At 41.8% G+C, this 48,568-nt stretch carries 41 protein-coding genes, 1 tRNA gene, 1 rRNA gene, 1 other RNA gene and 1 pseudogene (1 of these 45 only partly in view); 42 read left to right on the top strand and 3 right to left on the bottom strand.

Translation table 11 applies throughout. The features are described 5' to 3' along the window. From K364_RS0116130 to K364_RS0116250, 23 genes are all read left to right on the top strand, one after another. Positions 1-1,832, top strand: partial view of a DNA methyltransferase gene (locus tag K364_RS0116130; protein WP_242841726.1) — the 3' portion only. 43 nt of this gene lie to the left of the window's left edge; 1,832 of the gene's 1,875 nt are visible here — the last part of the coding sequence; its start codon lies off the left edge, out of view; its stop codon occupies positions 1,830-1,832. Positions 1,833-1,842: 10 nt separating this feature from the next. Next, complete coding sequence (locus K364_RS0116135; RefSeq protein ID WP_028308872.1) at positions 1,843-4,470, top strand: restriction endonuclease; 2,628 nt, start codon at positions 1,843-1,845, stop codon at positions 4,468-4,470. Between the two features lie 234 nt (positions 4,471-4,704). Continuing rightward, positions 4,705-4,968 carry a type II toxin-antitoxin system HicB family antitoxin gene (locus tag K364_RS0116140; RefSeq protein WP_242841727.1) on the top strand — a complete coding sequence of 88 codons (264 nt, stop codon included), beginning with the start codon at positions 4,705-4,707 and terminating at the stop codon, positions 4,966-4,968. Between the two features lie 389 nt (positions 4,969-5,357). Continuing rightward, on the top strand, positions 5,358-5,837 hold the full coding sequence (gene nuoE / locus K364_RS0116145; RefSeq protein WP_028308874.1) for an NADH-quinone oxidoreductase subunit NuoE: 480 nt from the start codon (positions 5,358-5,360) through the stop codon (positions 5,835-5,837). Positions 5,838-5,844: 7 nt separating this feature from the next. Further along, entirely contained in the window at positions 5,845-7,626 is a 1,782-nt protein-coding gene (gene nuoF, locus K364_RS0116150) for an NADH-quinone oxidoreductase subunit NuoF (RefSeq protein WP_035269941.1), read from the top strand. A 148-nt stretch (positions 7,627-7,774) separates the two neighbouring features. Beyond that, the gene (locus K364_RS27370) at positions 7,775-10,618 is read left to right on the top strand and encodes a molybdopterin-dependent oxidoreductase (RefSeq protein ID WP_340622515.1); all 2,844 of its coding nucleotides are present in this window, start codon (positions 7,775-7,777) and stop codon (positions 10,616-10,618) included. Beyond that, the gene (locus tag K364_RS0116170; RefSeq protein ID WP_028308878.1) at positions 10,615-11,184 is read left to right on the top strand and encodes a carbon monoxide dehydrogenase beta subunit family protein; all 570 of its coding nucleotides are present in this window, start codon (positions 10,615-10,617) and stop codon (positions 11,182-11,184) included. Before K364_RS27370 ends, K364_RS0116170 begins: the two co-directional genes overlap by 4 nt. Before the next feature lie 263 nt (positions 11,185-11,447). Further along, positions 11,448-11,936 (top strand): acetyl-CoA carboxylase biotin carboxyl carrier protein, encoded by a 489-nt coding sequence (gene accB, locus K364_RS0116175; RefSeq protein WP_028308879.1) that lies wholly within the window; start codon positions 11,448-11,450, stop codon positions 11,934-11,936. A 7-nt stretch (positions 11,937-11,943) separates the two neighbouring features. Next, complete coding sequence (locus K364_RS24520; RefSeq protein ID WP_035269756.1) at positions 11,944-13,320, top strand: acetyl-CoA carboxylase biotin carboxylase subunit; 1,377 nt, start codon at positions 11,944-11,946, stop codon at positions 13,318-13,320. After that, positions 13,314-14,141, top strand: a complete 828-nt coding sequence (gene accD, locus K364_RS0116185; protein ID WP_028308880.1) for an acetyl-CoA carboxylase, carboxyltransferase subunit beta — start codon at positions 13,314-13,316, stop codon at positions 14,139-14,141. Before K364_RS24520 ends, accD begins: the two co-directional genes overlap by 7 nt. Further along, a complete protein-coding gene (locus K364_RS0116190) occupies positions 14,134-15,096 on the top strand; it encodes an acetyl-CoA carboxylase carboxyltransferase subunit alpha (RefSeq protein ID WP_028308881.1) in 963 nt (320 codons plus the stop codon). Before accD ends, K364_RS0116190 begins: the two co-directional genes overlap by 8 nt. A gap of 547 nt (positions 15,097-15,643) precedes the next feature. Next, positions 15,644-18,250, top strand: coding sequence for a calcium-translocating P-type ATPase, PMCA-type (locus K364_RS0116195; RefSeq protein ID WP_028308882.1), 2,607 nt, complete (start codon positions 15,644-15,646; stop codon positions 18,248-18,250). A 189-nt stretch (positions 18,251-18,439) separates the two neighbouring features. Next, entirely contained in the window at positions 18,440-18,799 is a 360-nt protein-coding gene (locus K364_RS0116200) for a Na-translocating system protein MpsC family protein (protein WP_028308883.1), read from the top strand. Between the two features lie 410 nt (positions 18,800-19,209). Next, the gene (gene purE, locus K364_RS0116205) at positions 19,210-19,671 is read left to right on the top strand and encodes a 5-(carboxyamino)imidazole ribonucleotide mutase (RefSeq protein ID WP_035269942.1); all 462 of its coding nucleotides are present in this window, start codon (positions 19,210-19,212) and stop codon (positions 19,669-19,671) included. 1 nt (position 19,672) lies between these two features. Beyond that, on the top strand, positions 19,673-20,800 hold the full coding sequence (gene purK / locus K364_RS0116210; protein ID WP_028308885.1) for a 5-(carboxyamino)imidazole ribonucleotide synthase: 1,128 nt from the start codon (positions 19,673-19,675) through the stop codon (positions 20,798-20,800). A gap of 156 nt (positions 20,801-20,956) precedes the next feature. Beyond that, complete coding sequence (locus K364_RS0116215; RefSeq protein WP_035269762.1) at positions 20,957-21,538, top strand: carbon monoxide dehydrogenase beta subunit family protein; 582 nt, start codon at positions 20,957-20,959, stop codon at positions 21,536-21,538. Then, positions 21,535-22,677, top strand: a complete 1,143-nt coding sequence (locus K364_RS0116220; protein WP_028308887.1) for a transketolase C-terminal domain-containing protein — start codon at positions 21,535-21,537, stop codon at positions 22,675-22,677. The genes K364_RS0116215 and K364_RS0116220 overlap by 4 nt, the downstream gene beginning before the upstream one ends. Beyond that, positions 22,674-23,534 carry a thiamine pyrophosphate-dependent enzyme gene (locus K364_RS0116225; RefSeq protein WP_028308888.1) on the top strand — a complete coding sequence of 287 codons (861 nt, stop codon included), beginning with the start codon at positions 22,674-22,676 and terminating at the stop codon, positions 23,532-23,534. Before K364_RS0116220 ends, K364_RS0116225 begins: the two co-directional genes overlap by 4 nt. Beyond that, positions 23,527-24,240: a 2-oxoacid:ferredoxin oxidoreductase subunit gamma family protein gene (locus K364_RS24525; protein WP_051534144.1), complete on the top strand. Its 714-nt coding sequence runs from the start codon at positions 23,527-23,529 to the stop codon at positions 24,238-24,240. The genes K364_RS0116225 and K364_RS24525 overlap by 8 nt, the downstream gene beginning before the upstream one ends. Continuing rightward, positions 24,224-24,418 carry a 4Fe-4S binding protein gene (locus K364_RS0116235; protein ID WP_028308889.1) on the top strand — a complete coding sequence of 65 codons (195 nt, stop codon included), beginning with the start codon at positions 24,224-24,226 and terminating at the stop codon, positions 24,416-24,418. The genes K364_RS24525 and K364_RS0116235 overlap by 17 nt, the downstream gene beginning before the upstream one ends. 10 nt (positions 24,419-24,428) lie before the next feature. Continuing rightward, entirely contained in the window at positions 24,429-25,286 is an 858-nt protein-coding gene (locus K364_RS0116240; RefSeq protein WP_035269767.1) for a DUF6671 family protein, read from the top strand. A gap of 39 nt (positions 25,287-25,325) precedes the next feature. Beyond that, positions 25,326-26,492, top strand: coding sequence for a transketolase C-terminal domain-containing protein (locus K364_RS24530; protein ID WP_035269770.1), 1,167 nt, complete (start codon positions 25,326-25,328; stop codon positions 26,490-26,492). An 11-nt stretch (positions 26,493-26,503) separates the two neighbouring features. Then, positions 26,504-27,346 (top strand): thiamine pyrophosphate-dependent enzyme, encoded by an 843-nt coding sequence (locus tag K364_RS0116250; RefSeq protein ID WP_051534145.1) that lies wholly within the window; start codon positions 26,504-26,506, stop codon positions 27,344-27,346. A gap of 119 nt (positions 27,347-27,465) precedes the next feature. Here K364_RS0116250 and K364_RS0116255 read toward each other — a convergent pair whose 3' ends face one another. Beyond that, positions 27,466-27,648: an aspartyl-phosphate phosphatase Spo0E family protein gene (locus K364_RS0116255; protein WP_028308892.1), complete on the bottom strand. Its 183-nt coding sequence runs from the start codon at positions 27,646-27,648 to the stop codon at positions 27,466-27,468. A 157-nt stretch (positions 27,649-27,805) separates the two neighbouring features. Between K364_RS0116255 and K364_RS0116260 the strand changes: the two genes are divergently transcribed. Next, complete coding sequence (locus K364_RS0116260) at positions 27,806-29,179, top strand: pyridoxal-phosphate dependent enzyme (RefSeq protein WP_028308893.1); 1,374 nt, start codon at positions 27,806-27,808, stop codon at positions 29,177-29,179. 65 nt (positions 29,180-29,244) lie between these two features. On the opposite strand, the pseudogene K364_RS26365 reads toward K364_RS0116260, so the two are convergent. Beyond that, positions 29,245-29,412 (bottom strand): annotated as a pseudogene (locus K364_RS26365) (thymidine kinase); the annotation flags it as partial. A 139-nt stretch (positions 29,413-29,551) separates the two neighbouring features. Between K364_RS26365 and K364_RS0116270 the strand changes: the two are divergent. The 9 genes from K364_RS0116270 (at position 29,552) to eam (ending at position 37,403) form a co-directional block, all read left to right on the top strand. Continuing rightward, entirely contained in the window at positions 29,552-29,842 is a 291-nt protein-coding gene (locus K364_RS0116270) for a hypothetical protein (RefSeq protein WP_028308894.1), read from the top strand. Positions 29,843-30,180: 338 nt separating this feature from the next. Next, a complete protein-coding gene (gene cshA, locus K364_RS24540; protein ID WP_051534146.1) occupies positions 30,181-31,593 on the top strand; it encodes a degradosome RNA helicase CshA in 1,413 nt (470 codons plus the stop codon). 233 nt (positions 31,594-31,826) lie between these two features. Next, positions 31,827-31,918: transfer RNA gene (locus K364_RS0116280), tRNA-Ser, on the top strand. A 25-nt stretch (positions 31,919-31,943) separates the two neighbouring features. Continuing rightward, positions 31,944-32,210, top strand: an RNA gene (gene ffs, locus K364_RS26370) — signal recognition particle sRNA large type. A gap of 131 nt (positions 32,211-32,341) precedes the next feature. Then, positions 32,342-34,024: a DNA polymerase III subunit gamma/tau gene (gene dnaX / locus K364_RS0116285; RefSeq protein WP_028308895.1), complete on the top strand. Its 1,683-nt coding sequence runs from the start codon at positions 32,342-32,344 to the stop codon at positions 34,022-34,024. A gap of 22 nt (positions 34,025-34,046) precedes the next feature. Then, entirely contained in the window at positions 34,047-34,364 is a 318-nt protein-coding gene (locus K364_RS0116290; RefSeq protein ID WP_028308896.1) for a YbaB/EbfC family nucleoid-associated protein, read from the top strand. A gap of 11 nt (positions 34,365-34,375) precedes the next feature. Beyond that, the gene (gene recR / locus K364_RS0116295; protein ID WP_028308897.1) at positions 34,376-34,978 is read left to right on the top strand and encodes a recombination mediator RecR; all 603 of its coding nucleotides are present in this window, start codon (positions 34,376-34,378) and stop codon (positions 34,976-34,978) included. 274 nt (positions 34,979-35,252) lie between these two features. Next, the gene (locus K364_RS24545; protein ID WP_051534147.1) at positions 35,253-36,149 is read left to right on the top strand and encodes a MurR/RpiR family transcriptional regulator; all 897 of its coding nucleotides are present in this window, start codon (positions 35,253-35,255) and stop codon (positions 36,147-36,149) included. Between the two features lie 18 nt (positions 36,150-36,167). After that, a complete protein-coding gene (eam, locus tag K364_RS0116305; RefSeq protein WP_028308898.1) occupies positions 36,168-37,403 on the top strand; it encodes a glutamate 2,3-aminomutase in 1,236 nt (411 codons plus the stop codon). A 53-nt stretch (positions 37,404-37,456) separates the two neighbouring features. On the opposite strand, the gene K364_RS0116310 is transcribed toward eam, so the two are convergent. Beyond that, on the bottom strand, positions 37,457-37,711 hold the full coding sequence (locus K364_RS0116310; protein ID WP_028308899.1) for a DUF2508 family protein: 255 nt from the start codon (positions 37,709-37,711) through the stop codon (positions 37,457-37,459). A 126-nt stretch (positions 37,712-37,837) separates the two neighbouring features. Here K364_RS0116310 and K364_RS26990 point away from each other — a divergent pair, with 126 nt between their 5' ends. The 9 genes from K364_RS26990 to K364_RS0116350 all read left to right on the top strand — a co-directional run bounded on the left by K364_RS26990 (position 37,838) and on the right by K364_RS0116350 (position 48,392). Further along, the gene (locus K364_RS26990; RefSeq protein ID WP_051534148.1) at positions 37,838-38,107 is read left to right on the top strand and encodes a pro-sigmaK processing inhibitor BofA family protein; all 270 of its coding nucleotides are present in this window, start codon (positions 37,838-37,840) and stop codon (positions 38,105-38,107) included. Between the two features lie 565 nt (positions 38,108-38,672). Further along, a complete protein-coding gene (nifJ, locus tag K364_RS0116320; protein WP_028308901.1) occupies positions 38,673-42,194 on the top strand; it encodes a pyruvate:ferredoxin (flavodoxin) oxidoreductase in 3,522 nt (1,173 codons plus the stop codon). A gap of 236 nt (positions 42,195-42,430) precedes the next feature. Continuing rightward, positions 42,431-43,096: an ATP synthase gene (locus K364_RS0116325; protein WP_028308902.1), complete on the top strand. Its 666-nt coding sequence runs from the start codon at positions 42,431-42,433 to the stop codon at positions 43,094-43,096. Between the two features lie 71 nt (positions 43,097-43,167). Then, entirely contained in the window at positions 43,168-44,253 is a 1,086-nt protein-coding gene (locus K364_RS0116330) for a ferredoxin oxidoreductase (RefSeq protein ID WP_028308903.1), read from the top strand. A gap of 149 nt (positions 44,254-44,402) precedes the next feature. Next, the gene (locus K364_RS0116335; RefSeq protein ID WP_035269775.1) at positions 44,403-45,158 is read left to right on the top strand and encodes a thiamine pyrophosphate-dependent enzyme; all 756 of its coding nucleotides are present in this window, start codon (positions 44,403-44,405) and stop codon (positions 45,156-45,158) included. A gap of 2 nt (positions 45,159-45,160) precedes the next feature. Further along, positions 45,161-45,727 (top strand): 2-oxoacid:ferredoxin oxidoreductase subunit gamma family protein, encoded by a 567-nt coding sequence (locus tag K364_RS0116340; RefSeq protein ID WP_028308905.1) that lies wholly within the window; start codon positions 45,161-45,163, stop codon positions 45,725-45,727. Between the two features lie 12 nt (positions 45,728-45,739). Next, a complete protein-coding gene (locus K364_RS0116345) occupies positions 45,740-46,000 on the top strand; it encodes a 4Fe-4S dicluster domain-containing protein (RefSeq protein WP_035269777.1) in 261 nt (86 codons plus the stop codon). 155 nt (positions 46,001-46,155) lie between these two features. Continuing rightward, on the top strand, positions 46,156-46,338 hold the full coding sequence (locus tag K364_RS26770; protein ID WP_156946501.1) for a hypothetical protein: 183 nt from the start codon (positions 46,156-46,158) through the stop codon (positions 46,336-46,338). 253 nt (positions 46,339-46,591) lie between these two features. Then, positions 46,592-48,392, top strand: a 16S ribosomal RNA gene (locus K364_RS0116350). Positions 48,393-48,568: the final 176 nt, after the last annotated feature.

The following is a 48,568-nucleotide window of genomic DNA, read 5'->3' on the forward strand; positions in this document are numbered from 1 at the left end:
TCTCATTACAATCAGAAAATACTGCAGTAAAAAAAACAGAAGAACTAAAACGCATTATTCCTGAAGCCTTTAAAGAAGGGAAAATTGATTTCGATATCTTAAAGCAGGCATTAGGAAATATGGTAGATGACAGTCCGGAAAAATATAATCTAAGCTGGGCCGGGAAATCTGACTGCTTTAAAGTTATCCAGGCTCCCAGCATTGCTACTTTAAAGCCATCTCCTGGAGAGTCAATTAACTTTGACCACACAAAAAACGTTATCATTGAAGGGGACAACCTTGAGGTAATAAAGCTTTTACAGAAAAGCTATCACGCTAAGGTTAAGATGATTTATATAGACCCACCATATAATACAGGTAATGAATTTGTCTATCCTGATAATTATCAGGAAGGCCTGGATACATACTTGCGATTGACAGGACAGCTAAATGATGAGGGTTTTATTATCTCAAGCAATACTGACACTAATGGCAGATATCACTCCAAGTGGCTCAACATGATGTATCCAAGGCTATTTCTAGCTAGAAATCTTCTGCGGGATGATGGCGTGATTTTTGTAAGTATAGACGACCACGAAGTACATAATCTGCGAATGATGATGGATGAGATCTTTGGGGAGGAGAATTTTTTAGCGAGTATAGTTTGGCAAAAGAAGTATGCTTCATCAAATGACGCAAAGGGTATACCAGACATGCACGACTACATACTTGTGTATCAAAAAAGCGCTAGTTTTAGTAGAAACTTGCTACCAAGAACTGAAAAGCAAGATAAGCTTTACAAATATGATGACAATGATGGAAAGGGGCGTTGGAGGCCGGATAATCTTTCTGTTAAAACATATTCGAAAGAATATGATTATGAAATTATCAACCCTATTACTGGAAAAAGTTATTATCCACCAAAAGGGCGTTGCTGGGTAAGTAATAAAGCTACTATTAATAGATGGATTAACGAAAATCGAGTATTTTTTGGAAGAGATGGGCTTGGAGCTCCGCAATTAAAAAGATACCTAAGTGAGGTGCAAGATGGCATTGTCCCTACATCTTGGTGGACTTATGAAGACGGGGGACATAACGACGAATCTAAGAAGGAACTAAAAGCCTTATTTGGTGATGTTGGATCACCGTTTGATACTCCTAAGCCCACTAGACTAGTAAAAAGAATTCTTACCATTGCCACAGATGGCAAAACTAACGACATCATCCTAGACTTCTTCGCTGGTTCAGGAACCACCGCTCACGCAGTTATGGAACTCAACAAAGAAGATGGTGGAAATCGCCAGTTTATTCTAGTACAGCTCCCTGAACCAACCGATAATCCTGAGTATCCTACTATCGCCGAAATCTGCAAGGAAAGAGTCCGCCGAGTGATTAAAAAGCTTAACGAAGAAGCTCCTGATACTGAAGCTTCCATGGACTGGGGATTTAAAGTATTTAAGCTCTCGGAGTCAAACTTCAAAATCTGGAACCAGTCAGGAACCCCAATAGACGATGAAGCTCTGGGGGAGCAGCTTAAAATGTTTGTAAATCCCATTAAACCTGAAAGCCGCCAGGAAGATATCCTCTATGAGCTGTTAATAAAATCAGGGTTTGACTTAAACGTAAAACTTGAAAAGCTCCACATTGCAAATGAAACTGTGTATTCAGTAGCAGAGGGCAAGCTTTTAATTTGTCTTGCGAACCAAATGGACAAGGAGCTAGTTAAAAAAATGATTGAGTTAACCCCTGAGATGGTACTTTGTTTAGATAGTGCCTTTGGCAGAAATGACCAGCTTAAGGTCAACACGATGCTGGACATGAAGGCTAAGAAAATTAAATTCAGAACTGTGTGAGGTGATGGCCATGAAAATACAATTTGATAGCAACCAGGAATATCAGCTTAAGGCTATTGGGGCTATTATAGACATCTTTGACGGCCAGCCTCTAGCAGGTGGAGAATATGAAATTAAACTGCCAACAGACTTAGATAGCTTGTTCCAAACAGAACTGGGAGTTGGCAACAGGTTATTAATAGATGAAGATAAAATCAAAGAAAACGTTAAAAAGGTACAGAAGCATAACCAGCTGCCGGTTAATGATGACTTTCATGGAATGAATTTTTCAATAGAAATGGAAACAGGAACCGGAAAAACATACGTTTATCTGCGAACCGTATATGAACTAAACATCCGCTACGGATTTACAAAATTTATAATTGTAGTTCCTAGCGTAGCTATCAGAGAAGGAGTCTTAAAAAATTTAGAAATTACCCAGGAACACTTTAAAAACCTCTACGGCAATATTCCCGTAGACTACTGGGTTTATGACTCAAAAAAGGTCTCAAACCTGCGCCACTTTTCAGCCAGTAACCAGGTGCAGATTTTGATAATTAACATTGACTCCTTCAATAAAAAGGCAAACAACGTCATATATAATGAACAGGATAAACTTTCAGGTCACAAACCAATTGATTTTATCCAAACCACTAATCCTATAGTTATAGTGGATGAGCCGCAAAACATGGAAAGTGAAAAGGCAAAAGAGGCTATAGAAAACCTAAATCCCCTATGCACATTGCGTTATTCAGCAACCCATAGAAACTTATATAATTTGCTCTATCGTTTAGATCCGGTCAAAGCATATGACATGCGCCTTGTAAAACAGATTGAAGTAGATTCAGTCTTAAATGAAGAAAACTTCAACAAGGCTTACATCAGTCTAGACAGCATTAAGCCGACTAAAACCAAGATAAGTGCCAAGGTAACAATCCATGCAGACAAACCATCAGGTCCCGCCCCAAAGACAGTAGAAATAAAAGCAGGGGATGACCTGTATTCTAAGTCAAATAACAGGACTACCTACAAAGATGGCTATGTAGTATCAGAAATTAATGCTGGTGAGTGCTATGTTAGCTTTGTAAACGGTACAGTTGTAAACCTGGGGCAGACAATAGGCGGCATGACAGAAGATATCATGAAAGTTCAAATTAGAGAAACAATCAAAGAACACTTGGAAAAAGAACTGCAGGTACAAGACAAGGGCATTAAAGTTTTATCACTCTTTTTTATAGATAAAGTTGCAAACTACCGCTACTACGAGAAGGGCAAACGCAAGCACGGCAAAATTGCCCGCTGGTTTATAGAAGCATACAATGAATTAACTGAACATCCTAGATACAAAGGACTCATCCCCTATTTGGCAGAGCAGGTTCATGATGGGTATTTTTCTGCTGATCGTAAAGGAATAGAAAAAGACACAAGTGGTAATACCAAGGCCGATGATGATACCTATAACTTGATAATGAAAAACAAGGAGCAGCTCCTATCACATCAAGAACCAGTGCGTTTTATCTTTAGCCATTCAGCACTTAGAGAAGGCTGGGACAACCCCAATGTGTTTCAAATATGCACCTTAAATGAAACCAAATCAGAGCTCAAAAAGAGACAAGAAATAGGCAGGGGCCTTCGTCTTCCAGTTGACCAGACTGGTAATAGGGTCTTTGATGAGAACATTAACAGGCTGACTGTAATAGCCAACGAAAGCTATGAGGAATTTGCACTAAAGCTGCAGCAGGAGATTACAGAAGAATGTGGAGTAGACTTTGGCGGCAGAATTAAAAACAAAAGAGAACGTAAGAAGCTAGGTTTTAAGAAAGAAATTCTCCTTGACGAAAACTTTAAAGCCCTATGGGAGCGCATCAAACATAAGACTCGTTATGCAATTTACTTTGACACCAGTGACTTGATAAGAAAATGTGCAGGTGCCATTAAAGATATGCCGCCAGTTACCAGCCCCAAGATAAGAACCCAGAAGGTCAAGCTAGGCCTTAGCACGACAGGTGTGGATACCACAATTTCCAGGATCTCAGAGGCCACAGTTCAGTTAGAGATCAGCAGCATTCCAGATGTGGTAAGCTACATGCAAAGAGAAACTGAACTTACCCGTAGTACATTGACTGACATTTTACTAGCTTCGGAAAGATTAGCTGATATAAGAGTTAATCCACAGCAGTTTATGGATATGGCAGTAAAAGAAATCAAGCGGGAACTTCATAACCTTATGATAAACGGCATTAAATATGAAAAAATAGCGGGCCAGGAATATGAAATGATGTTGTTTGAGGAAAAAGAAATAGAAAGCTACCTCAGCAATATAGTTCCAGTAAACAATTCCATCTATGACCATGTGGTAGTAGACTCAGATGTGGAAAGAAAATTTGCCGAAATATTAGACGAAAGAGAAGATATCAAGCTATTTATCAAACTGCCGGCCTGGTTTGTGGTAGAAACTCCAATTGGTACTTACAACCCTGACTGGGCAATTGTGAAGGAAGAGGATAAAAAGCTGTATCTGATAAGAGAAACCAAATCCACCCTAGACCTGGATAAGCTTCACCTCTCAGAGGCACAAAAAATCAAATGCAGCAAGAAGCATTTTGAGGTTTTTAATGATGTGGATTATAAAGTTGTGACCAGTGCTAGTGAGGTGTAAATTTTGAAAAGAAATATTAATTTTCGTCGATTATTACAAATAAATGCATAAAATATATCTAAAGAATGTACAATACTACGGCACTTACCCGTTTAGTGCCGTAGTATTGTACAATGGCAACAGTCCTTGCCGTAAAAAGATTAAGCAACATGTTATTTCGTTTATCCATCAGCTGGACCTTGGTAGTAATGAGGACACCCAACTGATATAATATGGGTATGCTCCTTTTTATATGTGAAAATTAGAATAATTCATGAATTTATTGGAGGTGTTGTATTCGTAAAAAAATATAATTTTACTATTCTTATAGAAAAAGATGAAGATGATGTATATGTGGCATCTGTGCCAGGCTTAAAAGGTTGTTATACACAAGCTAGATCTGTGGAGGAATTGCTTCCAAGGATAAAGGAAGCGATAGAGCTTTGTCTTGAAGTAGAAAAAGAGGAGTATACCCAAAACAAATTTATTGGGGTACAGCAGGTAGAGGTTACATTATGAGTAAGTTGACTATTATTATAAATTTTTTTATCAAAGTCTTTATTCTTGAAATATTTACTATATTGGTATATGATTAATTTATGGCAAAAAAACTTCTAACAGAGGAGGGTCGTTACTCGCTGATTGTTAGTTGAACTATCCAGGAGCATAGCGCGGTTTAGATTTCACCTTTAAAGGAGAAAGAATTTAAGTAGCGGTTTGCTGTTGGATAATAATACAATTGTTGGAAGGACATTTAAAGAGTATATTAACTGGTTGAATGCAAGTCCAACATCATGTGCTGAATAGGCATGTTGATGTTGGGCTATTTTTTTAATTAGGTTTACAATTTAATAAGCGCAGTGACAATAAGTTTAGTTAGTCTGACGAAAAGGGAGAGATCAAATGCTATGTGCAAACAAAATACTGAACTGAAGGTTAAAGATATTCTGAATTGTTATCAAGGCAAAGAGAGGGAGATTATTCCCATTCTGCAGCAGATTCAGGAAGAACTAGGTTATTTATCTGAAGAGGCTATGCTGGCAACAGCCAGGTTTGTCAGGGTGCCGGAAAGCAAAATCTATGCTACTGCCACCTTCTACGCTCAATTCCGGTTTAAACCGGTTGGGCGGAACCATGTGGCGGTATGCCGGGGAACCGCATGCCATGTTCGGGGGGCTGAGCGAATCTTAGATATCCTGGAACGGCAGTTGGGCATTAAAGAGGGGGAAACCTCCCAGGACTTGGAATACACTCTGGAAGCGGTAGCTTGTATCGGGTGCTGTGCCTTAGCTCCTGCTATTACCATTAATAACCAAGAGGTTCATGGTCAGTTAACCCCTAAAAAAGTGGCAGAGTTATTCCCTGCCGCTGCAAAGGGGGGCAATTAAATTGAGTATGAAAACGGTTTTAATCAGCCAGGGGACCTGCTGTAAATCAGCTGGTGCCGATAGGGTTCTTGCTGCTATGGAGAGGGAGTTAAGTGAGGTCGGGTTGGAGGCTATTGTGAAAACCCCAGGTTGTCATGGTTTTAGTGAAATAGATCCAGTGGTGGTTATTGAGCCCGATGGAATTTTATACGCCAAGGTAAAGGCAGAAGATGTGCCAAAAATTGTTCAATCCCTTATGGACGAAAATCGGTTGGCGAAAGGACTGTACTACCGTGACCCTGTCACCAATGAAGGGATTCCTTATGCGCAAGATATTCCCTTCTTTAATAAACAGCAGCGTACCATCCTAAAAAACTGTGGTGTGCTGGATCCCCGGGATATCAATGATTACATGGAGGCCGGGGGTTATCGTGCTGTTCGCAAGGCCCTTCTGGAAATGACTCCAGCTCAGGTGGTGGCTGAGGTGAAGCGCTCTGGGCTGCGTGGCCTGGGAGGTGCCGGATTTCCAACTGGGAAAAAATGGGAAATGTGTGCTGCTGCCCATGGTGAGATTAAGTATGTGATATGCAATGCAGATGAGGGAGATCCTGGCTCTTTTCAGGACCGTTCGATACTGGAGGGTGACCCCCATGCAGTGTTGGAGGGGTTGATTTTAGCCGGTTATGCTGTGGGGGCGCAGGAGAGCTATCTCTATGTGAGAGCCGAGTATCCTCTGGCTATCAAAAACTTACAGATTGCCATTGATCAAGCCAAAGAAAAAGGCTTTATCGGTGATGATATTTTAGGAAGCGGCTTTAAGTTTGACATCAAAATCTTTCAAGGTGCCGGGGCATTCGTGTGCGGCGAGGAAACTGCCCTTATTCAGTCACTGGAAGGCAAGCGGGGGATGCCTTATCCCAGACCGCCTTATCCAGTGATTGCCGGGCTTCATGGCAAACCCACCTTGATTGATAATGTAAAGACACTGGCTAGTGTTCGCTGGATTATTAACAAAGGGGCTGACTGGCTGGCTTCCAGGGGTACGGAAACCAGCAAGGGTACAGCTGTTTTTTCAATTACCGGAAAAGTGGCTAATTGCGGCCTGGTGGAAGTACCCATGGGTATTACCATGAGGGAAATAGTTTTTGAAATTGGAGGAGGGGTTCCAGGAGGCAAGAAATTTAAAGCAGTGCAAACAGGAGGTCCGTCCGGCGGGTGTTTGCCTGGGGCATTGCTTGATACAGCCATTGATTTTGATACTTTACGTGCTGCTGGTTCCATGATGGGTTCCGGGGGCATGGTAGTAATGGACGAAGATACCTGTATGGTAGACACTGCCAGGTATTTCCTGGATTTTAGCTTAAAGGAGTCCTGTGGTCAGTGTGTCCCCTGCCGCCTGGGCACCATGCAAATGCATGAGATATTAACTCGGATTACCCAGGGTGAGGGGAAAATGTCTGATCTGGATTTGCTGATGGAATTGAGTGAGGGGGTAGCTAAGGGCTCCCTTTGTGGCCTGGGCAAAACTGCTCCAAACCCAGTGGAGACTACCCTGCGTTATTTCCGGGATGAATATGAGGCCCATATTAATGAGCGGCGTTGCCCTTCCCGCAGTTGTAAGGCACTTATTTCTTATAATATTAATGCTGAAAAATGTAAAGGTTGTTCTATTTGCCTCAAGGCCTGTCCGGTAGATGCCATCACTGGGGCCAAAAAGGAAATTCATATAATTGACGGAAGCAAATGTACTAAATGTGGAATATGCCTTGACGTCTGCCCGGATGCTTTTGGGGCTGTGGAGTGCTTCTAATAACTAATTGTAACTACAAAGGAGTCAGAGGCCAGGATCCAGGATCCAGGATGAAGGAACTAAGATTTATTAGCTTAATTCTGACTACTGAATACTTGACAATAGATAATGCTGAACAGCTATTTTGAACTCAGGAGGTCAAAAAAATATGGAAACGATAAAACTTATCATAGACGGGTTGGAGATTAGCGCTCAAAAAGGCAGAACTGTTCTCCAGACCGCTTTGGAAAACGGGATTTACATTCCCCATCTTTGCCATCATGAAGACTTGAAACCGGCGGGAATTTGCCGGGTTTGTCTAGTTGAAGTCAACGGTCAGATGCTGGTTTCCTGCCACACTCCGGTGGAAGAGGGAATGGTGGTTGTAACAGGCAGCCCTGCAGTGGAAAAGGTACGACGGGTGGCAGTGGAGCTTTTAGTGGCTGATCACCATGCCAATTGCCTTGCTTGTGGCAAAAATAATGACTGCAAGCTGCAGGAAGTTACCAACTTTGTAGCGGTTGACCCAGGCTGCCTGAAAGAATTAAAAGCCCTGGAGCTGGAACCGCTGGATGATACCCATCCTTTTATCGTCAAGGATCATAATAAGTGTGTCCTATGTGGCATTTGTGTACGCACCTGTTATGAGATTCAAGGGGCAGGGGCCATTAATTTTGCCTTTCGTGGTTATGCCACTAAGATTAGTACCTTTGGTGACAAACCTCTTAAAGAATCATCCTGCGAGTCCTGCGGCGAATGTATGGCACGCTGTCCGGTGGGGGCATTGCTTCCCAAAAACGGGGCTAAACCAACTTATGAGGTCAAGACCGTTTGCGGCTATTGCGGCTGCGGCTGCGGGATATATCTCGGTGTGCGCGGAGGTGCAGTTGTGGATGCAAGGGGAGACTCAGCAAGTCCGGTCAATCAGGGCAACCTTTGTGTTAAAGGTCGTTTTGGCTATGAGTTTATCAATCATCCGGATCGCTTGACTGCACCACTGATTAAACGCAGCGGCCGCTTTGAAGAAGCCTCCTGGGATGAGGCACTTGACCTGGTGGCAAGTAAGTTTCGGGAGATACAGGAAAAATACGGGCAGGAAGCCCTGGGCGGTTTAAGCTCGGCCCGAACCACAAATGAAGCCAATTATCTTTTCCAAAAGCTGCTGCGCTCTCTAGGAACTAATAGCGTTGACCATTGTGCCCGCCTCTGACACGCCTCTACGGTGGTCGGTCTGGCCACTACCACAGGCAGCGGGGCAATGACAAATCCAATAAGCGATATTGAAGGCTGCAGCGTCATTATGCTGGTGGGTTCTAATCCCACGGCAAATCATCCTATTGTGGGCTACCGCATCAGGCGAGCAGTGAAAAAGGGGGCCAAACTAATTGTTGTTGATCCGCGTCGCATTCCCCTTGCCGAAATAGCTGATGTTCATTTGCAGATTAAACCCGGAACAGATGTTGCTCTCCTTAATGGGTTGATGCATGTGATATTGCAGGAAGGCCTTGAAGATAAAGACTATATTGCCAGACGGACAAATAGTTTTGAAAATATGAAGGATTTTATCATGACCAGATATCCCCTGGCAGATGTTGCTGAGATAACCGGGGTAGCTGAAAGGGATATTGTTCGTGCCGCCCGTATTTATGCCACTGCTTCTAGTGCCGCTATTTTTTACTGCATGGGAGTGACCCAGCACACCTGCGGCACAGAGAATGTCCTTGCGGTGACTAATCTTGCCCTGGTGACTGGCAATATTGGCAAGCCTAATGCAGGTGTAAACCCCCTGCGAGGTCAGAACAATGTTCAGGGAGCATGTGATATGGGCTGCTTGCCCCATGTTCTGCCCGGCTATCAGCCATTGCATAGCGATGGTATGACTTACTGGCAGCGTCTCAGGGGTAAAGAAGCAAAGGGAGAGGCAAACCTGGTTACAGCCCTTGAGTTTGATTTTGAAGGCAAGAGTCCTCGCACGGTGCCGGCTGATAAAGTCAGTGATGTTATACGGGAGAAGTTTTCCAGGGCCTGGGGAGTTGAGCTATCTGAAATTCCGGGACGTACTATCAACGATATGTTTCATCCTAACCCCAGCAGGTGGTGCCGCGGCATGTATATAATGGGGGAAAACCCAATGGTTTCTTCTCCTGACAGGCAGCATGTGCAAAAAGCCTTGGAATCCTTGGATTTCCTTGTAGTGCAGGATATTTTCCTGACTGAAACTGCCCAACTGGCGGATGTGGTCTTGCCGGCGGCCTCTTTTGCCGAGCAGGACGGTACGTTTATTAATACTGAACGGCGGGTCCAGCGAGTACGCCGCGCTATAAAACCGGTGGGTCAAAGCAAGGTTGACTGGGAAATAATCCAAAACCTGGCTGAAAAGCTTAATCTGCCCTGGAAACATCAATCGCCTCAAGAAATTTGGGATGAAGTGCGGCAGCTCACCCCTCACTATTTTGGAGGCATGAGTTACCAACGCCTAGATGAACAGGGCCTGCAATGGCCTTGCCCTAATGAAGAGCATCCCGGTACTCCTATTATGCACAGGAGATCCTGGTGCGGTGAAGAAGATAGATTTGCCAGGGGCATTGGCCAGTTTTCCACGGTAGATTACCGCCATTTTGCCATGGAGAGACCTGATGAGAATTATCCATTTACTTTGACTACGGTGCGTAAACTTTATCATTATCATACCAGAAGCATGACGGGAAGAGTTCAAGGCTTGAACGAGATTTTGGGCGAAGAGCGGATGAGTATTAATCCCCAGGATGCAGAGAGATTGGGAGTCTGTACCGGTGACATGGTTAGGATCACTTCACCCCGGGGTTCAATTACCACGCGGGTAGAGACTACCAGGGAGGTGCCTGTGGGAGTGGTCAGCATGAGCTTCCATTTTGCCGAATCGGCAGCTAATGTTTTGACTAGCCCTGCAGTATGCAGTATGTCTGTGGCTTCCGCTCTCAAGGGTTGCGCAGTGCGCATCGAAAAAATCGAACAGGTGGGTGAAGTAGTATGAGAGAAAAGCAAGCAGAAGATTATTGCTGGCTGGTTGGCCCCGAACCGGCAGCCCAGGTTGCACATCCTGAAAAGGAAATGGCCCTGGTAGACGGTGAAATGGTGCCTGCAGAGGAAGCACTAACCGAGATTGCCCTAAAAGTCATCCAGGCTAAAAAGCCGGTGCTGGTTGTACCGGCACGTATTATCCTTTTCTCCTGGGAAGAAGATGCACCGGCAAAGGCCAGAGCTCTGAGGGAATTAGCTGAAGCAATGGGAGCCGAGATCCGCCCGATTTTTGATGTGCGACCTCAATATCCCATAGCAAGAACTGCAGTAGAAATTAATCCTTTTCATGGCGATTTGGTTATTGCCCATGAGAATTATGATGTTGTTGTTTTTTATGGCGTGGAGTGCCTTTATGCGGATGTGGCTCTGAAAATTATATCACAGGGCACTAAATGCTATACCATTGCTCTTTGTGGTAAGATAGGCCATGTTGATGCATCAATAACTCTGCGTGATACGGGGATAGAGAGAGTGAAAAAATTGACAGAAATAATCCGTACTATGCGCCAGGGAGATTAAATGGAGAAGCATAATCGAAAAAGCAGGGGGTTTTCCCCTGCTTTCTTGCTTTTTTTCAACAAATAAATATCAACTAAAAAATATTTTTAATGGTGAAATTGCAATTGCATTTTCAATCACTGCTATAGTATAATGTCAAGTACTAGCACCAAGTAATAAAACCAGTTAGCATAATTTATAGGCAGAGCCTTATTTTTCAGGGCATACAGAGTTTTACAATTGACTAATTAGTGAATATTAGTAAATACAAGGAGGCTTCTATCATGGAAATAAAAGATATTAAAGATTTAATTTTAACAATAGACAAAACTAGTATAGAAACAGTAGAAATAGAAAAAAGTGACATTAAAATAAAGATAAATAAAAAATTAACAAATGAAAATAGTAACTGGGTAAAACCAACTGTAGAAAAGTTAAAGCATAACATGGCAATAGAAGAAATAGAGACAGATACAAATGAAAGAAAATCTGAGGTTGATATTGAATATAACAATTTGTTGACTGATGATGAAGATATATATATAGTAAAATCTCCGATTGTAGGTACCTTTTATGGAGCACCAAGTCCTGATGCCCCGCCTTTTGTAAAAGTAGGAGATAAGGTGGAACAAGGCCAAACCTTATGTATAGTTGAAGCCATGAAGATGATGAATGGAATAGAATGCGAAGTAGCAGGTGAAATTATAGACATATTGACAAAAGATGGTGACATAGTTGAATACGGCCAGCCTTTAATGAGGATTGGGAGGTAGTACGGAAATGTTTAAAAAAATACTCATTGCTAACAGAGGTGAAATAGCCCTTAGAATCATTAGAACCTGTAAAGACATGGGAATAAAAGCCGTATCAGTACATTCAGAAATAGAAAGGGATTCGGCACATGTGCATATGGCAGACGAAGCCATTTGTATTGGTCCTGCGTCGCCTAAAAAAAGCTATTTAAACATAGACAGTATAATAAGTGCAGCTTTGGTTACAAAATGTGAAGCTATACATCCAGGCTATGGATTTCTTTCGGAAAATTCAAAGCTTGTAGACGCATGTAAATTAAATGGAATAAAATTCATTGGACCGCCTAAAGAATCTATGGAAAAAATGGGAAACAAATCTGAAGCAAAAAGAACAATGATAGGGGTAGGAGTTCCTGTTGTACCAGGTTCAAAAAGTTCCACAAATATAGCAGAAGAAGCGCTTGAAACAGCCAGGCAGATTGGTTTCCCTGTTATGATCAAGGCTGCTAGCGGTGGTGGCGGAAGAGGAATGAGAATAGTACATATAGAAAAAGAGTTTATAGAAAAATTTAATATGGCAAAATCAGAAGCTGCAGCGGCATTCAATGATGATTCTTTATATGTAGAAAAGTATATAGAGGAGCCCAGGCATATAGAATTCCAAATATTAGCAGACGAACATGGGAATATAATACATTTAGGAGAAAGAGACTGCTCCATACAAAGAAGAAATCAAAAAGTGCTAGAAGAGGCTCCATGTGTTGCTATTAGTGAAGAACTGAGAAATAAAATGGGAGAGATGGCCCTTAGCGCAGCCAGGGCAGTTAACTATGTGAGTGCTGGAACCATTGAATTTTTATTAGATAAATATAATAATTTTTACTTCATAGAAATGAATACAAGAATACAGGTAGAACATCCAGTAACAGAGATGATAACAGGAATAGATTTGATAAAAGAACAGATTAGGATAGGCTATGGCGAAAAATTAAATATTACTCAGAAGCAAGTACAAGTAAATGGCCATGCTATTGAATGCAGAATAAACGCCGAAAATCCTGGCAAAAACTTTAGGCCTTCTCCAGGACAGATAGAAGGATATTTTCCTCCGGGAGGTTATGGTGTTAGGCTGGACAGCCACATCTATAGTGGTTACATTATTCCCCCTAACTATGATTCTATGATTGCAAAGCTTATCGTATGGGGGGAAAATAGAAAGGAAGCTATTGCTAGAATGAAAAGAGCTTTAAATGAAATTATAATTACCGGTATAGACACAAATATTGAATTTCAAAAGCAAATATTAAACAATGAAAACTTTTTAAGCAACAAGGTAGACACTTCATTTATAGAGAAAGAAATATACAGGGAGGATGCTGCAGCAAAGGGAGTGGATGTATGCTAAAAGACTTATTTAGTAAAAAAAAATATACTACAATAAATTTGACGGATAACAGGGAAAAAAAATCTTCTGCTTCTAATGAAGGTTTCAAAACAAGCGAAAATATTTTCATAAAAGTTGAAAAGCCCAGGAGAATGGGAGCTAGAGATAGAATAAAGGAATTAATAGACGAAAATACATTTGTAGAGTATGATATGGATTTAATGACAGATAACCCTTTAGATTTTCCAGACTATGACGAAAAGATTACAACTGCTATTCAAAATTCTAATGAAAACGAAGCTGTAATCACTGGAGAGGGGAAAATACAGGGACAAAGTTGTATTGTCTGTGTGATGGATCCTAATTTTATGATGGGAAGCATGGGGTCTGTAGTTGGGGAAAAAATTACAAGAGCAGTAGAAAAAGCTATTGAAAAAAGAAATGCTGTGGTAATATTTTCAGCGTCCGGTGGAGCAAGAATGCAGGAAGGGGTATTATCCTTAATGCAGATGGCTAAGACATCTGCTGCATTAGCCAGACTATCTGAAGAGGGATTACTATATATTTCTGTGTTGACAGATCCAACCACAGGAGGTGTTACTGCCAGTTTTGCTATGCTGGGTGATATAATTATTGCAGAACCGGGGGCTTTAATTGGATTTGCAGGGCCCAGGGTTATTGAGCAAACTATCAGACAGAAACTTCCTGAAGGATTTCAAAGAGCAGAGTTTTTACTAGAAAAAGGGTTTATTGATAAAATTGCAGAGAGGAAGGATATGAGAAATATCATATCTAAAATTATAAAAATCCACACAGCAGGTGGTGGTAGAATCCATGAATAATATGTTAGAATTTGAAAAACCAATTATTGAGCTTGAACATAAAATCAACGAATTAAAAAATTTTGCTTATGAAAATAATTTGGATTTAACCAATGAAATTGACATATTAACTAATAAACTTGAAATGATGAGAAGAGATGTTTATGAAAACTTAAGTCCATGGCAAAAAGTAAAACTTGCACGGCTTCAAGAAAGACCTACATCTTTGGATTATATTGAAAAACTATTATCCGATTTTATAGAGTTTCATGGAGACAGATTTTATGGAGATGATAAATCCATAGTAGCTGGAATTGGAATATTTCAGGGTATGCCTGTTACAGTAATAGGGCATCAAAAAGGAAAGGATACAAAGGAAAATATTAAAAGGAATTTTGGAATGCCTCATCCAGAGGGATATAGAAAAGCTTTAAGATTAATGAAACAAGCAGAAAAGTTCAAAAGGGCTATAATAACTTTTATTGACACGCCAGGAGCATACTGCGGCTTGGGTGCAGAGGAAAGAGGTCAAGGAGAAGCAATAGCGAGAAATCTAATGGAAATGAGCAGACTAAAAACACCTATTATATCCATAGTTATAGGAGAGGGTGGAAGTGGCGGTGCTTTAGCCCTTGGAGTTGCTGATAGAGTGTGTATGCTGGAACATTCCATATACTCGGTTATATCACCTGAAGGTCTTTCCAGTATATTGTGGAAAGACTCTAATCTTGCTCAAAAAGCAGCTGATATTATGAGACTAACAGCACAGGATTTATTATCATTAAATGTTATAGATACTATAATAAAAGAGCCATTAGGTGGAGCTCATAAGGATATGGATTTTACATCCGACAATATTAAGCAATATATATTAGGTGAATTGGAATCTCTTAAAAAACTAAGTGAACAAGAATTATTAGATAAGAGGTACGAAAAAATTAAAAAAATAGGAGTTTGGAAGCAGAGATATTGCTGACACCCTTGCATGTTGCATAAAAATGTGTTAAATTAACAATCAAGAGCTATGCACTTGCTGGAAATAATTAGAGGACATAACCTTTTGACAAAACATTACATCAAAGTACCTTTTGAGATATTGACCCCCATGGAAAAACCCGTTACTAGGCAGCACAGCACTCTTTATCGTACAGCCAAGCAGAACCTTGGGATTAATTTCAATGTTTGCAGTGTGCATTAATTTGATGCCGTAGCTTTAAAATATAGGGTTTGCCGGATTAATAGGTTTTGAGGATTAAAGATATAAGTTAGTTACATAGAGGGAGTAACTGCCTGATTCATTTCAGGATTCAAAGTCGTCAACCGGAGTTGCCATCCCGGCTTTGAAAACTTTTGTTGTGTGAGACTCTGTGGTCAGGATATTTTTCTGGCTGAAGGGTCTTTTGTTATTTATAAGCTACAACCATAATTTTAAGAAATAGCTAAACGAAAGAAAAATAGAATTCCTGATAAATACTATATTGATGGTTTTTGTAAAATTGCTTATGGAAGGGAGATAGAAAAAGATGAGTGAATTCTACCGAAAAAAACCTGAGGAAACGTTGAAAACCTTGGGGGTTACAGAACAAGGATTGCATGATGATGAAGTTAAGAAAAGGCGGGAGCAGTACGGCTATAACGAGTTAGAGGAAGGGAAACAAAAAACAGCGATTGAGGTATTCATTGAGCAGCTCAAAGACTTTTTGGTCATTATCCTCATGGCGGCAGCAACTATTTCGGCTTTCCTGGGAAAAATTGAGAGCACAGTCGTCATTTTGTTTGTTGTCGTCCTTAATGCTGTACTTGGAACGATTCAACACCTTAAAGCTGAACAATCTTTGAATAGCCTTAAAGCCCTTTCCTCGCCGACAGCCAAGGTTTTAAGAAATGGCCAAAAAACAGAAATTCCTTCAAAGGAAATTGTTGTTGGCGATGTCCTTTATCTGGACGCAGGAGATTTTGTAAGTGCTGATGGACGAATTATTGAGAACTACAGCCTTCAGATCAACGAAAGTTCGTTAACGGGTGAATCGGTGAGCGTGATGAAGTCCGTTGAAGTAATTGATAAAGACGATGTGCCCATTGGCGATAAAAAGAACATGGTCTTTTCAGGAAGTTTTGTCACCTACGGAAGGGGAGTCATCGTTGTCACTGACATTGGTATGAAGACAGAGATTGGCAAAATAGCCCGCCTTCTTGGTACGGCACAAGAAAAGAAAACGCCGCTGCAAGTAAATCTTGATAACTTTGGCAAGAAGCTGGCCATGGCAATTATAGCCATTGCTGCGGTCATCTTTACTCTGGATATGATAAGGGGACTGCCCCTTGTGGATTCCTTCATGTTTGCGATAGCACTTGCAGTGGCGGCTATACCTGAGGCGCTGAGTTCCATTGTGACGATTGTGCTGGCCACGGGAACACAGAAGATGGCGAAAGAAAACGCGATTATCCGGAAGCTCCCGGCGGTAGAAACCTTGGGAAGTGTTTCAATCGTTTGTTCCGATAAAACCGGTACCCTTACGCAGAATAAGATGACAGTGCAGTATGTCTATGTTGATAATAAAGTTGTGGAATATGATAAATTGGATTTGGAAAAGCCAATGGAGCATAGAATTATCCTAATGGCGCTTTTATGCAATGATTCAGTTACTGTCGTAAAAAAGGAAATTGGCGATCCAACTGAAATTGCTCTTGTCAATCTCGGGGATATTTACGGTCTCGACGAGCTTGTGGTCAGGGAGCAATATCACCGTGTTGGAGAGATCCCATTTGATTCTGACAGAAAACTGATGAGTACAGTCAACAGGATCGATGGACGATATTTGATGTGCACGAAAGGTGCATCGGATGTTCTTCTTTCTAGGATAACTAAAATCGAAACCTCGGGGGGTATCGTTGATTTTACGGAGGAACATAAAAGGGAAGTTGAGAAAATAAACAGGGATTTTTCTTCTAATGGTCTTAGGGTGCTGGGATTTGCCTATAAAGAAGTATTGGAAGGGCACGAGGTTGGGCTTGAGGATGAAAGGGATATGGTTTTCATCGGATTGATATCCATGATGGATCCTCCAAGGCCAGAATCAGCGCCTGCGGTTGAAGAATGCGTTAAAGCTGGCATAAAAGTTGTTATGATTACCGGTGATCATAGGATTACCGCCTCAGCTATTGCCAGGCAGATTGGGATTTTAAAGGATGAATCTGAAGTAGTCGAAGGTTTTGAAATCGAAAAATGGAGCGATGAGGAACTCATCAATAAAGTTGAAAAGATATCAGTTTATGCGCGGGTATCCCCGGAGCACAAGATTAGGATTGTCCGGGCATGGCAAGAAAGAGGGAGTGTCGTGGCAATGACAGGTGATGGTGTCAATGACGGCCCGGCCCTGAAGCAGGCGGATATTGGAATTGCAATGGGGATTACTGGAACAGATGTTGCCAAGGATGCTTCTTCAATGGTACTTACTGATGACAACTTCTCGACAATAGTCAAAGCTATCTCCAATGGCCGCAGTATTTACGCTAATATCCAGAATTCAATTCGGTTCCTGCTGGCAGGAAATACCGGTGGGGTTATGTCTGTAGTTTATGCTTCATTATTGGCTCTGCCAGTACCTTTTACTGCAATACATCTATTATTCATCAACATGCTTACTGACAGTTTACCGGCGATTGCCATTGGACTTGAACCACATAATAAAAACATCATGAAGAAAAAGCCTCGGGACATTAAAACCCCGTTGCTGAGCAAAGCCTTTGCAAGACAAATTCTCATGGAAGGTTTCATCATCGGCGCCGTCACCATTATTGCCTACCATATAGGTCTATCGACAGGCGATTCGGTGCTAGCCAGCACCATGGCATTTGCTACTCTGTGTTTGGCAAGATTGTTCCATGGCTTCAACTCAAGGTCTAATGAATCTATCTTTAAAATAGGCTTATTTACGAATAAATATTCTTGGTACGCATTGATCCTTGGCATTATACTATTGCACTCTGTGCTGTTGCTGCCCCCGTTGATGGAGGTGTTTGAAATAGCCATGCTTAATACAGCCCAATTCAGCACCATTTATGCCCTGGCCCTAACGCCCCTCGTGCTGATCCAGCTTTACAGGCTTTTATTTACGAAAAGCAGCTGAATGACTTTTAGTTGAATAATTACGAGAGAATTTAAGTTGAGCTGTGGGAGAAACGCGTTGCAATTCTTATGTGTTTATATTATAATTGGCAGAAACGCGTTGCAATTCTTATGTGTTTGTATTATAATTTTAATAATGACAATGAGTGTTTTGAAGATATAGCAATCTAATTGCACAAGGGGCTTGGCTATGGCTTATACTAAGGGACAAAAAGAAGATGAAATAACAAAAAAAATAATTCAGTGGGAGAAGGATTATATCGGGAGAGGCCCTACTGAAGCCAAGACTGACATTATCCGCAACATGGTAATTGTTACTTTGCAGGGGATGTTGTCAACAGCTGAAAGGGTTTTATCTAGAGAAAAAGAAGGTATGGCTCTGGTCAAAAAGTTGCGGCAGCAATTGGTTGAGCAGGGACGTGTCGAACTGGAAGAAATTTTAACCGAAATTACCTCAGTCAAAGTGATTAGTTTGCACACGGATATAAGTACGAAGACGGGTGAGCGGATTTTTGTCTTTGTAATGGATCGGGACATTGATTTGCAATAACGAAATTGGATGGCTTTCTAAAGGGTAATGCTATCGGTTAAGGGGCAATCCGACACCAGATTTTTAAAAGAAAACCGGTGTTGGATTTTTTGTTCATTCAGAAAAGCGTATTGCTCACAATTTTAGTTTAAGTAAATGATAATAGTTTTAAAGTGCCTAAGATGCCTAAAATTATGAGTTCGCACTATGAGAATTGGCAATAATAATTAATAAAGCGGCAGCATGTCCACTTAATCGGGTATTCGCTCAACATTGAAACTAACTGCCATAATACATGGGAAATAAACCTAATGACATAGGAGTGGTAATTAATGCAGCCTATCAATATAAAACCAGCGATTGAGTCCAATCTAGAGCTAAATACTCATAGTGTAGAGGGGAAAACAGTACAACCGCTAGTTTCGGTTATAATGGGCAGCGAATCAGACTGGCCGATAATGAAGGAGGCAGTTCTTGTTTTGGATGAACTTGGAATTCCATACGAGAAAAAAATTGTTTCTGCCCATCGCACTCCTGATTGGTTGTTTAGTTTTGCTGAAAACGCACCGAAGCGGGGGATCATGGTTATTATTGCCGGAGCTGGAGGAGCGGCCCATTTACCAGGAATGGTGGCCGCAAAAACTCTGCTGCCTGTTATTGGAGTGCCTATCCCTTCTGCTCACCTTCAGGGTCTGGACTCGTTGCTGTCCATTGTCCAAATGCCTGCTGGGGTACCGGTAGCCACCATGGCTATCGGTGTCTGGGGAGCGAAAAATGCTGCTATTCTTGCCGCTCAAATTATAGCTGTGCGTAACGAAGAACTTACTGTAAAGCTGGCTGATCGTCGGGACAAGGCAGCACGGCAGGTTCTGGATAAAGGGGAGTGGTCTTGAGATGCCGGGCAAGGTAATACTCCCAGGGTCCACTATTGGCATCCTGGGGGGCGGTCAATTAGGAAGAATGACAGCCATTGAAGGCAGAAAAATGGGGTACCGTATTATCTGCCTGGATCCCACCCCCGGCTGCCCTTGCGGCCAGGTGGCTGATGATCAGATTGTGGCTGGTTTGGATGATTTGGCAGCAGCAATAAGGTTGGCGGAGAAAACAGATGTACTCATATACGAGTTTGAAAATATTGATATCCGGTTAGTTGAAGAGCTGGAGAAAAACTATTATTTGCCGCAAAAAAGCCATATTCTGGCTGTCGCACAAAACCGTATTCAGGAAAAACAGCAATTGGAAAAAGCTGGCTTTCCTGTGGCGCCGTTTGTTATTGTCAAAAACACAGAAGATCTGAAGAAAGGGACTGCACAGATTGGGTATCCCAGTGTGCTGAAAATAGCCACAGGGGGATATGACGGAAAAGGTCAGCTTGTTCTATATAATCCTCAGGATTTTAGTAAAGCAGAGTCCTTAGTCCAATCCAGTGATAGTATATGGGTTTTGGAGAAAAAGATTTCTTTTACCCAGGAAATTTCAGTTATCATAGGCAGGGAAGAAACAGGGGGAATGGCCGTTTATCCGGTGTCGGAAAATATACACCGTGAAAACATTCTCTACATTACTGTTGTTCCGGCCCGCATTTCTCCACAAAGGGAGTCCATGGCCGTGGAAATTGCCCGGGGGATTGCCCAGTACTTTAAGGTAGTAGGGGTGTTGGCCGTGGAGTTTTTTGTTACCCCTCAAGGCTTACTGGTCAACGAAATAGCGCCCCGTCCCCACAATTCAGGGCATTATACGTTGGACGCATGTTTTACTTCCCAGTTTGAACAGTTAATTCGCGCTACCTGCGGGCTGCCTTTGGGGTCCACGCAATTGATGACCCCGGCGGTCATGATAAACATACTGGGAAGCGATATGCCAAAGATATTAGAAAATATACCCAATTTTTCAGGAGACGTAAAAATTTACCTGTATGGCAAAAGCGGCATCCCGGCACCTAAACGGAAGATGGGGCACCTGCTTATTAAGATAGATTATTCGGAGCAGATAGACGAGATAATAAAAACATTTTTAGGATGATGGGCAGTGGTGTACCTGACCGGACCTAAGGGGATGAGACAGTAAAGTTTTTTTATAAAAAGTTGTTCAAACAAAGCATATGGTATGGTTTCTGTGATGGGTTTTGCTTTCGGTTACAGGAGCTTACTAATATCAGATTATGTAGGGGGAATGAAAATGTCAGCAAATTTGTATCAAGTTCAGTCGGGGCCGGAAGGGTATCTGCCGCCGGCAGCCGCTTCAATGGGGGTAATGCTTCCCGGGGAAGGGGAATCACTGGTGGAAGGCAGGATAGTTCCGGAAGAAGAAGCCATGAAAAAAATAGCCGAGAAAATCTTATCGGCCAAAAATCCGGTCTTTTTTCCCGGCCCGCTGATTCTTTGGGCTTGGAAGGAAGGAGTAGCGGAAAAAGCCAAGGCGATTAAGAAATTAGCAGAGACTGCCGGCGCCAAAATAATCCCCATGCCGGATTACCGGCCTAAATACCCCATGATTAACCCGGCGGTGGAAATCAACCCTAACCACCCCAATTTAACCATCTGGCATAACAAAATAGATGTCTGCGTATTTGTAGGCGTCCACTGTCACTATGCCAATGTGGCTCTTAAGATAATCAGGGGAGGCACGGATTGCTACACCATCGCCCTCTGCGGGGAAGTAGGACATGAAGATGCCATGATTACTTTACGAAGTGCAGGGCTGGCAGAGATCAGCAAGCTCACGGATATTATCAGCCAGATGAGGGAGGAGATTAAATGATCCAACAAAAAATCGTAGAACCCGAACACCTCTTTTTTCAGGCCGAAAGGGAAAAAATGTTTATTACCGGGAGTGAGGCAGTCAAAGAAGCCATTAAAAGGGCTAATGTAGACATGGCTATCTCTTATCCCATCACCCCGCAATCAGAAAGTATGCATTTGGTAGGGGATATATATGCCGAGGGATACCTTAGGGAATACTTTCGCGGCGAAAACGAGTTTGCCGTGATGTCGGCAGTGGCCGGTGCCTCCATGGGGGGTGTGCGGGTGTTTACTGCCACAGGCGGACCTGGAACTTTGCGGGCTTTTGAAGCATTTTCGACCTGGGCCGGCGCAAGGCTGCCCATTGTCTGTGCTTTTATGACCAGAGGGGTGAATTCTCCACTGACTATCCAGCCGGATACCATTGAAATGTCTTTCATGCTGGATACTGGGATTATTATGCTGCACGCTGAAGACGCCCAGGATCTTTATGAAATGATTTTAAAGGCTTTTGTTATTGCTGAAAAAACTGATGTTCATATTCCAGTCGGGGTGTTTGCCGATGGCTTTTTTGTGACCCATACCAGAGATAAGGTTGAGGTAGCGCCGCCTGACATCAAGCTGCCCCCATATGACCCATATAGTGCACCGGTACCGGTCATGGATATGGAAAATGTGCCGGTAAGGCAAATGAGAGATCCTTTTGTAATGAAGAGCAACTTTATCAGTTATGCAGCACATGCCTCCTGGCAGCAGGAAATCTCGGCAGCGGCAGAGAGGGCCGTAAAGTATATTGATAAGAATCTGGGCGGACTGCTAGAGGTGGAATATGCAGATGCTGATATTCTTGTCATAACTTCCGGCACAGCCGTATCCCAGAGCCGTGAAGCCATTGCTCAGGCTCGCAAGTTGGGCTTGAACGTGGGATTAGTAAAAATTAAGAGTATTCGTCCTTTTCCAGAGGAGGAAATAAAGAAGCTCACGCGAAAGGCAAAGGTTGTGATAGTTCCCGAATTTAACCGGGTGGGCTGGCTGTGCAGAGAAATAAAGGCAGTCGTAGAGGATAATACCAAGGTCCTGGGCGGCCCCAGGGTTTTTGGCGGCATGACCATGCCCCCGGAATTGATTCTATCGGAAATCAGGAGGTGTACGAAGTGAGTAAAAGTATTTTCAAAATTTCACCCGGCTTTGAAGACATCATGCCTATAGAATACCGGGAACTAATAGAGCAGGGGGCTTATGAGAAAAACACTGGGTTCTCCGACCTGGGAACCTTCAAAGAACTTTTGGAAGAGCACCCCCTTTGTGCGGGCTGTGGGCTGGCCTTGTCCCTGCGCCTGATCCTGGCTGCTTTGCCTAACCCTGAAGATACAGTTATCGTGGGCTCCACTGGATGCAGTGCATTGGCCTTTCCCCAGGTGGCGATCCACAACATTCATTCCCTTTTCGGCAACCAGAATGCTGTGGCGTCAGGATTAAAGAGAGCGTTGAAATTAAGGTTTCCTGGGAAAATCAAGGATGTAGTAGTTATAGCTGGTGACGGGGCTACCGCTGATATCGGTCTGGACATGGTAATGCAGTCATGGTTTAGAAGGGAAAATATCACCACCATAATGCTGGACAATGAAGCATATGCCAACACTGGCGGACAGGAAAGCGGCATGTCACCTGAAGGGACAGTCCTCAACATGGCTCCCACAGGGAAGAAATTTCCTAAAATATCTTTGCCCGAGATTGCCCGGGAGTCCGGGTGCCCTTATGCGGCGGCAATCTCGCCGTCTAAGCCCAGACGCCTGGAGAAAATGGTCAGGAGATCCATCCTGGTGGCCAGAGAAATAGGCCCCACCTATCTGCAGGTCTTCTGCCCCTGTCCCACCAACTTTAAGTTTAAACCAGGGGAAACAATCGAAAGAATAAAGAAACGTGAAAAAGACGGGACTTATCAGAGCAAGGAGTACATTAGTCCTGCGGCCCAGGAACTTTTGAACAGACTGGAGGGAACAGACAATGAGTGAAAAAATATCCATTAGGATGTCCGGTTTGGGCGGTCAGGGTGTAGTTACTGCTGCCCATATTCTGGGCACGGCTGCTACCCGGGACGGGAAAGAAAGTACTGTTAATCCGTTCTTTGGGGCTGAAAAAAGGTTGGCCCCGGCTGAAAGTTATGTGCGCATTTCCACGGAACGTATCTACGAAAGGGGCGAGGTTCTTTTCCCTAATATTATTATGATTTTTCATCCTGACGTAATTACCCTGGGTAAATGCTACACCATGCCCTTCTTTGACGGGCTGCAGCCAGGAGGCAAAGTGCTCATCAATGCTGACGCACCCCTGGAGCTTAACGGGGATGACCTGGAGAAATTAACACAGCTAAACGCTCAAATATATTATATTCCTGCCACCAGTATTGCCGTTGAAGTAGGAGGTACTGAACTGTCCACCAACATGGCGATGCTGGGCGGGTTAATGGGCATTGCTGATCTGGTCTCCTACGAGGCCCTCAAAGAGTCTTTACAGGAAAGATTTGGCGGCAGCAAATTTATAGCCTCTGGAACTACCGCTGCCCTTGACGATGTCCTGAAGAGCAAATACGAAAAAGTAGCCCAATTGGTTGAAAAAAATACGGAAGTAATTGAAAAGGCCGCTGTTGCTGTTAAGAAGTACCACTTTAGCAGTCAGGCGGAAGGTGGGAGGGAAAACAACTGTGTATGTTGCGGCTAAGGTAATAGAAGAAAAATGCAGCGGGTGCAAATTGTGTATCTTTACTTGTCCTGACCCAAATGTAATTAGATTTGTTAAAGTCAATAAAAAAGTGGAAGTGGATGAAAACCGCTGCAAAGGCTGTGGGCTGTGTGTAGCTGTTTGCTCTAAACAAGCTCTTACGATTAGCAATATATAGGTGGGCAGTCATGGCTGGAGTCAGTTCCTTTTTTGAAGGGCGGCGTGTTGTTCTTCTTACCAAACACAGGAAAGAGCAGGTTATCAAGCCCATTCTGGAAAAAGCTACGGGCTGTAAGATTATTGTTGAAACGGGATTTGATACCGATCAGCTTGGCACCTTTACCCGGGAAATCAGCAGGCCGGGGTCCCAGTTGGACGCCGCCAGGCTAAAAGCAGAGAAAGGGATGAAATTAGCCGGCATAGACATTGGGCTTGCCAGCGAGGGAAGCTTTAATTCCCATCCATTAATACCTTTTGTGCCTTGGAATGTGGAAATTGTTTTGCTGATAGACCAAAAAGAAAAATTGGAAATCTGCGGACAATGTGCCAATAGTGAAACCAATTATGATCACAAAATGATAACCAGCTTGCAGGAAGCCGAGGAATTTGCCCGCAAGGCGGGGTTTCCGGAGCACTGGCTGGCCCTGCGGCCGGATAATGAACGGCATCAATCTGTGGTTAAGGGCATTAGTACATGGGAGCACTTGAAAGACGCGGTTAGGTGGGGGCTTGCCAAATCGGCGGCCGGAATAGTTTTTCTGGAGACCGATATGCGAGCTCACGCCAACCCGACCAGAATGCGCAATATTCAAAAAGCTGCAGAAGATTTGGTGGAAAAAATCAAACAGCAATGCCCCCATTGCGCCACCCCCGGTTTTTCAGTGACCAGCGTGCAAAGGGGATTGCCTTGTGAAGGGTGCGGTCACCCTACTGAGGAAATAAAGGTCAGAGTTTCTACCTGTAAAAGATGCAGTTTTTCCAGAGAAGAAAAAGCAGATGAAAGAGAGCGTGCACCGGCGGGACGATGTCCATACTGTAATCCTTAAACCCGGTGCAGCAATTGTCAAGTAAAGGAGAACAGAAAAATGAGCAAAAAACAGCGTGTGGTTGACCCGGCCCATCTTTTTTTTGAAGCTGCCCGGGAGCCAGCTTTCATAACTGGCAGCCAGGCAGTGGCGGAAGCGGTCAAAAGAGCCAATGTAGATATGGCTATTGCTTACCCCATTACCCCGCAAAGCGAAAGCATGCAGCTGGTTGGCGAATTGCATGCCAAGGGGTTTATAAAAGATTATTACAGGGGAGAAAATGAATTTGCCGTGATGGCTGCCATTCATGGGGCCTCCCTGGGTGGTGGGCGAGTTTTCACCGCCACCAGCGGGCCGGGCACTTTGCGAGCCATGGAGATGTTTCCGGTTTGGGCAGGCTCTCGCCAGCCTATTGTTTGTGCTTTTATGTGTCGAGGTGTTTCCCTGCCCCCGTCCATACAGCCGGAAAATATTGAAATGGGAATGCTTCTTGATACCGGAATGTTGATGTTCCACGCCGAAAATGGACAAGACTTTTTCGATATGATCCTGCAATCGTATGTAATAGCCGAACAAACGGATGTTCATTTGCCTGCTGGTGTATTTGTTGATGGCTTCTTTGTCACCCATACCCGAGATAAGGTAATGCTTCCATCAGAAGAAGAGATACTGCCTTGTTATGATCCGTCACGGGCGCCGGTTCCTCCCTTGGATATGGAAAACCCACCCATCCGAACAATAAGGGATCCTTTGTTAAACAAAAGTAATTTCATTAGTTACGCGGCAAATGCCAGCTGGCACCAGGAAGTACTGGCAGCTTCGGAACGAGCTCGTAAATATATTCACAAATATATGAACGGTCTGCTGGAAGTGGAAAACCCTCAAGCCCGGATATTTCTTGCAGCGTCCGGCACGGCAGTTTCCCAGTGCCGGGAGGCTTTGCGGGATTTACAGGGTGAAGGGATAGACGTTGGCCTGATTAAGATTAAATCCATCAGACCGTTTCCAGTGAAAGAATTGGAGGCTGCCGCTAATGCTGCAGAGTTAATTGTTGTACCGGAATTCAATGCTGGCGGCTGGCTGGCCAGGGAAATCAAGGCATGCTTGGATTATAACAGCAGGGTTGTTGCGGGCCCAAGGGTATTCGGAGGCATGACAATGCCCAAAGAATTAATTATTAGTGAAGTAAAAAAAGCTTTGTCCCGCAAAATTGCAGGCCGGATTTAGAGAGGTGACATATGTCCAATAAAATTATTACTCCCGTTGAGGAGTTCATTGATATTTTGCCGCAGGAGTATAAAGACTTGGTAACTCAAGGTCCATACTTTGAAAACACAGGTATTTCTAAGCTGGGCAGTTTCAAGGAAATTGTGGAGGAACATCCCCACTGTGCTGGATGCGGTGTGGCCTTGGGTATTCGTCTGTCTGCAGCTGCACTGCCAGCGCCTGCAGATACAGTAATTGTGGGAACCCCAGGATGTTCATTTTTTGGGCTGGCCCAGACAGCAGTAAATTATGCTACATCTGCTTTTGGCAACCAGAATGCCGTGGCTTCCGGGTTAAAAAGAATCTTAAAAATCCGCTTCCCCGACAGGGTCAAAGACGTGGTGGTACTGGTAGGTGATGGGGGACTGGCTGACATTGGTCTGGATCTGACCCTCCACTCCTGGTTCAGGCAGGAAAAGATCACTACTATAATGGTAGATAACGAATTATACGGCAATACCGGGGGACAGGAAAGCGGCATGAGCAAACAGGGTCAGCTATTGAGCATGGCACCCAAGGGGAAGTCTTTTCCTAAGATACCAATTTATGAAATGGCAAAGATTTCTGGATGTGTATACTGCGTACGGGTGACGGTGGCCAGTCCCCAAAAGGTAGCCCGGGCTGTGAGGTCTGCTATAATAATTGCCAGGGAAGTGGGTCCTACCTATGTCCAGGTATATACGCCGTGCCCTACTAATATGAAGTTCCCCCCTGATAAAACTATTGAAACGGCCAGAAAGGCAGAACAAGAATATTATTCGTTTGAGGAGTATATTACCGATGAGGCTGCTCGTTATTTGGAACAGTATGAATAGGGCTCCTGAACAGGTTTTTGATTGGCAAAAAGGAAAAAATTCTTAAATGACAAATATTAATATCATTACCAAAAAGGATAGCAAGGAGCCTACTGTAAGGTAGCCTCTTTTGCTATCTTTTATTCTTTTGATGAGTTTTCTTTTATAAGAAGATAATATTCTGTTAAGAATTTATCCAACTCCTGACTTTTTTTGACAACCTCATGGCTGGTTAACAACTCGCCATCAGCGGTAATTTTTTCAAGTTCCCTTCTAAGCAGCTCAATTGTCTCTAAAAAAGCTTTGATTTTTTCTTCCTTCATTTTTATTCTGCACACCTCCAGGCATAGATTGCCCCAAGATTAAGCTCAATATCCCAGTGCAACTGCAATTATGTGTTAATTAGCTGGAGGGTTATCAAATAATGTGGCGAATGGTTAAATTGTGGCCATTTTTATATGTACACTATAGGAGGTGCTTATGAGTAAAAGTATTGTTGTCAATATGGTAGGTAAAACACCTTTGGTAAGAGCAGAGAAGCTTGAAAGCAAGCTGGGCATATCAAAAATCTATCTTAAGCTTGAAGGAAATAATCCGTCGGGCCAGAGAATAGATAGACTAACTTATTTACTTATAAAAGATGCCATGGACATTAACAAGAGGACCATATGTACAGGAACAGACGGTGCTTTGGCTAAATCTCTAGCCTTAATCTCTCAGCAGTATGATATTGAATGTGTCTTTATTTGTAACGTTAACAGTAGGGTATTTAAAGGCAAGGAGTTTCAAAGAGATAATATAAGAATCATCCAGCATGGTCATAAACAATCTGATTGTATTGCTTACAGTAAGGAATTATGTGCTAAAAATGGATGGTATAATGCAACGTTAGGTTTGGAGAATAACATCTTAAACATGACAGCTCTATCATTCATATCAGATGAGCTCCACAGCCAGGTTAAGGGGGAAATAGATACTGTATTTTCACTAATGAGTTATGGCTTTTCTGTTGCAGGAATGAGTTTGGGCTTTAGGCAGTTGTGGATAAACAAGAAGATAAAGAAGCTGCCCAGGCTGTATAACTGTACTATTAATTATGGTAATGTAATCTATGAATCCTTTAAAAAGAAGAGCTTAAAAATCATTCCAATAGAAGATGCTCATGTAGAAATCAATAAATACAACAGACACCTGCTAAATTTCAACAGCTCTATAGCTCAGGACGCCCTGGATTCAATATATGATGCTAATGGCATAATAACTGGAATCAGTCAGGAGGAATTAATAAGATATACTAATATCTTTAAACAAGTAGAAAATATCAGGTTTAGTACAGAACAAGGATATGCCATTGCCGGCTTTATGAAGGAGTTAGAAAAAGGGAATCTATCAAAGGGAAATCATGTTATCCTACTAAATGATGGACGTGTGAATTTAACTGTCAGGAAGGTTGAAAGAGATGAAATTGATATTTCCATTGACGAACTTGTTTCATTAATGGATGAATGGTTGATGGAATATACAGATCCCAGGTGTGAGATAAGAGAAGCATTACATGCAGCTTTTGAAAAAGGGTTTGTATTAATGGCCTACTACAATGGTGAACTAGCAGGGATCTCAGTAGTAATACATACAGGCTTTGAGGATTTTATACCAACTTATCATCTTGGGTATATAGCTACTAAAAGAACAATAAAGGGGAGAGGTATAGCTACCCAGCTTCTAAATAAGGCTATTGAGCTGTCAGGGGGTAAAATATCTCTGCATGTTGCAAAGGATAATAACAGGGCCATTAAGCTATATGAAAAAATGGGATTCGAAAAAGCATATATTAGAATGATATATAAACCATAGCAGTTGCCACAATTCTTGACTGTTTCAAGAATGTCTATGGTATTATCTATGGCTATTGCTGATTAGCTAATACCAATCCGAGATGCTACTTCACCCCTGCCGAACCTATCATCAATGGAAGGTGTAAAGATTATAACCTTCCTGTTTTGCTCCTCATAATTATGTGCTATCATTAGAAGCTGAGCTGATTTAGAAGCATTCATCTGCCCATAGCGAAAGAATAGTTGGGCCATACTGTTAACTCCTTTAGTGAAAGTGTATAATAGATAGAGCATGGAAAGCCTATTTTCGATTATATCATAATTTGGATTTTTTTAAATGAAGTTTTCAAAGGTTCACACAAATACCTATAGAGATAGGGGGAATTAACTCATGACAAATTTTGTAGTTATTATAGCTGCTACTATTATGGTTTTTGTACTTTTTACATGGTTTTTGGGTAAAATATTTAAGTCCAATAGGTTCTTTAAATTTATTCCGTCCTTTGTAGCTCTTTTTGTGGCAGTCTATAATATTTATATAGCTAATATTTCCCCGGGTGATTTTGAGAACCTGGCCAGGGGACTTCTTGCTATTATCCTGTTAGCTGGGGCAGTGTCAGGGGTTATAACAGCATTTATAATAGACCACTTCATGCCGTATTTTGCCAGAAAAACTCGTTAAAAGTTAGTTAACATATGTACTAAGGAGTAATTTTAGGATTTACAATTAAGGTTAAGTTTTGTATAGGCTCTGCAATAGGCTCTGCAATAGGCTCTGCAATTCAAATAATAGTTGTATTATTTTTTGTTCTAAGGTATTATCAAGTGTAGGGCATTTCATTAAAAATATGAAATGCCCTTTAATAGTGGGAAATGGCCATTATTATAAATAAATGGCTTGTAGTGCATCATATAAAGAAAGTTACTATTAAATAGCATATTAAGCAGCATAACCGATTGATTATATATAGATGCACCAAAAGGCAAGTAAAGAATAAAAATTTAAGAGGAGATAGAAACATGCCAACATTTTATGAAATGGGTTTAAGCCACCCAGTAATTCAGGCCACTACAAATATGGGTTTTGAGGAAGCTACTCCAATACAAGAGCAGGCAATTCCAGCTGCCATGGCTGGTCGAGATATTATAGGTCAAGCACAAACAGGCACAGGAAAAACAGCGGCCTTTGGTATTCCTTTGGTAGAGAAAATGGATGCTGATAATGGGAAAACCCAGGGTATTGTAATCTGCCCCACAAGGGAGCTGGCGGTACAGGTTGCCGAGGAATTAAACAGGATAGGGCAGTTTAAAGGTATTCGTGCTCTACCTATTTATGGTGGACAGGATATAAATAGGCAAATAAGGTCTCTTAAAAACAGGCCCCAAATCATAGTTGGAACCCCTGGGCGCTTAATGGATCATATGCAAAGAAAGACCCTGAGGCTTAACCAGATAGAAATGGTTGTGCTGGATGAAGCAGACGAAATGCTAAATATGGGTTTTTTAGAGGACATTGAAAATATTCTTAAAGAGATCCCCTTAGAAAGGCAGACATTGCTCTTTTCAGCTACCATGCCTAAACCCATACAGAATCTTGCCAATCAATTTTTAAAAAACCCTGAATTTATTAAGATAAAGACAAAAGAAGTAACTGTTCCAAACACTGAGCAGCATTACTATGAGGTTCAGGAGAAGCAAAAATTTGATGTTCTTTGCAGGCTTTTAGATATTCAGTCTCCTGAATTGGCAATAATATTTGGCAGAACCAAGAGACGTGTGGATGAGCTTTTTGAAGCTTTAAATAAACGTGGATACTCAGCTGAGGGGATCCATGGAGATTTAACACAAGCAAGACGTAACAGTGTTTTGCGTCACTTTAAAGAGGGGATTATTGATATTTTGGTAGCAACTGATGTTGCAGCCAGGGGGTTAGATATTAGTGGAGTCACCCACGTTTATAACTTTGATATTCCACAGGATCCCGAAAGTTATGTGCATAGGATTGGTCGTACTGGACGTATAGGCAGAGCCGGCCTTGCCGTCACCCTTGTAACCCCAAGAGAGTTAAATCATCTAAGACTAATTGAACAATTAACCAACAGAAAAATGATTCGCAAGCCCATACCAACATTAAATGAAGCAATAGAAGGTCAGCAAAGAATTGCAGTAGAAAAACTAATGCGTGCTGTTGAAGAAGGAAACCTTCATCCATATAATCAGCTTGCAGAGGACCTGTTAGAGGCAAATGACTCAGTAACTCTATTATCTGCTGCCATAAAGCTGTTGACCAAGGAAACAGACACAATCCCAGTTAAGCTAACTGAAGAGGCTCCCCTTCGCCAAAAAAGAACTGACAATAAACGTGGATATGGACCGAGACGAGAAGGGCCGTATGGCAATAAGAAACATAAACAACCACAAAAAAGACGTTAGTATTATTCAAGTACATCTTTTGAAAAAATTTGAAAAGTACCATGGCATGTAATGAGTGATATGACTACTATATGACAACTATTTACAGGCATTAAGGTGGGCATCCATCTTGACAAAAGATACTCAAGGTGATAATATCTTTAGGTAGCTTATCTACTAGGCTTGTTTTCGAAGATTACGAAGAATGACAAAGAAATAATGATAAGATAACTATAATAAAAGATTATTTTAGTGGAGAGATGGCTGAGTCTGGCTGAAGGCGCTCGCCTGGAAAGCGGGTGTACCTTAACGGGTACCGTGGGTTCAAATCCCACTCTCTCCGCCATTAATTTTACTATTGTGAGTTTTGACCGTGCTAGGCGGGGAGGTAGCGGTGCCCTGTACCTACAATCCGCTATAGTAGGGCTGATGCCTAATCCAAGGGTTTGTTCTGTTGGGGACTGAGCCTCAAAAGTGGTGTTGATCATCAGGTCCTACGCAACGGAAACTCATGAACCCCGTCAGGTCCGGAAGGAAGCAGCGGTAAGTGATTATTTTCGTGTGCCGTAGGGCAGCCTGATAGTAGCTAACTATGGGGTTGACGCCTGGGAGAGCAATATTCGAAGATAGGTGCACGGTCTTAAATATTGTATTTTTAAAAATCTTAGGTTTTAGGACCTAGGATTTTTAGTTTAGCCTAGAAAAACTGCAATTTTCATGCTGTTCTGGTATAATTACTATTAGGGACTTTACTTAGGGTGGTGGTATAGTGAGTTACGTTGCTCTTTATAGAAAATGGAGACCACAGGATTTTAATGAATTAGTGGGACAAAACCATGTTAGCAGAACACTGCAAAATGCACTATCGGCAAATAGGCTTTCCCATGCTTACTTGCTTTGCGGACCAAGGGGTACTGGCAAAACTACTACGGCAAAGATTATTGCCAAGGCTGTTAATTGTTTAAGTCCTAAAAACGGCGAGCCGTGCAATGAATGTGCTTCTTGTGATGCCATTAACTCAGGAAATTCCCTTGATGTTCTTGAGATAGATGGAGCATCTAATAGGGGGATAGATGAGATTAGAGATTTAAGAGAGAAGGTAAATTTAGCACCTGCTCTTAGCAAATACAAGGTTTATATCATAGATGAAGTACATATGCTAACTACTGAAGCCTTTAATGCTTTGCTAAAAACCTTAGAGGAACCACCTGAGTATGTAATTTTTATTTTTGCCACAACAGAACCCCATAAGCTGCCGGCCACAATTCTATCAAGGTGCCAACGTTTTGACTTTCGCAGGCTTGACCCTGGGATAATCGTTAATCGTTTAGAGGAAATATGTGAAAAAAGCGGTATTGACTACCATAGAGAAGGATTGGTTATTATTGCCCGATTGGCCCAGGGAGGCATGAGGGACGCCCTGAGTTTAATGGATCAGTGTCTTTCTTATGGGGAACAAAAGCTTACAGTACAGCAAATCAATGAAGCCCTTGGCATCGTTGCAACTGACTATGTTGCAGATGTAGTAAACCTATTAATTTCCAAAGATATTAAACAATTAATAAACAGGTTGAATATGATAGTAAAGGAAGGTAAGGATATTAGGCAATTTGCCAATCAACTGCTGGATTATTTTAGAGACCTAATAATATATAAAACCTGTGGTGAGGAGCTCCTCATTCATACCATAGAAGATAAGAAAGAATTCTTTTTGAAGCATAATCAGATTAGTGTGGGTGATCTAGACTATGCCATTACATGCATTAATAAAGCTGAAACAGAAATGAGATGGAGCAACAACCCCAGGCTTCTTATGGAAATGGCGTTTTTTAAATATATCTTTCGAGAAGAAACTTCCATGGATTCTTCCATGAATACTATGAATATTATTATAGAAAGAATCAGTAACTTAGAAAATGAAATGAAAAGGCTTAAGGAAAATCAACAAACAAGCCATGTACAAAGGCCGCAAGCTAGAACTGATAGTGGAAATATACCCAAGGGGCATGTTCAAAAAGAGCTTGCAAAAGAGCCTGTATTTAAAGAGGAAAAGACTGCACCCAGAGCCTCATCTGATGAAAATAGAAGTGTCAATGCAGGTGAATTATCTTTAAGCTTAGTAAAAGAATCTTGGAGCAAAGTGCTGGAAATAGTTAAAAAGAATAAAGTTACCACCCATGCTTTCCTGGTGGAGGGTACACCCGTAAAATATGGGGATGGATGCCTTATGATTCAGTTCCATCCTAGCCACTCTTTTCATAAAGAAAAGTTAGAGCAAGAAGAAAACAAACAGATAATTGAAGATGCCCTGGCTTATTTATTCAAAGAACGGGTTAAAATAAGATGTATTACAGCTTCTAATGAAGACAAGGAAAAAGATGTTAAAGATGGTGATTTGGTGGAAGCAGCCATCAAAATTTTTGGTGGTAATGTTATAGAAGTAAAAGATTAGAAATTAAGGAGGATTTTATACAATGGGAATGGCAAATATGGGTAAAATGATGAAGCAGGTTCAAAAAATGCAGGAGCAAATGAAAAAAATGCAGGAAGAAATTGAACAAAGAACAGTTGAGGCAACTGCTGGTGGAGGAGCAGTAAAGGTTGTAGCAAATGGCAAGCAGCAAATAGTGTCCATAGAGATTTCCCCGGATGCAGTTGACCCTGAAGATGTGGAAATGCTTCAGGATATGATACTAGCTGCAGTTAATGAATCCATTCAAAAAACTCAGGAAATGATGCAGGATGAAATGAAAAAGATAACAGGCGGTCTTAATATTCCAGGATTGTTTTAGGAGTTGAGAACTTGTTTGAGTTTGCAAAGCCAGTAGCAAAGCTTATTAAGGAATTAAATAAACTGCCAGGAATTGGACCCAAAACAGCACAAAGATTGGCTTTTCATATACTGGAGTACACTGAAAAAGAAGTACAGAGCTTAACAGAAGCAATTATTGAGGCCAAGACCTCTATAAAGCTATGTTCTCAATGCTGCAACCTAACAGATATGGATCCATGCATTACTTGTATAGCTGATAATAGAGATAAAGAGATTATTTGTGTAGTTGAAGATCCTAGAGATGTTGCTGCACTAGAAAGAACTAGAGAGTATAAGGGCTTATATCATGTGCTCCATGGCGTTATTTCACCCATGGACAATGTGGGCCCAGAAAAGTTAAGGATAAAGGAATTATTACAAAGACTAGAGGGTGGTCAAGTTAAAGAAATAGTAATGGCTACCAATCTAACTGTTGAAGGGGAGGCGACAGCCATGTATATTGCTCGCTTGATTCATCCCCTTGGAATAAAAGTCACAAGAATAGCTCATGGAATACCAGTAGGAGGTGACCTGGAATATGCAGATGAGGTCACTCTTGCAAGGGCATTTGAAGGAAGAAGGAGCATGATTTGAACATAGAATAAGTCCGCAGTAAGTCTTTGAAACTGTGGACTTATTATTCTATCAGGCGAAAAAAGTCGGATAATTTTTTTAGTTTTAGGCAGGAATCAAAAGGGAGAGTATATAATTAATATTATAAACAACTGTTCTATAAAGAACATTTGTTTTACTAAAAGGTCATGACTCATGAAAATGATTTTTTTTAAATAAGGGCCTGCAGGATTAACTGCATAAACATGGGCAATTTGGCGAAGGAATTGCATAGTTTCAGGGGGCGACGTTAGGCATGATAGAAGGGGAACTTAAACAAAAGATAAAGAATCAATTTCACAAAATGTCTATAGCGCATAAAATGTTAGCGGAGTATTTATTAGAAAACTACGAAAAAGCTGCATTTTTAACTGCAGCCCGCCTTGGTGCAATAGTAGGCACCAGTGAATCTACTGTTATTAGATTTGCTTCCACCCTTGGATATCATGGATATCCTGAGCTGCAGGAGGCTATGCAGGAGATGGTCCGGCGGAAGCTTAGTACAGCTACCAGACTTAGAGAGATTAGTGATTCCGCAAGAAGCTCACCTGTTTTGCCGGAGATTTTTATTGGCGACATGCAGAACTTAAAAAAAACATTTCAGAATATATCCGCAGAGATCTTTGAAGAAGCAGTAAAAGAAATTAACAATGCCTCTACCATCTATATTCTTGGGCTAAGGAGTGCCCACTGCCTGGCTTTGTTTCTAGGCTTCTATCTTGAAATGATAGGTAAAAATGTAAAGGTTGTACCCTCAGGGGTGAGCAGCATATATGAGCAGCTTTCAGAAGTTAAAGAGAATGATTTGTTAATAGGAATAAGCTTCCCCAGGTATACGCGTCAAACCATTGAAGGTGTTGAGCATGCAAAAAAGCTGGGTGCTAAAGTTGTGGCAATTACTGATACGGTAGTATCTCCCCTGGCCCACTGGGCGGATATAACTTTAACTAGCGAGAGCAATATAGGATCTTTTATAGAGTCTTTTGCTGCGCCATTAAGTTTAATAAATGCCATAGTAACAGCAGCAGGCCAAAAACAAATAGAAAAGACATTATCTGTTCTTGAAAAACGAGAAGAAACCTGGGGAAAATACAGAATATTTTATTTTGCGGAAAAAGGAAGTTTAGAAAAAAACTCAAAAAGGAAAAACTAAGTGAGAGGTGATGACTAAGTGAAGGAAAGAAACAAAAGGGAGCATGCTTTACAGAGAGCCGAGGAGCTTGAAAGCCGGATAAGTCCGTATTTGGATGCAAAGGGTAAAATTCTCACCGGGTTTGACTTGCAGGAACAGCATCAAGAGGTAAAGGCAAAAATATTAGAGTATTTCAAAGCTACAGAAGAGCAATGGAATGACTGGCATTGGCAGATGAAAAATAGAATAGAAGATATTGAAACTCTGGGCAAGCTTATAGACGTAAGCCATGAACAGAAGCAGGTGATAGAAAAAATAGAAAAGGAATGCAGGTGGTCAATTTCACCATATTATCTCAGCATCTTAGACCCAAATGACCCTTCATGTCCTATATGGATGCAGGCAATACCAAGTGCACATGAAATAGATGACCCTTACGGCAAGGAAGACCCCATGGCAGAGGAATATACCTCTCCTGCCCCGCGAATTACCAGAAGATATCCAGATCGACTAATAATTAACATTACAAATCAATGTGCAATGTTTTGCAGGCATTGTCAAAGAAGAAGAAACATAGGGGAAATAGATAAGCCTGCTCCCAAAAAAGATATTGAAGATGCTATTAATTATATTCGTAATAATCCTGAAATAAGGGATGTGCTTGTTACAGGGGGAGACCCGTTAACTTTATCAGATGAGAAATTAGAATGGGTTTTATCAGAGATTAGAAGTATACCCACAGTAGAAATAATTCGTCTTGGAAGTAGAACCCTGGTCACACTTCCACAAAGGATAACCCAGAAATTATGCGATATGCTTGAAAAGTATCATCCATTATATATAAATACACATTTTAATCACCCGAGAGAAATTACGCCAGATACTTTAAGGGCTGCAAAAATGCTGGCCAAGGCAGGAATTGCATTAGGAAATCAAGCGGTATTATTAAGGAATATAAACAATGATCCTAATGTAATGAAGAAGCTTAACCATGAATTATTAAAGATTCATGTTAGACCTTACTATATCTTCCATGCCAAATCGGTTAAAGGTACCAGCCATTTTGTAACTAGAATTGAAGATGGTTTGGAAATCATGGAGCAGCTCAGGGGATATACTTCAGGAATGGCTATTCCCTGGTATATTATTAATGCCCCTGATGGGCATGGGAAAACACCTATCCTGCCCCAATACCTAATATCCCAGGGCAGGGGCCATGTTTTAATACGAAACTGGGAAGGCAAGGTATTTAAGTATCCAAATGGCCATGAATAAAAATAAATAAAAGGGCTGTACCAATATCTTTAAAAGCTGGTACAGCCTTTTTACTAGCTGGTTCCCTTGCCCGTTGACTGTTTGACGAGCTTTAAATAATGCATGTACTTTCTTTCTGCACGAACGGCTTTTAAAATGGCATTATCAAGGTGCTTTGGATCAGTTACCTCATCACATACCTTTTGTGCGGCCTGCCAGTCTTTTTTAGCCTCTAAGACCTTTAGTTCTAATTCACCTAATTCACCTAATTCACTTATAGCATCTGATTTATGGTTGGTCAGCGTTTTAAGAAATCCTATTATACCCATACAAATCCCTCCATCTTTCTTATTAATAAACATATGCAGGAGATTTCATATAAGTCCAAAAATTGGCATAAAGTTATTAAAGATGCATATGATTTTATAAGCAAAATGTTAATAGGGGGTGGGGTTATGGGTATAGAATTTATGCAGGTTGTTTTTGGCATAGGATTATTACTAGTAATAGTTGCCATTTTAAATAAACTTGTTGTCAGGCCGGTAAAAGTGGTCTTTAGGGTTGGTTATTCCCTTGTTTTTGGAATGATACTAATTTGGGCATTTAATTATATTGGTGGGGTTTTTGGCATGTACATTCCTGCAAATATAGTAACAATACTCACGGCAGGAATACTTGGGCTGCCTGGCCTGGGATTGATGGTAGTATTACAGCTTCTTGTATAATCTTAGGTTAAAAGTTTAAATACCAGTCAAGGTTAAATAGATTACTATTAATATAGGGTAGATAGTAGAATGTGTATACTATTTATCCTATATTTTTATGTCTGATGCTATCCATATATTGCCAATTACCATGGAAAAGCTGCTAGGTGGTCTTACCATTAAGCTGGTCAGACAAAATTTGTGAAATCTAGAACATAACGTGTTGACGTGGGCAGTTGTATACATTATACTGTAAATGGTTATATCTTTTAAAAAATGGTAGATATAAAAAACTAAATAAATTCTATTGTATCAGGGGCTTAACAGCAATTTTTGGCAATGTTTTAAATATTTATAAAATTCCTGCTAGATGCTGTTGTATATAATTTTTTTGAGCAGATTGCAACTTAAAACCTTTCAAAAGAAGCTTAAAGTGGGCTATCTATGAAGGGATATTTGAATTTATACTGCTGAAAGGTTCATATGGATTAATTGCAAGGAGGTGTGCTTGTAAGATAAGCTTTTTAAAGTATGCTTATGTGAACGTGTTAAACGGTGAAAATTCATTGGGGGAGTGAAATTAAATATGAAAAAAACTATGAAAACTATGGATGGAAATACTGCAGCTGGTTACGTTTCTTATGCAATGACAGAAGTAGCTGCTATATATCCAATTACCCCCTCATCCAACATGGCGGAAATTGTGGATGAGTGGAGTGCCAATGGCAAAAAAAATATCTTTGGTCAGGAAGTATTGGTGTCAGAATTACAATCCGAGGCTGGTGCTGCTGGTGCTGTTCACGGCTCTTTATCAGCTGGAGCATTAACTTCTACTTATACAGCTTCTCAAGGCCTATTATTAATGATTCCTAATATGTATAAAATAGCAGGGGAGCTGCTGCCGGGAGTATTCCACGTAAGTGCCAGGGCAATAGCTGGGCATGCCTTATCAATCTTTGGGGATCATTCAGATGTTATGGCCTGTCGTCAGACTGGTTTTGCCCTATTAGCTTCTGGTAGTGTACAAGAAGTTATGGATTTGGGTGGTATTGCCCATTTGGCTGCCATTAAGTCTAGAGTTCCCTTCCTGCACTTTTTTGATGGTTTTAGAACATCTCACGAAGTACAAAAAATAGAGGCTATTGACTATTCGGTGTTTGCTGATCTAATCGACCGTCAGGCACTTAAAGAGTTTAGAGATAGAGCTTTAAATCCAGAGCATCCTGTTTTAAGGGGAACTGCCCAGAATCCAGATATTTTCTTCCAGGCCAAGGAAGCAAGCAACAGGTTCTATGAAGCAGTACCTGACATTGTTGCTGATTACATGAAGAAAATTAGTGAAGTTACCGGTAGAGACTACCGTCCATTTAATTATTATGGTGCACCAGATGCTGAATATGTATACATCATCATGGGATCAGCTGCTGAAGCCCTAGAGGAGACTATTGACTACTTAATTAGTAAAGGCGAAAAAGTTGGCATGATTAAGGTTCGTCTATATCGTCCATTTTCAGCAAAATATTTCTTTGATGTGCTGCCAGAAACTGTTAAGAGAATTGCTGTATTGGATAGGTGTAAAGAGCCTGGCTCTTTGGGTGAGCCTTTATACGAGGATGTAAGAACTTTATTCTATGGCATGGAAAATGCCCCTATGGTTATTGGTGGACGTTACGGATTAGGTTCCAAGGATGTCACTCCTAGTCAGTTAAAGGCTGTATTTGACAACCTTGTAGCAGGGGAGCCTAAAAATGGTTTTACAATTGGTATAGTTGATGACGTGACAGGTCTTAGCTTACCTGAGGTAGATAAGATTCGTATTGCTGATGAAGGAACTACACGTTGCAAGTTCTGGGGTTTTGGTTCAGACGGAACAGTTGGCGCCAATAAAGATGCAATTAAGATTATTGGTGACCATACAGACCTGTATGCTCAAGGGTATTTTTCCTATGATTCCAAGAAATCAGGCGGTGTAACTATTTCCCACCTGCGTTTTGGTAGAAAGCCAATTAGATCCACATATTTGATTGATGAAGCTGACTTCATTGCATGCCACAAGCAGGCTTATGTAGATCAATATGAAATATTGGAGGGTTTAAAAGAAGGCGGGACTTTCCTTCTAAACTGCCTATGGACGCCAGAGGAACTGGATGATAAACTACCGGCCAAAATGAAAAAGTATATTGCCGATAATAATATTGACTTTTATATCATTAATGCAGTAGATATTGCTGGTGAAATTGGCCTTGGCGGCCGTATCAATATGGTAATGCAGTCTGCTTTCTTCAAGCTTGCAAATGTAATTCCCTATGAAGAAGCAGTAAAATATATGAAGGAAGCCATCGAGCACACCTATGGCAGAAAGGGAGAAAAAATAGTATCCATGAACTGCCAGGCAGTTGACAGAGCTGCCGAAGCTTTAGTAAAAGTTGATGTTCCAGCCCATTGGTCTAATGCTGTTGAGGAAGCTGCTGCTGCTTCTGATCTGCCAGAGTTTATCGAGAAAGTAGTTATACCAATGAATAGACAGCAGGGTGATAAGCTTCCAGTTAGTACATTTGTTGGAAGAGAGGATGGAACCTTCCCGCAGGGAACTAGTCATTTTGAAAAACGTGGGATTGCCATTTTTGTACCTGAGTGGAATATGGATAATTGTATCCAATGCAATCAGTGTGCCCTTGTATGTCCGCACGCAGCTATTAGACCTTTCTTGCTAAATGAGGAAGAGGTAGCCGCTGCTCCAGAGACTTTTGCAAGTAAAATGGCTGCTGGCAAGCAATTGGCAGGATTAAATTACCGTATTCAAGTGAGTCCATATGATTGTGCTGGTTGCGGCAGCTGTGCAGATGTATGTCCAGCCAAGACAAAGGCTTTAATTATGAAGCCAGTAGAAGGGCAAATTGCTTTACAGGCAGATAACTGGAACCACGCTGTAAAAAATATATTAATAAAAGATAACCTCATGGAATTGACTTCCATAAAGGGAAGCCAGTTTGTTCAACCATTACTTGAATTCTCTGGTGCATGTGCTGGCTGTGGAGAAACTCCCTATGTTAAACTCATAACCCAGTTATTTGGCGATAGAATGATGATAGCTAACGCTACAGGCTGCACATCCATTTGGGGTGGATCAGCTCCAAGTACACCATACTGCACGAATAAAGAAGGGAAAGGTCCAGCCTGGGCTAACTCTTTATTCGAAGACAATGCTGAGTATGGTTATGGTATGGTGTTAGGCGTTAAGAAAATTAGAGAAAAATTAGGAATGCTTATGGAAGATGCTATTGAGCAGGGTGTAAGTGATGAACTCGAAGCTGCATTCCGTGAGTGGATTGAAGGCAAAGATAATGCCCAGATCTCCAAAGATGCTGCAGCTAAAATAGTTTCCTTGCTTGCAGAGCATATGGATAATGCTGCAGTTAAAGAAATTGCTAATCGTGTTGACTTTTTAGTTAAAAAATCCCAGTGGGTCATAGGTGGAGACGGATGGGCTTACGACATTGGTTACGGTGGACTGGACCATGTGATTTCCACAGGAGAAGACATTAATATCCTGGTTCTGGATACAGAGGTTTACTCCAACACAGGCGGTCAGGCTTCAAAGTCTACTCCTGCAGGAGCTGTAGCTAAATTTGCAGCAGCTGGAAAACGTACCAGGAAAAAAGACCTGGGATTAATTGCTACAACCTATGGTGAAGTTTATGTTGCTCAAATAGCCATGGGGGCAAATATGAATCAGACCATAAAGGTACTGGCAGAAGCTGAAGCTTATCCCGGACCATCTGTAATCATTGCCTATGCTCCGTGTATTAACCATTCAATTAAAGGTGGTCTAGCTAAAGCCATGGAAGAAATGAAGAGAGCTGTAGATGCAGGATACTGGCATCTGTGGAGATATAACCCACTACTAAAAGAAGAAGGAAAGAACCCATTTGTTCTTGAGTCCAAGGAGCCTACTATAGATTATAAAGAATTTTTAAAGTCTGAGGGGCGTTATACAACATTAATGCAAGCCTTCCCTGAAGTAGCTGAAGCTTTATTTGACAAGGCTGCAAGGGATGCTAGAGATCGTTATGAAGCCTACAAGCGTATGGCAATGGAATGCAAATGATAATTTTACATTACCTCCCTTAAAAGGTTTAGTTTAAAGGCGTTTAAGTGCCAAAACAACTAAACTGTGTTCAGCCTTTTGCTAAAAAATTAGTGAAAGGCTGTTTTTTTAAAGAAAAATAGCCTTAAATCTTTCTTTAAATCTTTGTTCTAATACCCTTTAAATTTTTATCTAAATGCCTTATTCTAGTATTTAAAGATTATATGATGCTAATAATAACCTAGAGGTGAAAAAGCTTGGAAAGTCGTATTGTGGAGGCGTATATAGGTGAATATGCAAGTGGCAAAAGTGAAAATGCAGTAAATAGGGCTCTATGGTTAATGAAACAGGGCAGAAGTGTAACCCTCGTTGATTTAGATATAGTTGAGCCTTTTTATACCCTGCGTCCTATTAAAAAGAAATTAGAGGCTATGGGCTTAACGGTTCTTGCCTGGGAAAGTCGCAAAACCATGGGATTAGGTGAAGCAGGCAGTATAATAAAGCCTGAATTCAGGTGGGTGTTAAAAAGAACAGGGGATTTAATATTAGATGTAGGGTATGGTGTAGAAGGTGCTAAAACATTAAATCTTATTCATGGGGCTTACGAAAACCAATATCTCAAAATTTATGCAATCGTCAATGTATCAAGACCAATGACAAGTATCCCAGAGGATATTGTTGATTACATAAGAAGTCTTGGTCGTGTGGATGGGATTGTAAATAATACTCATCTGGGCAGCGATACAGATATTGATGTTATTCAAAATGGAGCGAAAATAGTTGATAAAGCTTCCCAAATTCTTCATATACCAGTTGTGTTCACAACTGCTGAAAAAAAACACCAATCAATTTTGGGTGATGTAGACTGTGCAGGCAACCCTGTATTTTACATTGAAAGATTTATGCCTGAAACCTTTTGGTAATTAGTTGCATTATATATTTACCTGTAATAAAATGTTAAGTTGATTAGAATATTTAGGAGGTGTTAAATATAATGGCTGTAAAACCTATAGAAGGCGAAAAGAAAGTGTTTGTTACTGGAAACGAAGCAGTTGCTTGGGCAGCACTTGCAGCAGGGGCAGAGATCATGTATGGATATCCCATTACACCCCAAAATGAAATTATGCACTATTGGACAAGAATAGCTCCAAAATATGGTAAAAAGTTTTTGCAAACCGAGGACGAAATATCCGCTGGGTTCACCTGCTTAGGTGGAGTTTTTAGTGGAAGAAAGGCATTCACTGCAACGGCTGGGCCAGGAAATACTTTAATGCAAGAGCCTATGTCCATGGCAGAAATGATGAAGGTGCCTGCAGTATTCATCATCTGCCAAAGGGGTGGTCCATCAACTGCTACTGTTATATATTCTCAGCAGGAAACAACATTAACGTGTTTTGGCGGCAATGGTGAGGGGCTCAGGATTGTTTATTCAACAGAAAACCATCAGGAGCTCTATGACTATACTATTAAAGCATTTAATGCTGCTTGGAAATATCGTATGCCGACCTTTGTTCTTGGTGATGGATATCAGTCTAAAATGAGAGAATCGCTTGTAATGTACGACCCCGAGGTTAGGGGAATACAGATGGTGGATCCTGAGCCAATTGTTCGTAAACCTGGTGTGCCAGGTGTGGATAGAAAACCTATTCATTTAAGAAATACATACAACATGGAAGATGAGCTGTATGAAGTGGTAATGGATTTAGTTGATAATTACAATAAAATGGCTCCTGAGGTAGTAGAATATGTTTCCTATAATTGTGATGATGCAGATGTACTAATTCTTGCCCACGGTATTGTATCACGGGCTGCCCAGGGAGCAGTAAAGCTGTTAAGAGAAGAGGGTTTAAAAGCGGGGCATTTTAGACCCATCACATTAAGACCCTTTCCCCATGCGGAGCTTAAAAAATATGCAGGCCAGGCTAAAAACATATTAGTTGTTGAGTCGGCATATGGACAGTTTGATAAAATAGTAAAAGAAGCCATCTATGGAGTCAGTACTCCTATAACCCCATATTTTAGGCCTGGAGAGGGAATAACTGTAGAAGAGGTTGTTAAAGAAGCTAAAAAACTACTATAACCAGACAAGGGGACGGTTCCTCTGTCTTGTTTCGCATTAGCACAAAAGAACTATGCACAAAGCCAAACTTAAAACCCGAATTGAGATGCGCCTCCTTACATGAGATGGTGTATCTCCAAACATTATTTATACAAGAGGAGGCAAAAAAAATGTCTATTCAACCTCAGATGCCTAAAAGCTGGCGCTTGGAGACAAAACCTCACAAATTTTGTCCAGGCTGTGGTCATCCATTAATTCTTAAGGCTTTGGGAGAAATCATAGATGAGTTTGAAATTGCAGATAAAACAGTATTTGGTTGTGATATAGGCTGTTCCTTATTAGCATGGGATTTCTTTAATGTGGATACAATCCAAACACACCATGGTCGTACCACACCAGTAATTGTTGGTATTAGAAGAGCTGATGAAGAGGTTATTGGTATTGCATACATGGGTGATGGTGGAGGATATGCAATCGGTTCGCAGCATTTGATCAACTCAGCAGCCAGAAACGATAAAGTTTTAGTACTATTAGCCAACAATACCCAGTATGGGATGACCGGCGGGCAGATGGCACCCACTACGTTACCGGGGCAAAAGACAGAAACCAGCCCCTATGGAAGAGATGTGGAAATGACAGGTCCTCCCTTTCAAGGGCCAGAAATGGTTGCTGCAGTTTCCCAGGAAGGTGCCTATGTTGCCAGAGCAACTGTGGCTAATCCCAGGCAGATGAAAAAATTCATAAAAAAAGCCATTGAAAATGTCAAAGATGGCAGAGGCTTCTCATTTGTTGAAGTTCTTTCCCTATGTCCAACCAACTGGAGAACCAACGCAGAACAAACATGGAAGTTTGTTGAAGAAGATATGGTCAAGTATTTCAAGGTCGGCGAGATAAAAGTTCCAGGCGAAAGCAAAAGGGAGGGTTGATCATGGCAAAGGGAGCTAAGATTGCCTTAGCGGGTGAAGGTGGTCAGGGAGTGCAATCCGTTGCTAATATCTTGGTGGAAGCTGCTTACGAGGAGGGCAAAGAAGCCTTATATATACCTAACTTTGGTGTTGAACAAAGGGGAGGGGTTTCGATTGCATATGTGCAAATATCAGAGGAGCCCATTGGCTCTCCAAAGTTTAAATTTGCCGACATAATTATAGCTTTAAGTGATAGGGCTGTTCGCAGGACAAGAAAATATGTTAATGAAGATACTCTTTTTGTATATGATGCGGCTATTAAAGGCATTGAAAATGATCTTCCCACAAATGCCAGGCGTGTTATTGGCATACCAGCTATTGATGTGGCCAAGGAAGAATTTCATCCAAGGGTGTTTAATGTAATAATTATGGGGGCGGTAATTGGAATGACCGGTGTCGTAACAGGTGAACAGGCCAAGGCTGCCATAGAAAAAAAGTTAGGTTACAAGTTTGAGCAGGATCCTAAGTTAAGGGAACTAAACTACAAAGCCCTTGAAAGGGGCATTGATCTAGTTAAAGACCAAGTCTAGGGAGGGATAAAAGTGGCCGTTGAGTTTAAAGCTGTTGTAAAAGAAGATGGCAAAGGAATTTTTCACCTATTTCCTGGGTTATGCAAAGGCTGTGGCCTTTGTATAGAAAAATGCCCTGTTGATACCATAGCTTGGTCTAAGGAACTAGGTGTTTTTGGAACACCAACTGTGGAACCTGGACACGGCAAGCCATGTATAGCCTGTAAAATGTGTCAGCTTGTATGTCCAGACTGTGCTATAGTAATTGAAAAAGTGAAAAAAGAAGATAAATAGAATTATAGGGCCCAGACATTGAGTTTGGGCCCCTGGGCTTTGACTCATAGACACACAAAATATTATGAATAGCCAATTAAGGCAGAGTGCTTAATCGTGGGATGGGAAAAATGGAAAACTTGCAATCTATAAAACTTGTATAGAATTGGATAAATATGACCAAAAACCAGTTGACAAGAAGAAAAAGAGATGTTATCATAACTATTGTCGTCTGGAGCAGTAAAGCAAAGAAATGTAGCTGGAACAACAAACAAAACACAGAAACAACCCAAAAAACAGCAGATAAAAACGAAAAGTTCCAGTACATACCAGTTGCAAAACTAAAGCAGATGTGCTAAACTAAAGTTCCTGCCACAAAGAAGCAGGACAAAAGCAAGAAGAAACAAAAGACAAAAGCAAGAAAAAAATGATCTTTGAGAATTGAACAGTGATAGAATTAAACCCGTTAATATTAAAGCCAAACTAAATTATGAAGATAATATAGTAAGGCACAAACAGTAAAGAATTAACAGGACAACAAGTCCAAAAAAACGAGCAGGTCAAACGAAAGTTAAAAACTAGCTTAGGTTAAGACTTAAGCTAGAAAAAATATAACTGGAGAGTTTGATCCTGGCTCAGGACGAACGCTGGCGGCGTGCTTAACACATGCAAGTCGAACGGAGCGGAGGTCAGTCGTCAGAGGTCAGAAGTCTGCAATAGAAGCAATTGGCAAGCCAATTGCAGACAAGAGCGGACATCGGACTTCCGATGACTGACTTCCAATCAGTGGCGGACGGGTGAGTAACGCGTGGGTAACCTACCCTTTAAGCTGGGATAACTCCGGGAAACTGGAGCTAATACCGGATAAGCTTACAGTATGGCATCATACAGTAAGAAAAGGAGGCCTCTGGAATAAGCTTCCGATAAAGGATGGACCCGCGTCCCATTAGCTAGTTGGTGAGGTAGAGGCTCACCAAGGCGACGATGGGTAGCCGGCCTGAGAGGGTGGACGGCCACACTGGGACTGAGACACGGCCCAGACTCCTACGGGAGGCAGCAGTGGGGAATATTGCGCAATGGGGGAAACCCTGACGCAGCAACGCCGCGTGAGTGAAGAAGGCCTTCGGGTCGTAAAGCTCTGTCAATGGGGAAGAAGTCTTATTTTTGAATAGGGAATAAGGTGACGGTACCCAAGGAGGAAGCCACGGCTAACTACGTGCCAGCAGCCGCGGTAATACGTAGGTGGCAAGCGTTGTCCGGAATTACTGGGCGTAAAGGGCGTGTAGGTGGTCAAACAAGTCAGGTGTGAAACCCCGGGGCTTAACTTCGGGCATGCATTTGAAACTGTATGACTTGAGGGCAAGAGAGGAAAGTGGAATTCCTAGTGTAGCGGTGAAATGCGTAGATATTAGGAGGAACACCAGTGGCGAAGGCGACTTTCTGGATTGACCCTGACACTGAGGCGCGAAAGCGTGGGGAGCAAACAGGATTAGATACCCTGGTAGTCCACGCCGTAAACGATGGGTACTAGGTGTTGGAGGTATCGACCCCTTCAGTGCCGCAGCAAACGCATTAAGTACCCCGCCTGGGGAGTACGGCCGCAAGGCTGAAACTCAAAGGAATTGACGGGGGCCCGCACAAGCGGTGGAGCATGTGGTTTAATTCGACGCAACGCGAAGAACCTTACCAGGGCTTGACATCCTCTGACGTCCATAGAGATATGGAGTTTTCTTCGGAAACAGAGAGACAGGTGGTGCATGGTTGTCGTCAGCTCGTGTCGTGAGATGTTGGGTTAAGTCCCGCAACGAGCGCAACCCCTGTACTTAGTTGCCAGCAATAAGATGGGCACTCTAAGTAGACTGCCGGTGACAAACCGGAGGAAGGTGGGGATGACGTCAAATCATCATGCCCCTTATGTCCTGGGCTACACACGTGCTACAATGGTCGGTACAGAGGGCAGCGAGACCGTGAGGTGGAGCAAATCCCAAAAAGCCGATCACAGTTCGGATTGTAGGCTGAAACTCGCCTACATGAAGTCGGAATCGCTAGTAATCGCAGGTCAGCATACTGCGGTGAATACGTTCCCGGGCCTTGTACACACCGCCCGTCACACCACGAAAGCTGGCAACACCCGAAGCCGGTGAGCTAACTCGTTCGGAGGTCAGAGGTCAGAAGTCAGAAGTCTAAACAGAAGTCAGAGGACAGAAGTCCGAGGTCAGAAATAGAAGCAATTGGCTAAGCCGATTGCAACAAGAACTGACAGCAGACAATGGATACTTGACAACTGAACAGACAACCGACATCCGATTTCCGACTTCCGAATGAGGGGCAGCCGTCTAAGGTGGGGCTAGTGATTGGGGTGAAGTCGTAACAAGGTAGCCGTATCGGAAGGTGCGGCTGGATCACCTCCTTTCTAAGGAGTAAAGATACTTCTAGGTCGGTTTAACGGAGTTTAAGGAAATCACTGTTTAATTTTGAGAGATCAAAAGATCTTTCAGTAGTACCTGTTCTTTGAAAACTACACAGCGAAAAAAACTACAATGCAAGCTAGAAGCTCATAATTAGGAAGAAGAAAGAAAAAGCAAGATC

It is taken from the genome of Desulfitibacter alkalitolerans DSM 16504, from assembly GCF_000620305.1.
In the GTDB taxonomy this organism is placed as follows: Bacteria; Bacillota; DSM-16504; order Desulfitibacterales; family Desulfitibacteraceae; genus Desulfitibacter; species Desulfitibacter alkalitolerans.

Bases quoted from the DNA above. Each gene is read 5' to 3' on its own strand.
- K364_RS0116290 (WP_028308896.1), top strand. From the start codon at position 34,047: ATGGGAATGGCAAATATGGGTAAAATGATGAAGCAGGTTCAAAAAATG.
- K364_RS24530 (WP_035269770.1), top strand. From the start codon at position 25,326: ATGAGCAAAAAACAGCGTGTGGTTGACCCGGCCCATCTTTTTTTTGAA.
- K364_RS0116190 (WP_028308881.1), top strand. From the start codon at position 14,134: ATGAATAATATGTTAGAATTTGAAAAACCAATTATTGAGCTTGAACAT.
- K364_RS0116200 (WP_028308883.1), top strand. From the start codon at position 18,440: ATGGCTTATACTAAGGGACAAAAAGAAGATGAAATAACAAAAAAAATA.
- K364_RS0116250 (WP_051534145.1), top strand. From the start codon at position 26,504: ATGTCCAATAAAATTATTACTCCCGTTGAGGAGTTCATTGATATTTTG.
- K364_RS0116270 (WP_028308894.1), top strand. From the start codon at position 29,552: ATGACAAATTTTGTAGTTATTATAGCTGCTACTATTATGGTTTTTGTA.
- K364_RS0116340 (WP_028308905.1), top strand. From the start codon at position 45,161: ATGGCAAAGGGAGCTAAGATTGCCTTAGCGGGTGAAGGTGGTCAGGGA.
- cshA (WP_051534146.1), top strand. From the start codon at position 30,181: ATGCCAACATTTTATGAAATGGGTTTAAGCCACCCAGTAATTCAGGCC.
- K364_RS0116255 (WP_028308892.1), bottom strand. From the start codon at position 27,648: ATGAAGGAAGAAAAAATCAAAGCTTTTTTAGAGACAATTGAGCTGCTT.
- K364_RS26990 (WP_051534148.1), top strand. From the start codon at position 37,838: ATGGGTATAGAATTTATGCAGGTTGTTTTTGGCATAGGATTATTACTA.
- K364_RS26770 (WP_156946501.1), top strand. From the start codon at position 46,156: ATGACCAAAAACCAGTTGACAAGAAGAAAAAGAGATGTTATCATAACT.
- nuoF (WP_035269941.1), top strand. From the start codon at position 5,845: ATGAAAACGGTTTTAATCAGCCAGGGGACCTGCTGTAAATCAGCTGGT.
- K364_RS0116260 (WP_028308893.1), top strand. From the start codon at position 27,806: ATGAGTAAAAGTATTGTTGTCAATATGGTAGGTAAAACACCTTTGGTA.
- purK (WP_028308885.1), top strand. From the start codon at position 19,673: ATGCCGGGCAAGGTAATACTCCCAGGGTCCACTATTGGCATCCTGGGG.
- K364_RS0116220 (WP_028308887.1), top strand. From the start codon at position 21,535: ATGATCCAACAAAAAATCGTAGAACCCGAACACCTCTTTTTTCAGGCC.
- purE (WP_035269942.1), top strand. From the start codon at position 19,210: ATGGGCAGCGAATCAGACTGGCCGATAATGAAGGAGGCAGTTCTTGTT.
- K364_RS0116335 (WP_035269775.1), top strand. From the start codon at position 44,403: ATGTCTATTCAACCTCAGATGCCTAAAAGCTGGCGCTTGGAGACAAAA.
- K364_RS24525 (WP_051534144.1), top strand. From the start codon at position 23,527: ATGAGTGAAAAAATATCCATTAGGATGTCCGGTTTGGGCGGTCAGGGT.
- K364_RS0116135 (WP_028308872.1), top strand. From the start codon at position 1,843: ATGAAAATACAATTTGATAGCAACCAGGAATATCAGCTTAAGGCTATT.
- nifJ (WP_028308901.1), top strand. From the start codon at position 38,673: ATGAAAAAAACTATGAAAACTATGGATGGAAATACTGCAGCTGGTTAC.
- accB (WP_028308879.1), top strand. From the start codon at position 11,448: ATGGAAATAAAAGATATTAAAGATTTAATTTTAACAATAGACAAAACT.
- K364_RS0116330 (WP_028308903.1), top strand. From the start codon at position 43,168: ATGGCTGTAAAACCTATAGAAGGCGAAAAGAAAGTGTTTGTTACTGGA.
- K364_RS24545 (WP_051534147.1), top strand. From the start codon at position 35,253: ATGATAGAAGGGGAACTTAAACAAAAGATAAAGAATCAATTTCACAAA.
- K364_RS0116170 (WP_028308878.1), top strand. From the start codon at position 10,615: ATGAGAGAAAAGCAAGCAGAAGATTATTGCTGGCTGGTTGGCCCCGAA.
- K364_RS24520 (WP_035269756.1), top strand. From the start codon at position 11,944: ATGTTTAAAAAAATACTCATTGCTAACAGAGGTGAAATAGCCCTTAGA.
- K364_RS0116240 (WP_035269767.1), top strand. From the start codon at position 24,429: ATGGCTGGAGTCAGTTCCTTTTTTGAAGGGCGGCGTGTTGTTCTTCTT.
- accD (WP_028308880.1), top strand. From the start codon at position 13,314: ATGCTAAAAGACTTATTTAGTAAAAAAAAATATACTACAATAAATTTG.
- K364_RS0116215 (WP_035269762.1), top strand. From the start codon at position 20,957: ATGTCAGCAAATTTGTATCAAGTTCAGTCGGGGCCGGAAGGGTATCTG.
- nuoE (WP_028308874.1), top strand. From the start codon at position 5,358: ATGTGCAAACAAAATACTGAACTGAAGGTTAAAGATATTCTGAATTGT.
- K364_RS0116195 (WP_028308882.1), top strand. From the start codon at position 15,644: ATGAGTGAATTCTACCGAAAAAAACCTGAGGAAACGTTGAAAACCTTG.
- K364_RS0116310 (WP_028308899.1), bottom strand. From the start codon at position 37,711: ATGGGTATAATAGGATTTCTTAAAACGCTGACCAACCATAAATCAGAT.